General features: G+C 35.2%; 46 protein-coding genes, 2 tRNA genes and 1 pseudogene (2 of these 49 only partly in view). 30 read left to right on the top strand and 19 right to left on the bottom strand.

Annotation, left to right across the window (positions count from 1 at the left end):
- From RTX21_RS08605 to RTX21_RS08595, 3 genes are all read left to right on the top strand, one after another.
- Positions 1-53, top strand: a tRNA-Asp gene (locus RTX21_RS08605); it begins 121 nt to the left of the window's first position.
- 33 nt (positions 54-86) lie between these two features.
- A tRNA-Asp gene (locus RTX21_RS08600) sits at positions 87-160 on the top strand.
- A 248-nt stretch (positions 161-408) separates the two neighbouring features.
- The gene (locus tag RTX21_RS08595) at positions 409-1647 is read left to right on the top strand and encodes a site-specific integrase (protein ID WP_312766853.1); all 1239 of its coding nucleotides are present in this window, start codon (positions 409-411) and stop codon (positions 1645-1647) included.
- Between the two features lie 64 nt (positions 1648-1711).
- Here the strand turns inward: RTX21_RS08595 and RTX21_RS08590 are convergent, their stop codons facing one another.
- Together RTX21_RS08590 and dinB are read right to left on the bottom strand one after the other, a co-directional pair.
- Positions 1712-4804, bottom strand: coding sequence for a DNA polymerase III subunit alpha (locus tag RTX21_RS08590; protein WP_066440291.1), 3093 nt, complete (start codon positions 4802-4804; stop codon positions 1712-1714).
- A gap of 10 nt (positions 4805-4814) precedes the next feature.
- Positions 4815-5957: a DNA polymerase IV gene (gene dinB, locus RTX21_RS08585; protein ID WP_066440292.1), complete on the bottom strand. Its 1143-nt coding sequence runs from the start codon at positions 5955-5957 to the stop codon at positions 4815-4817.
- Between the two features lie 61 nt (positions 5958-6018).
- Between dinB and RTX21_RS08580 the strand changes: the two genes are divergently transcribed.
- Together RTX21_RS08580 and RTX21_RS08575 are read left to right on the top strand one after the other, a co-directional pair.
- Entirely contained in the window at positions 6019-6789 is a 771-nt protein-coding gene (locus tag RTX21_RS08580; protein WP_066440293.1) for an XRE family transcriptional regulator, read from the top strand.
- A 97-nt stretch (positions 6790-6886) separates the two neighbouring features.
- On the top strand, positions 6887-7501 hold the full coding sequence (locus RTX21_RS08575) for an alpha-ketoglutarate-dependent dioxygenase AlkB (protein ID WP_066440294.1): 615 nt from the start codon (positions 6887-6889) through the stop codon (positions 7499-7501).
- Positions 7502-7809: 308 nt separating this feature from the next.
- Here RTX21_RS08575 and RTX21_RS08570 read toward each other — a convergent pair whose 3' ends face one another.
- On the bottom strand, positions 7810-9234 hold the full coding sequence (locus RTX21_RS08570) for a DUF6602 domain-containing protein (RefSeq protein ID WP_066440296.1): 1425 nt from the start codon (positions 9232-9234) through the stop codon (positions 7810-7812).
- 398 nt (positions 9235-9632) lie between these two features.
- On the opposite strand from RTX21_RS08570, the gene RTX21_RS08565 reads away from it, so the two are divergent.
- Both RTX21_RS08565 and RTX21_RS08560 read left to right on the top strand, forming a co-directional pair.
- Positions 9633-10664, top strand: coding sequence for a tyrosine-type recombinase/integrase (locus RTX21_RS08565; protein WP_312766840.1), 1032 nt, complete (start codon positions 9633-9635; stop codon positions 10662-10664).
- The gene (locus tag RTX21_RS08560) at positions 10648-11754 is read left to right on the top strand and encodes an IS91 family transposase (protein WP_312766839.1); all 1107 of its coding nucleotides are present in this window, start codon (positions 10648-10650) and stop codon (positions 11752-11754) included. The genes RTX21_RS08565 and RTX21_RS08560 overlap by 17 nt, the downstream gene beginning before the upstream one ends.
- A 259-nt stretch (positions 11755-12013) precedes the next feature.
- On the opposite strand, the gene RTX21_RS08555 is transcribed toward RTX21_RS08560, so the two are convergent.
- Positions 12014-12388, bottom strand: coding sequence for a nuclear transport factor 2 family protein (locus RTX21_RS08555; protein WP_066440298.1), 375 nt, complete (start codon positions 12386-12388; stop codon positions 12014-12016).
- Positions 12389-12489: 101 nt separating this feature from the next.
- Here RTX21_RS08555 and RTX21_RS08550 point away from each other — a divergent pair, with 101 nt between their 5' ends.
- Positions 12490-12837, top strand: coding sequence for a winged helix-turn-helix transcriptional regulator (locus tag RTX21_RS08550; protein WP_066440300.1), 348 nt, complete (start codon positions 12490-12492; stop codon positions 12835-12837).
- Positions 12838-12991: 154 nt separating this feature from the next.
- Here RTX21_RS08550 and RTX21_RS08545 read toward each other — a convergent pair whose 3' ends face one another.
- The 4 genes from RTX21_RS08545 to RTX21_RS08530 form a co-directional block, all read right to left on the bottom strand.
- The gene (locus tag RTX21_RS08545) at positions 12992-13213 is read right to left on the bottom strand and encodes a hypothetical protein (protein ID WP_066440302.1); all 222 of its coding nucleotides are present in this window, start codon (positions 13211-13213) and stop codon (positions 12992-12994) included.
- 29 nt (positions 13214-13242) lie between these two features.
- Positions 13243-14382, bottom strand: coding sequence for a hypothetical protein (locus RTX21_RS08540; RefSeq protein WP_168638744.1), 1140 nt, complete (start codon positions 14380-14382; stop codon positions 13243-13245).
- A gap of 340 nt (positions 14383-14722) precedes the next feature.
- Positions 14723-15355: a hypothetical protein gene (locus RTX21_RS08535; protein ID WP_066436717.1), complete on the bottom strand. Its 633-nt coding sequence runs from the start codon at positions 15353-15355 to the stop codon at positions 14723-14725.
- Between the two features lie 55 nt (positions 15356-15410).
- The gene (locus tag RTX21_RS08530; protein WP_066436715.1) at positions 15411-15755 is read right to left on the bottom strand and encodes a helix-turn-helix domain-containing protein; all 345 of its coding nucleotides are present in this window, start codon (positions 15753-15755) and stop codon (positions 15411-15413) included.
- Positions 15756-16724: 969 nt separating this feature from the next.
- On the opposite strand from RTX21_RS08530, the gene RTX21_RS08525 reads away from it, so the two are divergent.
- From RTX21_RS08525 to RTX21_RS08515, 3 genes are all read left to right on the top strand, one after another.
- Positions 16725-19712: a SusC/RagA family TonB-linked outer membrane protein gene (locus tag RTX21_RS08525; RefSeq protein ID WP_168638743.1), complete on the top strand. Its 2988-nt coding sequence runs from the start codon at positions 16725-16727 to the stop codon at positions 19710-19712.
- Between the two features lie 201 nt (positions 19713-19913).
- On the top strand, positions 19914-21299 hold the full coding sequence (locus tag RTX21_RS08520; RefSeq protein ID WP_168638742.1) for a RagB/SusD family nutrient uptake outer membrane protein: 1386 nt from the start codon (positions 19914-19916) through the stop codon (positions 21297-21299).
- The gene (locus RTX21_RS08515; RefSeq protein ID WP_312766825.1) at positions 21299-23911 is read left to right on the top strand and encodes a prolyl oligopeptidase family serine peptidase; all 2613 of its coding nucleotides are present in this window, start codon (positions 21299-21301) and stop codon (positions 23909-23911) included. The genes RTX21_RS08520 and RTX21_RS08515 overlap by 1 nt, the downstream gene beginning before the upstream one ends.
- Before the next feature lie 18 nt (positions 23912-23929).
- Here RTX21_RS08515 and RTX21_RS08510 read toward each other — a convergent pair whose 3' ends face one another.
- The 4 genes from RTX21_RS08510 to RTX21_RS08495 are packed head-to-tail and all read right to left on the bottom strand — an operon-like array spanning position 23930 to position 26210.
- The gene (locus RTX21_RS08510) at positions 23930-24187 is read right to left on the bottom strand and encodes a hypothetical protein (RefSeq protein WP_312766824.1); all 258 of its coding nucleotides are present in this window, start codon (positions 24185-24187) and stop codon (positions 23930-23932) included.
- A gap of 46 nt (positions 24188-24233) precedes the next feature.
- Positions 24234-25748 carry a MauE/DoxX family redox-associated membrane protein gene (locus RTX21_RS08505; RefSeq protein ID WP_312766823.1) on the bottom strand — a complete coding sequence of 505 codons (1515 nt, stop codon included), beginning with the start codon at positions 25746-25748 and terminating at the stop codon, positions 24234-24236.
- A gap of 11 nt (positions 25749-25759) precedes the next feature.
- Positions 25760-25924, bottom strand: coding sequence for a hypothetical protein (locus RTX21_RS08500; protein WP_168638738.1), 165 nt, complete (start codon positions 25922-25924; stop codon positions 25760-25762).
- Positions 25925-25961: 37 nt separating this feature from the next.
- Complete coding sequence (locus tag RTX21_RS08495; RefSeq protein WP_066439464.1) at positions 25962-26210, bottom strand: hypothetical protein; 249 nt, start codon at positions 26208-26210, stop codon at positions 25962-25964.
- A 306-nt stretch (positions 26211-26516) separates the two neighbouring features.
- Here RTX21_RS08495 and RTX21_RS08490 point away from each other — a divergent pair, with 306 nt between their 5' ends.
- The 9 genes from RTX21_RS08490 to RTX21_RS08450 all read left to right on the top strand — a co-directional run bounded on the left by RTX21_RS08490 (position 26517) and on the right by RTX21_RS08450 (position 34259).
- Complete coding sequence (locus tag RTX21_RS08490; protein WP_312766822.1) at positions 26517-28175, top strand: hypothetical protein; 1659 nt, start codon at positions 26517-26519, stop codon at positions 28173-28175.
- Positions 28176-28226: 51 nt separating this feature from the next.
- Positions 28227-29072, top strand: a complete 846-nt coding sequence (locus RTX21_RS08485; protein ID WP_066439468.1) for an RteC domain-containing protein — start codon at positions 28227-28229, stop codon at positions 29070-29072.
- Between the two features lie 599 nt (positions 29073-29671).
- Complete coding sequence (locus tag RTX21_RS08480; protein ID WP_066439470.1) at positions 29672-29935, top strand: helix-turn-helix domain-containing protein; 264 nt, start codon at positions 29672-29674, stop codon at positions 29933-29935.
- 16 nt (positions 29936-29951) lie between these two features.
- A complete protein-coding gene (locus tag RTX21_RS08475; protein WP_066439471.1) occupies positions 29952-30494 on the top strand; it encodes a hypothetical protein in 543 nt (180 codons plus the stop codon).
- Positions 30495-30500: 6 nt separating this feature from the next.
- Positions 30501-30752, top strand: coding sequence for a DUF3853 family protein (locus RTX21_RS08470; protein ID WP_066439472.1), 252 nt, complete (start codon positions 30501-30503; stop codon positions 30750-30752).
- Positions 30753-30829: 77 nt separating this feature from the next.
- Entirely contained in the window at positions 30830-31507 is a 678-nt protein-coding gene (locus RTX21_RS08465; protein ID WP_312766818.1) for a hypothetical protein, read from the top strand.
- A gap of 48 nt (positions 31508-31555) precedes the next feature.
- Positions 31556-31756, top strand: coding sequence for a hypothetical protein (locus RTX21_RS08460; RefSeq protein ID WP_066439474.1), 201 nt, complete (start codon positions 31556-31558; stop codon positions 31754-31756).
- Positions 31757-31841: 85 nt separating this feature from the next.
- Positions 31842-32972, top strand: coding sequence for a hypothetical protein (locus RTX21_RS08455; protein ID WP_066439476.1), 1131 nt, complete (start codon positions 31842-31844; stop codon positions 32970-32972).
- A gap of 429 nt (positions 32973-33401) precedes the next feature.
- Positions 33402-34259, top strand: coding sequence for a toprim domain-containing protein (locus tag RTX21_RS08450; RefSeq protein ID WP_312766816.1), 858 nt, complete (start codon positions 33402-33404; stop codon positions 34257-34259).
- A 1-nt stretch (position 34260) separates the two neighbouring features.
- Here the strand turns inward: RTX21_RS08450 and RTX21_RS08445 are convergent, their stop codons facing one another.
- The gene (locus RTX21_RS08445; protein WP_312766815.1) at positions 34261-36363 is read right to left on the bottom strand and encodes a DEAD/DEAH box helicase; all 2103 of its coding nucleotides are present in this window, start codon (positions 36361-36363) and stop codon (positions 34261-34263) included.
- A gap of 2 nt (positions 36364-36365) precedes the next feature.
- Positions 36366-37286, bottom strand: a complete 921-nt coding sequence (locus tag RTX21_RS08440; protein ID WP_034975984.1) for a DUF1837 domain-containing protein — start codon at positions 37284-37286, stop codon at positions 36366-36368.
- Between the two features lie 783 nt (positions 37287-38069).
- Here RTX21_RS08440 and RTX21_RS08435 point away from each other — a divergent pair.
- The 8 genes from RTX21_RS08435 (at position 38070) to RTX21_RS08400 (ending at position 43126) form a co-directional block, all read left to right on the top strand.
- A complete protein-coding gene (locus tag RTX21_RS08435; protein WP_066439484.1) occupies positions 38070-38465 on the top strand; it encodes a single-stranded DNA-binding protein in 396 nt (131 codons plus the stop codon).
- Between the two features lie 24 nt (positions 38466-38489).
- Positions 38490-38978 (top strand): hypothetical protein, encoded by a 489-nt coding sequence (locus RTX21_RS08430; protein ID WP_066439485.1) that lies wholly within the window; start codon positions 38490-38492, stop codon positions 38976-38978.
- Positions 38979-39416 (top strand): hypothetical protein, encoded by a 438-nt coding sequence (locus RTX21_RS08425; protein ID WP_312766814.1) that lies wholly within the window; start codon positions 38979-38981, stop codon positions 39414-39416.
- Positions 39417-39467: 51 nt separating this feature from the next.
- On the top strand, positions 39468-40010 hold the full coding sequence (locus tag RTX21_RS08420; protein ID WP_066439488.1) for a PRTRC system protein E: 543 nt from the start codon (positions 39468-39470) through the stop codon (positions 40008-40010).
- Between the two features lie 17 nt (positions 40011-40027).
- Positions 40028-40246, top strand: coding sequence for a PRTRC system protein C (locus RTX21_RS08415; RefSeq protein WP_066439490.1), 219 nt, complete (start codon positions 40028-40030; stop codon positions 40244-40246).
- 105 nt (positions 40247-40351) lie between these two features.
- A complete protein-coding gene (locus tag RTX21_RS08410) occupies positions 40352-41527 on the top strand; it encodes a hypothetical protein (RefSeq protein WP_312766810.1) in 1176 nt (391 codons plus the stop codon).
- Between the two features lie 43 nt (positions 41528-41570).
- Entirely contained in the window at positions 41571-42317 is a 747-nt protein-coding gene (locus tag RTX21_RS08405) for a PRTRC system protein B (protein WP_312766809.1), read from the top strand.
- A gap of 2 nt (positions 42318-42319) precedes the next feature.
- Complete coding sequence (locus RTX21_RS08400) at positions 42320-43126, top strand: PRTRC system ThiF family protein (RefSeq protein WP_066439516.1); 807 nt, start codon at positions 42320-42322, stop codon at positions 43124-43126.
- Positions 43127-43814: 688 nt separating this feature from the next.
- On the opposite strand, the gene arsB is transcribed toward RTX21_RS08400, so the two are convergent.
- The 5 genes and pseudogenes from arsB to RTX21_RS08375 all read right to left on the bottom strand — a co-directional run bounded on the left by arsB (position 43815) and on the right by RTX21_RS08375 (position 46905).
- Entirely contained in the window at positions 43815-44846 is a 1032-nt protein-coding gene (gene arsB / locus RTX21_RS08395; protein ID WP_116035077.1) for an ACR3 family arsenite efflux transporter, read from the bottom strand.
- Between the two features lie 3 nt (positions 44847-44849).
- Positions 44850-45227, bottom strand: a pseudogene (gcvH, locus tag RTX21_RS08390) (glycine cleavage system protein GcvH).
- Positions 45228-45247: 20 nt separating this feature from the next.
- The gene (locus RTX21_RS08385) at positions 45248-46021 is read right to left on the bottom strand and encodes a metallophosphoesterase (protein WP_116035075.1); all 774 of its coding nucleotides are present in this window, start codon (positions 46019-46021) and stop codon (positions 45248-45250) included.
- A gap of 28 nt (positions 46022-46049) precedes the next feature.
- Positions 46050-46523 carry a DUF6428 family protein gene (locus tag RTX21_RS08380; protein ID WP_116035074.1) on the bottom strand — a complete coding sequence of 158 codons (474 nt, stop codon included), beginning with the start codon at positions 46521-46523 and terminating at the stop codon, positions 46050-46052.
- A gap of 55 nt (positions 46524-46578) precedes the next feature.
- Entirely contained in the window at positions 46579-46905 is a 327-nt protein-coding gene (locus tag RTX21_RS08375; RefSeq protein WP_168638729.1) for a helix-turn-helix transcriptional regulator, read from the bottom strand.
- Between the two features lie 132 nt (positions 46906-47037).
- Between RTX21_RS08375 and RTX21_RS08370 the strand changes: the two genes are divergently transcribed.
- Complete coding sequence (locus RTX21_RS08370) at positions 47038-47364, top strand: DUF6660 family protein (RefSeq protein WP_312766807.1); 327 nt, start codon at positions 47038-47040, stop codon at positions 47362-47364.
- A gap of 137 nt (positions 47365-47501) precedes the next feature.
- Positions 47502-47819, top strand: the 5' portion of a protein-coding gene (locus tag RTX21_RS08365; RefSeq protein WP_312766805.1) for a CusA/CzcA family heavy metal efflux RND transporter. Its footprint extends 4047 nt past the window's final position; 318 of the gene's 4365 nt are visible here — the first part of the coding sequence; the start codon lies at positions 47502-47504; its stop codon lies beyond the right edge, outside the window.

Raw genomic sequence — 47819 nt, 5'->3', positions numbered from 1 at the left:
AGAATGCCGCCCTGTCACGGCGGAGGTCGCGGGTTCGAGTCCCGTCCGGATCGCATAAGTTTTACAATTTTGACTTTGAAAAAATTGATCCGGTAGTTCAGCTGGTTAGAATGCCGCCCTGTCACGGCGGAGGTCGCGGGTTCGAGTCCCGTCCGGATCGCAACTATTAAATTAAAATAGTGCAAAATGCTTTAAAACGTATGTTTTAAAGCATTTTTTGTTTTATGTCTGTTCAAAGAGAACTAAAAAAGCACAATCTGAAAGTGACCTATTCAGTGACCTGTTGAAACAGGTTTAAAAAGGTCACTGAAAATTCAGACAAACCCTGTTCAGTAGCTAGTTCAGCAACTGAATATCTTGTGATAAGTTTTTGCTAAGGTTAATTTTAAATCTTAAACGCTAAACGATATGAACAAGACATTTAATTTACTTTTCTATGTAAAAAAAGCTAAAATCAATTCTTTAGGAGAGTCTCCTATTTACCTAAGAATTACAATTGATGGCAAAATATCCGAGATCAGCACAAAACGTACAGTAAAGCCTTCAAAATGGAACTCTGCGATGCAGAAGATTAGTGGCTCTTCAGAAGAATGCAGATCACTTAATTTTTATTTAAAAACATTTGAGCAGAGAGTTTATGATACCTATCACGAGTTAATAAGAGATAAGGAAACAGTAACTTGTGACGCTCTTAAAAATAAGTTAGTGGGTAAAGGTAGATTGGCCAGAACACTCATTCCCGTTTTTCAGGATCATAATGATCGAATGGAGAAACTTATAGACAAAGAATTTGCCCAAGGAACATTAACCCGTTATAAGACCTGTCTGAAACATACCAAAGATTTTTTGAAATGGAAATACAGTATTACCGACATTGAAATAAAAAAGATTGATTATGCTTTTCTCAACGATTTTGAATTTTTTTTAAGAACCGAAAGATCCTGTAACAATAATTCTGCGGTAAAGTATATCAAGAATTTTGGTAAGATCATTCGTATCTGTCTTGCAAATGGATGGATGGAAAGAGATCCTTTTATGAACTATCATTCTAAGTTTAATGAAGTGACAAGAATGTTTCTTAATGAAAAGGAAATAGAAGTGCTTTTTGCCAAAGATTTTAAAAATGAGAGATTGTCCTTGGTAAGAGATATTTTCCTGTTTAGCTGTTTTACAGGATTGGCATATATTGATACTCAAAAATTAACACATCAAAATATCAATTTAGGACTTGATGGCTCTCAATGGATCTATACCAAACGTCAGAAAACGAAAACTACCTCAAATATTCCCTTGCTTTCTCAAACAGAGAAAATCATTGAAAAATACAAAAATCATCCTGTATGTCTTAATAGTGGAAAACTTCTTCCTATTCTTAGTAATCAAAAAATGAACGCCTATCTCAAAGAGATTGCAGACCTGTGCGGAATTAACAAAGAATTGACCTATCATATTGCACGCCATACTTTTGCAACAACGATCACTTTATCTAACGGGGTTTCCATTGAAAGTGTAAGTAAAATGCTAGGTCACAAAAGTATTAAGACTACTCAGCATTACGCAAAAATTCTAGATAAAAAAGTTAGTGAGGATATGATGGAATTGAAACAGAAATTTAGTGATAAAAAGAAAATTGCAATAAGTTGTTAGGTTATTTGGGTTGGCTGAAGGATACTTGATTTTAGTAATTTTTGAAATCACTGAGAATATGGAATTATGTGATGTGACTTTTGTACAAAAACTTATTTCTAGGCAACCCAATTTCGTGTTCCTGTGGATAAGGTTCTCTAAAAGTAACACTCACATCTTCCCGAAGACTCCTTTCTAGTTCCAGTGATTTTTCCTTATCCATCGAATATCGGGGATCGGCGATCAGTGGCATCTTTGCCATTTTTGTGATCGTAACGGTCGGAAAATGATAATCTACCTCAACGGTTCCCAATAGAAGATAGATACCGCCTTCCTTAAAAGGAAACCTTCTGAGACTATCAGGGAAGTGGGCTGTGTCAAAATACTGTCCTTCGGCATCGATCCAAGTCCCGAAATACATATCATCCTTCTTTCCGGGATGATTTTTCTTTTTAATGGGAACGTGTTTTTTTGAAATCAGATAGGCTAGCATTTTGACCTGCTTCTTATGATATTTAAGAAGATCCTTTACCAGAACGTGACCTCTGTATTTTGTTTTAAGCAGGTCAAATATAGAGAAGGAAACAGAAAAGCCTAAGATTTCAATTTCATCAAAAGCGTCTTCAAATTTATTCTTTTCAATAATTGGTAATTTATAATCTTTTTGAGGTTCATCAAATAAAGAAATGATCTTAGTTTTATACTGACCTTTTGATAATAAGAATCTGGCTTCGATCAGCAGTTCGTGTTTTTGTTTTCCTGTAAACCTGAAGGCTCCAATAAAAATGAGTGTCTGTAATGATTCAATACCAATGGCTATTCGTTTAACAAAATCCTCAAGCGATTTGTACTCTCCATTGTTTTTTCGTTCTTCAGCAATAAATTGCTTGACCGCAGCTTCAAGCTTTTCAATGTGCAAAAATCCCAAGTACACATCAGTACCATAGACCGTCGTCTGAATTTCACTGAGGTTGACACAAGGATTGTGAATGGTCGCTCCTGCCATTTTAGCTTCGTGCACATAAACTTCTGTTCTATAAAACCCACCACCATTATTGATGGCTGATACCATAAATTCAATGGGGTAGTAGGCCTTTAGATAAAGACTCTGATAACTTTCTACCGCATAAGAGGCAGAATGGGCTTTACAAAAGGAATATCCTGCAAAAGATTCGATCTGTCTGTAGACTTCCTGGGACAATTGTTCAGGATGCCCTTTTTTCTTACAGGATTCAAAGAAGTCATCTTTTAATTTCTGTAAGGCAGATAAGGAGCGTCCTTTGCCGCTCATTGCCCTTCTTAAAACATCACCGTTTTCCGCAGAAACTCCCCCGAAATGAAGTGCTATCTTGATGACATCTTCCTGATAGACCATAATGCCATAGGTTTCTCCTAATTCTTTTTCAAAGACCTCATGGAAATATTCAAATTGATCCGGATGGTTATGTCGGAAGATATACTCGCGCATCATTCCGCTCTGTGCCACTCCTGGACGAATGATAGAGGAGGCAGCCACCAGAACCTTATAATTTTCACATTTCAATCTTCTTAATAATCCACGCATTGCGGGGGATTCAATGTAAAAACAACCGATGGTCTTCCCAATACTTAGATATTCATTGCATTTTGTCTCATTCTTTGAAATCCTTGTGTCTTCAATGTCGACAATAATCCCTTTTTTTTCCTCAATCAACTTGACTGTATCTTTAATTGTTCCTAGTCCTCTTTGTGAGAGGATATCAAATTTTTCAAGGCCTATCTCTTCAGCCGTATGCATATCGAACTGTACGATTGGGAATTCCTTTGGTGGAAACTCCAAAGCAGAATAGTTGGTGATCGGGTCCTCAGAAATTAAGATACCACAGGAATGCATGCTTCTTTGATTAGGAAAACCTATAAGCAATCTTTCATATTTATATACCTCATGGACAATAGAATTCTGATCATGCTGATCTTTCGGTTTTTTAGAGAGTTGATCCAATTCATCCTTAGGAAGCCCAAACACTTTTCCAAGCTCCCTAAATCTTGATCTGCTCTTGAACTCCACATTAGTTCCACAAAAAGCGACGTGGTCCTTTCCATATTTGTTAAAAATATATTCTAGTATGGTATCCCGGTTCTTCCAGCTCCAGTCGATATCAAAATCGGGAGGTGTCTTTCGGTTAAGATTCAGAAACCTCTCAAAATAAAGATCCAATTCCAAAGGACAGATGTCAGTAATTCCAATGCAATAGCTAACAATGGAGTTGGCACCGCTTCCTCGTCCCACATGCATAAATCCTGCTCGTTTGCTGTATTGGATAATGTCCCAAGTAATTAAAAAGTAACCACAAAAATTTAATTGATCAATGACGCCGAGCTCTTTCTCAACTCTTGTCTTTGCTTGTATATTGTCAATAGAATATCGCATTCCCAATCCTTCATAGGCTAATTGTGTCAGCAATTTGAAATCATTCTCTTTGCTATCGGTATAATATTTTTTATTTTTTGGTGTTTTAAAGTCAAAATCGAAGCTACACTCATTGACAATATATTTGGTATTTTCAACGATCTTAGGATATTGACAATACTTCTCCAACAGTTGTCTTTTACCGATAAAGGTCTCATTGTTTTTACAATGATCATCTTCTGTCAATTTTGTTAACAGGGTGTTTCCTGCTATTGCCCTCAAAACCTTATGCAGTTCATATTCTTCCTCCGTCTTAAAGGTCACCGGATGCAATATGACCATTTTATGAATCAGAGCCTTAAATTCAGGATTGAACAATAGGTTTAATTCATCCTGTCTTATTCCTATAAATTCATGTTCCAACAGTTTTTCGGGCATATTTTGTACAGGATAGATAACAAATGTATTTTCCAGATCGGGATTAGCTCTGGAAATTTCAATGCCATCACAATTGTATGCCGTCAAAAGCCTGTTGACCTCTGCAATGCCTTTTGGATTTTTGGCAATACAAACAAAGTACTGCTCATTATTAACCCGCACATCGACCCCAACAATCGGTTTGATGCCTCTTTCCTGACAGAGTCTGTAAAATTGATAGATACCGGTAACCGTATTGATGTCAGTCAGAGCCAAAACCTTTAATCGATGGTCAACAGCCAGCTGAATCAGATCTTCAACAGAAATGGTCCCGTAACGCAGGCTGTGATAAGTATGGCAATTGAGAAACATGAGTGATGCTTTATTTTAAAAATCCTGACGCTCGGCCGACACTGGAAACCCCAAATCGGTTCTTAATATTATCCATCGTTTCATACAGTGAAATGAGCTCTTCCGTATCTTCGAAAAGATCCATCTGATGACAGCCGTGAACCAGTCCTGTGAACTTAACGCCGATCAGCCTTATTCTTATCCTTCTGGTGTATAGCTTCTTAAAAAGTTCCAATACATATCTGAGCAGCGTATGGTCAGCTGAGGTGTACGGAATCTTGCATTGCTTGATCTCGGTGTCGAAATTGGAATATCGGATCTTGACCGAAATTGTTGAGGTCAGCCACTTTTCTTGTCTCAGCTGGAAAGCAAGCTTTTCAACCATCCCGGATAATATGCTTCTGATCTTTAGGATATCGATAGTATCCTGAGAAAACGTATCCTCTGTGGAAATTGATTTCCTTTCGGAATATGGGACAACTGGTGTTTCGTCAATCCCATGTGCTTTTTTCCAAAGTACAGTTCCATTCTTTCCGACCAACTCTTGCAGTACGTCAACAGGCATTTCAGAAAGTGTCTTTATGGTCTTAACACCTAATCTCGAAAAGAGCTGAAAGGTCTCTGGTCCGACCATAGGGATCTTTTTGATCGAAAGAGGATTCAGGAAGTTTTGAATATTGTCCCCCTTTACCTCACACCTGCCAGTAGGTTTGGATTCTCCGGTACCAATTTTAGAAACCGTTTTGTTAGTAGATAATGCAAAACTTATCGGTAGGCCTGTGTTCTTTGTAACTGCATCCGCAATTTCGTTTGTCCATTGGTAACACCCAAAGAATTTATCCATTCCGGAAAGATCCAGATAAAATTCGTCAATACTAGCTTTTTCCAGCACGGGTACTCTTTCCTGAATGACTTCTGTCACCAGATGAGACATATTGGAATAATATTCCATATCTCCTTTGATCACTCTGGCTTCCGGGCACAGTCGCAAAGCCATCTTAATGGGCATTGCCGAACGGACACCAAATTCTCTTGCCTCATACGAGCACGAGGCCACCACACCACGGTCGCCACCTCCAATGATGACCGGCTGTTTCTCCAATACAGAGTTTTTCAGCCGTTCACAGGAGACAAAGAACGTGTCCATATCCATATGCGCAATTGCTCTTTCCATATTGCAAACTTAGTCACGTTTTTAAACAAAATGTGTATATTTGTTGTCATAAATTATGACAATGTCAATTTTTGCAGATAACATCGTGTTTTTAAGAGGTAAGAATAATCTAACGCAGCAGAAGCTGGCGGATGAACTCATTCTTACAAGATCGAGATATGTTTCTTATGAGTATGAAAAGGCAGAACCGCCAATTGATGTGTTGATAAGGATCTCCAAATACTACAATATCAGCATTGATCTTTTAGTTACTGTTGACATTAGAAAATATCCAATTGATGATATTTTGAATTTGCCCAATAATCGGGTAGTCCTGCCTGTTGTTGTGGATAAGGATGGTAATAATTACATTGAGATCGTTCCACAAAAAGCTTCAATGGGTTATTTGAAAGGCTTCAATGATCCTGGCTATATTGAAAAACTTATGAGGATTCTTCTGCCATTTTTAAAAAATGGAAAATACAGAGGCTTTCTGGCAGACGGCGATTCAATGCCACCTTTTGCCGATCAATCGATAATCATCGGAGAATATGTTGAAAAACTGGATGACCTCAAACCTGATAAGGATTATGTTTTTGTGACTAGGGAAGGTATCACTTATAAGACATTTTTAAAGAGAAATAAAAAATCAATTACGTTAGCAGCTGATAATTTATTTTATGAACCTTATGACATTGCATTAGGTGATATAGTTGAAATATGGAGTTATGTAATGGGAATTTTACCTAAAGACTATAAACCTTTAATGCCGGATTATGCCAATTTAAAAATGATGATTGGGGATTTGAAGACCACGATTATAAACCTGGAAAATAAGGTTTTTAGTTTTTAAACATAGTCTGTTAATTAAAGATCTTCCCAAAAAGCAAATTGAAAACACAAATAGAAATGGGATGGCATAAAGAAAAATATTTTAAAAGAAAATTGCAATGAGCCAGCTGAGTTTATTTGATACTGAAGAATTTTACGAGTTTCCAAAAGACCTTTTGGAATATAAAGAAAATTTCTTGAGCAGGGAAGAGGCGGATCGATTGAAAGACCATCTGTTTGAAACGGCTCCATGGGAACAACGTACCCAGAAAATGTATGATAAGACAGTCATAACCCCACGACTAACCGCCTGGTATGGTGATGACAAGAAATCTTCTGAGTCGGCTGATAATAATGCTTCAAGCACCAATCCCTGGACTCCGGAGTTGCTGGCATTAAAAGAAAGAATTGAACAAGAATTCGGTTATAAGTTCAATGGGGTTCTATTAAACCTTTATCGTGACCAAAATGATTCGGTAGCTTGGCACAGAGATAAGGAAAGCAGATATGGAAAAAGGCCTGTTATTGCATCTATCAGCCTCGGTCAGACCAGAAACTTTGATTTCAGAAAAAAAGACCATCATCAGAGCAAATATAGCCTGCCTCTTCCGAACGGTTCGTTGCTTATTATGAAAGGTGATCTTCAGGAACGTTGGGAACATAGGATTGCTAAATCCATTGTGCCTATGAAAGAACGTATCAATTTGACATTTAGGTTGATCCAGGACGCATAATGATTCGTTCTATATTGGCTTTAATATTATTTCGTTGAAATGATTTGTGATCTTGGAGCAGGGATATTGGAAGATAAATATTATATGGAAAAATTAAGATATTATATGGTTTTTTAAAATAAAATTAACATCATGGCTTGCCGTTAAATATCCTTACTTTCTATATTTTTGTCATGGAAATTCTTATTAAAGGTTTTCATGGTTATTAGTTTTTATCCCCATATTATTTGGGGATTTATTTATGATTGTTATTACCATATTCTAAGCTTTAGATTAAATTTAAGAAATAACAAGATAAAATAGTTAAATTATATATTCTTATCTAAAAATCTCTTTTTATAATCCTCTACTTGAAAGGAACTTGAAAAATATTTTTCTTCCAGATTCTGTATGTTGTAATTTCCTACTTTCCAATTCAGAACATCTGAAGTTCTTTCCCAAATTGAATCTGAATTAAACTGATGTTCATTTTGAAAACAAGATGATGGAATCCAATCTTTATTGTGTAATTCTGCTTCGAGTTTATATTTAATTTCATAATCAAGTGATCTAAAATAATTTATATTAACTTTTTTAGCATGTTTATCAACGTCTAAAAATGAAAATAGCTCATTGAAAAAGGAAGCGCAGTATAATTTTAGATTTTCATTTTCTGAATGGACTGAATAAAATCTAGGTCTTATTGTATCGTCAACCAATTTATAATCAATAAGATCTGTAATAATGCATTGTTGATTTAAAACACAAACTGAGTTTAATGTTTCAAATAAATACATTATGTCTTTTGTTAGTACTCCAGACTTGTCTTTAGAGTGATAAAAATTGCATATAGCTTCAGATATCGTACTTTCAGAAGAGTAACCTTTATTAAATGCAAAAATACCTTTAAAAATTGGGGCGGGAGTATTTGTATTTCTAGCTACTTCCCATAATAGATCCATTCCATCGTTAAATTGATTAGAATCTAATGTAGATTTTACTTCTATTACAGCCCGTAGTGCTTTTTCTGGTATAACAACTAATTCTCCTTCCCTAAATAAAGGAGAGAAATTTTGTGAATCATAAATAAGAATGTCACATTGTCTTTTGCATCCTTCCACAAAGCCTGTAGCTACTTCATATTTTTTTGGCAAATATTTTTTTAATATTCCTCTTAATAATTCTTCACGATAGTTTCCTTTAACAGGATTGTGTTGTATTAAGAGCTCAATTCGCTGACTCTTTGATATAATTTCGTCTGCAATTCCTTCTAAAAACCTTTTTTTGTTTTCATATTCTAATGCAAATGCTGATAATTTAATGAATTTTCCTTTAGACTGCTTTTCAAAACTTAACAAACCCTTGCTTACGCTTAATTTTATTAGAGCTTCGGCTTCATTTTCCTTTAAGTTGTAATTATTTTTATAAAAATCTATAATAACCTCTACATCAACCTTTTTTAATGGATTAGTGTAAATAATGTTTTCTATAGCTTTATAAGAAATTGAATAAATTTTTTCGAGATCCAAAAATCTTCCAAAAATTTCAGTTGATGAAGATTTTAGGTCTGGAAATGCGGTACCTTTAAAATCTTCCAATTCAATAATTGTAGGTTCATCTGGAAAATTATACCAAAACGCAGACAACTTTTTATTGGTTGGGTTAATTGTGGCAACGATTAGTTTTATTTCATCAAAATCCTTATCAACATCAATAAATCTCGTTCCTTCTTTAATTTTATCTATTGGGTACATTTTATAGTTATTATTTTGTAAAACAGTAAATAATTTGATTTTCTTTATATTATCATTTTTGCATTATCAATAATATGCAGATATTATAATGTGCTCCCATTGTAGGTTCTGATGTTCCTTATTTTACTGTTGAAGCTAATTCCAATTCCATAAATATTAATCCCAGTTGCTGGTACAACAAAACATTTTCATCCTCCAGATCATAAATTTCAATTGCATATGCGAAAGCTGATATGATTAGGCTTTGCGTTGTTGGGGCAATCGAAGCACAAATGTTCAGCCTTAAACCGAAGCTAAATTAATGAAAAAAAGCTGAAGTTTGCACTTCAGCCCCAATAACGCAAAACCCCTGTTGAACTAAACCTCCGGTAGCTTTTCCCTTCGCTGTTTTATTAACTTTGGTAAAACAACAAAAAATCTTTAAAAATGGCTACAAAAAAAAATCTCCGGAGGAGTTAAGGGTAAACAAAATTCTGAACCGCGCCTCGAGCGAAGTTAGTGGTTTTGCTGAACTGCTGCAACGCTTTGAGCGGAATATTTCTATCCTGGGCAGGAGCCCCAGAACCTTTGATAATTATTCCCGTCATGTGGCGGCCCTGGCGCTTCACTTTGGAACTTTGCCCACCGAACTGGATCCTGAACAGGTCAAAGATTATCTTTTTGAACTGCAGCGGCGGAGCAGAACCCCTTCGCAATCGTATTTTAAGCATACTGTATACGGTCTTCGGTTCCTGCTGAAAACTGAGGGTTTGCCTTATAGTTTTCTGCACCTTCCCACCATTGCTAAAGTGAAGAAACTTCCTGTAATCCTGAGTCGGGAAGAGATCTGGCGTATGCTTCAGAGTGCCGAACTCCTGAAACATAAACTGCTCATCGGTCTGATATACGGCTGTGGACTGCGTTGCATGGAAGTAAGGAATATCGAACTTCAGCATCTGGATTTTGACCGGAAGATGTTGCATGTTGTTCAGGGTAAAGGGAGCAAAGACCGTTACGTTCCCTTGTCGGAACATTTGATCCGGGGACTGAAAACCTTCATCAGTATTGAGAATCCGGTTCAGTATTTATTCAATGGAAACCATAACAGGAATATTGAAGAGATTGATGCGCTCAGCACAGGGGCTTCACGGTCTGCCAGCAAAGATTTCGATTCCCGCTACAGCCAGCGCGGTGTGCAGTGGGTAATAAAAACCATTTCTAAAAAAGCCGGCATCACCAAAGACGTTCACACCCACACGTTGCGGCATTCTTATGCCACACACCTTTTGGAAGACGGCGTTCCGATCATCATGGTACAGAAACTTCTGGGTCATGAGCGTATTGAAAGTACAATGGAATATCTTCATGTGTGCCAGCTCTCGGACCAAAAACCGCACAGTCCTTTGGATACAGTATTTACTTTATGCAGCAGGAATGCAGGCCCGAAGTAAAGGTGCGAATGTAGCAGAAGTTCTTCGCAAAATCAATTTATCATCCCAAAACTTCAGCGTTCATCAGGAAAAGACGCTTAGGGCATTGTCCAACTGCCGGACTTCTGCCTTGGGTGGTCATATTGATACGTGTGATGGTTGCGGAAATCTTTCCATCAGCTACAACTCCTGCCGTAACCGGCACTGTCCGCAGTGTCAGGGACACAAAAAGGAAGAATGGATCCAAAAGCGCGAACAGGACCTCTTGCCCTGCAGCTATTACCATGTGGTTTTTACCCTGCCGGAGGAGTTGAATGGGCTAGCAATATCCCAGCCCCAACTCATTTACAAAGCCTTATTTGAGGCCGCCTGGGCTACTTTAAACCAGTTCGGCAAAACCGAAGGCCTGCAGCTGGGCATGATTGGTGTTTTGCACACGTGGGGACAAAACCTGAGTCTTCATCCGCATCTGCACTGCATTGTTCCGGGTGGTGGCCTCACGATACAGGGAAAATGGAGAAAGAAAGTAAGAACCAACAAATACCTCTTTGCGGTAAAAGCGCTGAGCAAAGTGTTCAGAGCCAAGTTTGTGGCATCCTTAAGAACTTGTGGAATTACTGACCGGGATTTAATGGAGAAACTCTTCACCAAGAACTGGGTCGTATATGCCAAGCGGCCTTTTGGCGGCCCGAAACAGGTGATCGAGTACTTGGGGAGATACACTCACAAAGTCGCCATCAGCAATCACCGCATAAAAGAAGTGACGGATCAGCAGGTCCGTTTTGAGTACAAGGATTACCGCAAAGGCGGCGAAAAAAAGGAAATGACTCTTGCAAACACGGAGTTTGTCCGGAGGTTTTCGATGCATATTTTACCGAAAAGATTTGTAAGGATCCGGCATTACGGCATCCTGAGCAGCAGCTGGAAGCGTGGGAAACTGCAGGCACTGCAATCCGATTTAAAGATCAAGATCCCGGAGGTAACACCCAAAACGCTGCTCCGGAAATGTCGAAGTTGCAAGGAAGGAAACTTAGTCACTATAGCTGTTTTCGGGCAGCGCGGTCCGCCGCAGGATTTTCTTTTCGTCACCCAACCCTTGTCTGCGAACTAAAATTTGTGGGTAAGGGAATCTGTGTTCTGCAGCGAAGAAAAACCTGCAGAAAACCACTCATAAAGGCTACCAAATGCCACAAAAAAAAGCAGTCATTCCAAAAAACTGCTTTGTTACCCTAAATCCTAAAATCGAAAACTCCATAGACGGCCAAAAAAGCTCCCGGAGCTTCCGTTCAACGGGCTTTCATTTCTTGTCCTGCGGACAAAACGAAAGCTTAGTTATTAGCGGTAGTGCTATTTCTTCTCGCCATTGATATTTATATAATTGGAAACATTGCATTGCCATTTACAGATTTGTCAGCCGTAACTTCTTCTTGCATTACGTCCCAATGCTCCACAATTTTTCCATTAATTATTCTAAAAATATCTACGGCAACCATTGGTTTTCCGCCCATCCAACCCGTGTAATGTCCGTGTATCATTACGAAATCTCCTGCGTCTGTCACAATTCCTGGAACGTATTTAAAATCGGGTCCAATAGTGGGTACATATTCTCTCAATATTGTTAAACCGTTTGGAAAAACAGGATTGTGTTGAATGTAATTTTCGTCAAAATATTTGTCAATTGCACTTACATCTTTGTTTACAAACACGCCTGTGATGGCTGATAATGCGATTTCTGAATTTGTCATTTTTTTCTTGTTTTAATTAATTTAATGATACAAAATTATTAACTTTGTCTAAATTATTGCATTAGTATTTAAATATACTCTTAGTACAAAATTATAGACCAATGGAAAATAAAAGGAAAAACAAAGATTTCAATCCACTTAATTGTGGTGTCACGCATTTTCTAAATATAGTTGGCGGTAAATGGAAGGTATTAGTAATTTATGCAGTTAGTAGTAATTGTAATCGTTTTAGCTTGTTGCAGAAAACCATTCCACACATCAGTAAGCAAATGCTGATTAATCAGTTACGTGAGCTTGAAGAAGATGGAATGCTGAATAGAAAGGTCTTTGCGGAAATTCCTCCACGTGTAGAATATGAGCTTACTGAATATGGCAAAACAATGATGCCTGTCATTTCAAATATTCAGCAATGGGGCGAAATAGATATGAAAGATAAGTGTTTGTTTTAGAGGGTTGGTCGTGAAGCATTTCCGCTAACTCCTAAATATATGAAGTAAAATACGAAATAATCCAATCAGTATCTTCCATATCATAGAGACTATCTACAAGATGCCTATCGCTATTAATATCATCTATAAATCCTTGTAAAAAATAAAGTAAGTTTTACGGTGTAGCAAATCTATGAGGTATTAATCGTTCGAAATTGAGATTTTCAATATTTGAATGAATATTTGTTAGAAAGTTCAGGATTTCATTTCCTTTTGGTAGGATATAGATTCCAACATCTCTCTGGTCATATACTGCCCTATAAATATCATTGAACTCAAAAATCTTATATGTAAAAAATTCGTGTAAGTATTGCTCTACCCTTTCAATTTTTGTCATTGGCTTGTAAGTTTATTTATAGATTGAGATTACCAATCCATATTTGCTGAGTTATCAAATATTCCCTGCAAGTGATCACAAAATTTTTCCATAGTATCATTATCGTGCATTGCAGATTCATACATCCCATTGCTTGCATAAGGTAATATTGTGATCAAACCTTGCCCTTGGGTATATGTGAGTGCAGGTTTTAAATTGCTGCTATTCATATCAGAGATAAAAGATTCTATCAAACATATAACTTCATTATCTTTAAATTCCAGTGTGCCTTGAAAAGAAAACCTATTTTTAGTCTTATTAAAGTTCATCATTACTGGTACAGCACCGGCTCCGGAATGAAAATGGAAAGCGCTACCGTCCTTTCCAAATGCACCATGAGCCACAAAGTTCCTTACCTGATTTCTAATTAAAAGTAATTCATCATAATATCCCTTTAACTTGACATCAGATATAGCGGTATTAAATTTAGTTTTCCATTCGGCGTCGATTAATTTTGTGACTTCTTCCCCTGTTTTTATTTTTTGTGTAAGGATAGCAAGATGAATAAATAAATGTTCTGTCCAGCTAAAAAATGATTCAATAGTTGAAATTGCTAACCATTTTGTGCTTTGCCGTATCTTATAGTAATTTTTGGAACCTAGAACAAAAGTGCCATCAATAGAAATCCTTTCATTAGATAATTTTTCTAGTTTCTTATTTTCTGATTTATATAGATTTAGAAAATAGTTAAATCTCTCAAATAAATATCCATTATTATTTACAATATTTATTTCGGAACTCTTGATCGCCTCTGCTGCCAAGTGGTTAAAATAAGGTCTTGAAGATTTTATCGCACCGTTAATTTTCCTACTAATTATTTTTGCATCTTCTTCATCTTCCTTATTTTGAATGAAAACACCAACTCCCATTTTCCTGTGTTCAATCAGAAATGCTTTACCATTAAAATCAATTGGAATAGACCAAGCCAGCTTCTCGAATCTTCCTGTGTCTCTGAAACCTAATAAATTTACAAATAGAAAATAAACTAAGTAGTAATCCTGTATCTCCCTTCCGGCATCACTTCTTTCTGCAAAAAATAAAAGTTTTTCGTTTGCTTTTGTATTATCATCGACTTGCTTTATTGGAAATAATATTTTCAGGGCATTTTCTTTGTATTTTTCAATATCCATATTCCATTATTATTTAAGGTTCTAAGAATTTATTTGTCTGTTAGAATTCATATGCTTGATAGTCTTAATCATATAAAGATGGTGACCATTTTCCTAAGTGAAAAAAAATAATTTTATAACATTTTTAGTTTTATTAATTCATCCAAATTTTGAAGACCTATCTTATTCAAACATTCCACTTTACCTTTCAAAAGAGGAACAGTATGAATTAGTATTTACTGATGGAGAACTTATAGATTTAGAATAAAAATCAGGTGAAGTTTATTCTGTACAAATAATACAGTTTCCACGTGGAAGTTATTTACTTAATTATGGATTTGAAAGTGATATAAGGGAACGATTATTTTGATTTCATTTTTTCCTGATATGACAGAAACGATGACTCAGCGTATTTATTTATTTCTTCATACTCATCACGAAATCTTTTGTAATGTTCGATTGAATTAAAGAAATTAGTTTGCAAGTTGATTTGCCCCAAGACCATACTGAAATAGTAGTTATAAATGCTTTTAAGATCGTCATCCAGTTTATTCAGTAAAAAATAATAGTACATTCTCCAACGAAACCAATCATCATATTTTCCAAAGAATAACCAATTATTAAAATGCATAGTTATATAATGATTCAGAGCATCAACCCTAAACTCATATTCAATTTGAAGATTTTCCTGACCAAACATTTTGCTTTCTAAATCTGCAATTGTACTTGCATATATATTTTTTCCATACATATTTTTAAAAAAAACTCTATGGTAATAATCGTTAGTTTGCAGATAATCATATTTGTCGGTGAGTATATCATCTAACTGAGCAACGAGATGAATTTCCAAATTACTATGCTCAATATTACCGCTTTGCAACCATTTTTTAAAGTTAAAATCTTGGATTAGATCTTTTCCCATATGATTAGCGAATTCGACAGCTCGATCCATAGCATTCCACCAAATTTGAGGTGAAAAATTAATTCCATTCATAAATATAATTTTGGATTATTAGTTTGTGTTGCGAATAGATTTTTGTTTCTGTAAATTAAAGAGGTTCAATTTTCAATATCTGGTTATCTACAATTCTGGTCCCGTTTTCATTATAAATCTGCTTCACAGTTACTTTAATCTTATCATATTTTGGTGTGGGAAAATCCATTAATTCAGAAATGTTTAAAAATCCAAAAGCTTTAGCCAATAAAGCAATATGGCGTGTAGAATATTTATGATTTTCCTTTATATTTTCAACATTACCGACAAAGCTTTTAGTTAAGCCCATTTTTAAACTTAATTTTTCTTGAGAAATTTCTTTCTCCATTCTAAGTCTCTTAATATGATTAATGAAGTCATAATCAAATTGAGTTGTTTCAAAAACAAAAGTTTTTCCCATAATTTTTTTAAAAAATCACACCTATATATTGGTGTATTGAAATTTATTCTTATATTTGTTCTAGCGAATTGATAATTAGCCCTTATAGGGAAATTAAAACGATGTATCTCGGACCGAAAAGACCAATTTTACCTTCGAGATTATCGTGAAATCGCTCCATGTCTAAAAGTTTCTTACTTTTGCATACGGCATGCGAGCGGTTCTCACGTTAGCTTTAGAAGGTAATCTTTAGATGAAAATTTAAAGAAGGGTTTGGTCGCCCTCGGTTCTAAAGTGTGAGACCGTTCCATGCTATTTTTGCATTTAACTCCTCATCTTAAACACATCGTTCCATATATAAAATAATATTTATGAGGACGACATTTTCAACCATTCTGCTTATTTGCCCACCGGAGTAGTCCGCTAGCAAATCAGAAAAAACTAACAGCTTTATGCCACATTTACCTGCTAAATGAGGAATTGGCATAACTGACTTGTTATCGACACACTCCGAAATTCCTTTAAAAGTAAAAGGAAAGCCAGACTACGATTTAAACTCGCACTTTAAAAGTACTCGCTTTCTTTTAATATTCCAAATTATTTTCAGCACGAAGGGAATTTATTACGAAGACAAAAAAAGTGAATGATCTGTATAATGCAGAAGTTTATGGCTTTTTTTTGATTTCAATTAAATGTTTTCTCATTTAGATGACACTTACATTGAGTTTACAACTCATTGCGGCTTTACAGCTTACACGGGACACAATTTCATTCATATTATTTCAAGATGTGCTGGGGCAGGAGGTTTTGCTATGTCCTTACTGAAGCTTCCTCCCAAGCATCATCAAATAGATACACGAAAAACATATTCAAGAAACATAAAGTGTAACGTAACCATAGAAAAATAAAAGCCCTCTCCGCATAAAGTATTTTCGAGTTTACGGAATGCAGAGAAGAGCCGAGTCTAACGAATTAAACCTATTCAAAAGTATGAAAAAAAACTTTTGCAGCCTAAGTCATCTTCAATTGGCTTTTGGCTTCACCTTGCTCGTCTCGGGCGCAGCAATAGGGCAGATGCGAACCATTACGGGCACTGTCACTGAAAATAGCCAACCGGTCAAAGGAGTTTCCGTATTCCAGGAGGGTAGTGATGAAGTGGCTGTAACCAATACAGCAGGTATTTACCGTGTTCAGGTATCAGGTGAAAATCCTGTAATCATTTACCGCCATCCGGACTATCCCGAACGAAAAATCACTTTAGGCAGTAGGATAACCGTCAATATCTCATTCAATAAAGAAAAAGAAATTGAGGAAGTTGTTCTCAACGCAGGGTATTACAAGGTCAAAGACAAAGAAAGAACAGGCAGCATTGCCAAAGTCTCTTCAAAAGACATCGAAAACCAGCCCGTTACAAATGTCCTTTCTGCAGCGCAGGGAAGAATGTCGGGCGTGAGCATTACCCAAAATTCAGGCGTTCCGGGCGGAGGATTTGATATTCAGATCAGAGGAAAGAACAGCATCAGAAGAGAAGGAAATGAACCGCTGTATATTATTGACGGTGTTCCGATCCTTTCAGAAACTCCCTCGTTGTATAGTGCCTCAATTTTACCGTATGCATCCATCAATCCGTTAAACTCGATTAATCCAAATGATATTGAAAGCTTTGAGGTGTTGAAGGACGCCGATGCCACGGCAATCTACGGATCAAGAGGTGCCAACGGAGTGATTATTGTGACGACCAAAAAAGGCAGAAAAGGAAGAACCGATCTTAAGATCAATACCTCTTATTCGCTCAGTACGGTAGCCAATCAATTGAAGCTGCTGAACACTGACGAGTATATCAAGATTAGAAGAGAAGCATTTCAGAATGACGGCATCACCACAATTCCTGCGGCAGCGTATGATTTCAACGGAGTGTGGGATCAGACCCGAAACACAGACTGGCAGAAAGAACTTATAGGCAATACGGCAGAAGCTTCGGTCGTCCAGCTTTCTTTAAGCGGAGGTTCTGAAAACACCTCTTATTTGATCAGCTACGGACATAACGAACAAACTACAGTATTTCCTGCCGATTTCAGATACAAAACCAATAATCTAACAGGAAATTTCAGTTACAGAACACCTGATAAAAAACTGGAAGTCAATCTCAGCAATACCTTTTCATTTCAGGACAATAATGTCCTGAATGATGATTTGACGAAGAGAAGCTTTACTTTGAGTCCGAATGCTCCGTCACTCTACAATCCGGATGGTTCATTGAATTGGGAAAACAATACGTTTACGAATCCTTTGGGTGTTTTTCAAAGTGAATATCTCAATTCGAGCAACTTTATTAATAGCGGAGCGCAGATTTCGTACCGCTTATTTCCGTTCGTCACCTTAAAATTCAACGGAGGTTTAACGTATCAGAATTTTGAAGAGTTTTCACTCAAGCCCCACACGATGTACAATCCCTCATCAGGATTGACGAGCGCAAGTTCCACATCTTTTAAAAACAATTCTTCTACATTTTCTTATATTCTGGAACCCCAATTGGTCGCCAATCAAAGCTGGGGAAACCACAGCCTCGAAATGTTACTGGGAACGACCTTACAGCAGTCGGAAACCAATCAGGGTTCTATACAGGGTTATGGCTTTGAGAGCAATGCCCTGATTCAGAATTTAGGAGCAGCCAAAACAAAAGTCATCAGTGATCAGGTCCGAAACCAATATTACTACAATGCTGTGTTTGCAAGAATCAATTATCAATTCATGAAAAGATACATCGTCAACCTTACAGGAAGACGGGACGGCTCAAGCCGATTTGGACCCGATAACCGTTTCGGAAACTTTGGAGCTATAGGTGCAGCATGGCTGGTTTCAGAGGAAAGCTGGATGAAAAATATTTCTTGGCTGAGCTTTGCCAAGATCAGAGGAAGTGTCGGAACTTCCGGAAATGACAGGATCGGAGATTATCAGTATCTCAATACCTATACGATCTCATCCAATATCTACAATAACATCACCGCTCTGAATCCTTCAAGACTGTACAATCCCAATTTCAGTTGGGAGAAAACATTAAAGAAAGAAGTAGCCTTGGAATTATCATTTCTGAAAAGCAAAATTAATTTTTCAGCAGCATACTATAACAATACATCATCCAATCAATTGGTGGGTATTCCATTACCAGCTACCACAGGATTTGCTACGATACAATCCAATCTCCCTGCAAAGGTTCAGAATACAGGTTGGGAATTTGAGACATCTGTGCAGGTATTGAAGGGAAGTAAGTTGAAGTATGATACTTCGTTCAATCTTTCTGTACCACAGAGTAAACTACTGGAATTTCCAAATCTGGAAGGATCAACCTATGCCAATCAGTATGTTTTAGGATATCCGATGTCACTCGTTAAAGTCTATCAGTTTGAAGGAGTGAATCCTTCCACGGGTTTATACCAATTTACCGACTTTGACGGAGACGGAAAGATCAATTCTCCCAATGACAATAAAGTGATTGAAAGAATAGGCGTAAGATTTTTCGGAGGCTGGTCTAGCAATTTCCGTTACGAACAATGGTCGGCATCATTTCTTTGGCAATTTGTGAAGCAGAGAAACTGGAATTACAATCGTCAGATGCTGGTACCGGGTTCTATGAGCAATCAGCCTGTAGAAGTTTTGGATCTTTGGTCACCTTCAAATCCTTCGGGAATGTATATGCCGTACAGTTCGGGAGCCAATGCTCAAAAGAATGCTTCGCATGTATTGTTTCAAAATTCTACTGCTGCGATTGGCGATGCATCATTCATCAGACTGAAAAATGTACAGTTGAATTACAGCATTCCTGTTCAGAAATTTGGAATCAGAGAAGCAATGATTTATGTGCAGGGACAAAACCTCTTGACCATTACAAAATATTTTGGGGTCGACCCTGAATTTGTACTGACAGGATATTTACCTCCATTGAAAACCTACTCATTAGGCTTTCAGCTGACCTTTTAAAATGTTAAAACTTCTTCGAATTTGACAGTGTAAAAAGGTAAGTTTTATAGAAGCAATAATTAGATACTGTAAAATTTAATCCTTTAAGAACTTGAGACTTGTTGAATGTAGGTTTTCTATTGTGAATTTAAAAGTCAGATGATGTAAAAATTTCACATTCTAAGAATTGAATAAAAATTAAATCTTTAAAAAATTAAAAAAATGAAAACAAGAATAGAACATATTATTGTGGCAGCAATATTATCTGCTGTACTAACTACCACTATTTCCTGCGAAAAATTTGTGGAAACCGATTTTCCCAATAACCAACTTCCGACAGAAGTTGTTTTTGAAGACGAGCAAACCGCTGAAGCAGCATTGGCAGGACTGTATGCAGGACTTTGGACGAACTCGCTTATTTCGGGAGGCATCGACGGAATGGGTGCTTTGATGGGGACGTATGCTGATGATCTGACTTGTGTGTACACATCAGGATCAAACGGTATTTTAGATATAGCAAACAATCAGCAGGTGGCTACCAATACCGTTGTAACGACAGCTTGGACGAACGCTTACGGGCAGATTTATGCTGCCAACAGCATCATTGAAGGGGTAACCAATTCAAAATCATTAAGCCAGGCATCCAAAGACCGCATCAAAGGTGAAGCATTATTCGTGCGCTCTATCATCTACTTTAATCTCTATCAGATTTTTGGAGAAATAGCTTACACAGAAACAACCAATTATGTCATCAACAGCCAATTGGGCAGAATGGACAAAGATCAGTTCCTCATAAAACTAGAAACCGATTTGTCTGAGGCGGTTAATCTTTTACCATCCGCTTACAGAAATGCAGAAAGAATCTATCCCAACAAATTTGCAGGATATATGGCATTGGCAAAGATGAAAATGCTACTTAAGAAATGGGTGGAAGCAGAAGTGCTTTGCAGTACGATATTGCAATCATCTCAATATACATTTCAAACCGATCCTTCAAAAGTATTTCAAAAAAATGGAACCCATATCATTTGGCAATTGAAGCCAAAAAACACGAATGATGCGACCAAAGAGGCGTCACTGTATAACTTTACTGGCGCACCTTTATCGTTTGTTCTCAATCTGAATCTCATCAATACATTTTCTTCGGGAGATTTGCGGAGACAGCATTATATCACGGCAGTACCTTTTAACCAACAGATCAATTACCGCTCTTCAAAATATAAAAACCTTGCGGTCAATAATCCCAATGAATATTCAATAATCTATCGTCTGGACGAAGTCAATTTCATGATGGCGGAAAGCCTGATCGAGCAAAACCGAGCAGGAGACGCCGTTCCTTATATCAACCATTGTCGCCAACGGGCAGGATTACCGGCACTCAGCACATCATTATCCGTTTCGGCAGCAACCACAGAATTGAGAGAAGAAAAGCGCAGGGAGTTTTTTGTGGAACACGGCATCCGTTTTTTTGATCTGAAAAGATGGGGATTGCTTGACCAGTTGATTTCGGTAAAACCCAATTGGAAAAGCGATTATGCTCAATGGCCGATTCCACAGAAAGAATTGCTGCTCAATCCAAATCTTAATCCCCAAAATACAGGATATTGATGAATAAAAGAAGTTGGAATAATATAAAAAATAAGAAAAATGTAATTAATGATAATAATGAGATGAAAACGATTCAAAAAATAGGGCTCCTCATTGTGTTAACTTTTCTGTTGTTGCCGTTACATCTAAACGGACAACATGATCTGAAAAAATTGGAATCATTGGTAGAAAAAGCCGAAGTCCCGGATTTTCTGAAAATGTCTGATGATGGAAAATGGGTAAGCTGGCTGATGAAATATGAAAATAAACCGCCTATTTATATTTTACAAAATGTAAAAGATCAAACTCAAAAATTTGAGAGGAAATCAGTCAAGACTTCATTTTTTATGGGTAGTGAAAAATTCGCTTTTTTGATTGGCTACCAATTAGAACTTATTAATTTGTCAGACAGCAGTATTGAATCAAAAGACCATGTTAAGACGATTGATCAGATGAAACCGCAATCTTTATTTCTGATTCATTACGATGAGCATCAGAATAACAGGTTGGAAGTCTATGGTAAAAACGGAAAACAGCTACAATCGATTGATCACGTCATACGATTTCTGACGGTTGAAAATGAATTGATTGCATGGACGAAAAATGACTCTAAAGCACGAGGAATTCAAGTATGGAAAATCGAAAGGAGCAATAAAGAACTCATTGCAAATACTTCAGAAGAAATAATCAATATCTGGAAAGCCCATACTACGGAAGGTGGCTATCTCATTTTTGGTAAAGATAAATGCAAAGACAAAAAAAATGTCATAGACAATGATAAGGAAAACGATAAAAGCAAAGAAGAATATACTTTAAAGCACTATTCGGATAATCAACATCTGCCAAGAAATCTTGATCTGATGAATAGTCAAGATTATCATTTTGTAAGTGTTGAACGGTCATCTGATTCCGATGCGTTATTCCTTACCCTTTTCAGAAAAAAGAAGAAAGCGAGAAAAATGACTGAGATCTGGTACGGAGTTGAAAAAGATCTTACTCCTCATATAAAGGATGTTCAGATTGAGGAAAAACTTTTATGGTATCCTAAAACAGGCAAAGTAATCCAAATGGATTCATTATTTCATTCTGAAATAGCGATTGGAAACTTCGGCGATTTTTTGAAGATAAAGAAAGATCAAACGTTGGTGGATCATTACGATAACTCTTATCGCCCTGTCAAAGACTCACTGTTTATATGGAATTCTAAAACCGATATACACCGTTTTGTAAAGGTGATTGGTGAAAAGCTATATATTTCACCAGACAGAAAATGGATGTTGAATGCAGATCAAGATGGATGGTCTCTTTTGAATACCTGTACCCAGCAAATGACAAAGCTCAGCATGAACCCGAAAGCGACTCCTTATTTTTCAGATGCTGAAAAAGTGCTGTGGGTAAATGAAAACCAAGTTTGGGAGCAAAACCTCAGAAATGGACAAAAGACCCAAAAAGCAACGTTCGATGGTGATGACATTGAGATTCTGAACAGTGAACGTGAAAATTTTAAAAACGGTCTACCGAGGGAATTTATTTCGGTAGATTATCACAAGCCGTTGATTCTCCGTATTTCAAAGGGTGACCAAGTGAAATCATTTATAGAATGGAAGAACGGAAGAGCAACAACGATAGTACCTGAAACCACCAATAAAATCAGTAATTTCATTTACAATGATGATCTGTCAGACTTTGTTTGGGTTCAGGAGAACTTTAATAAAGTGCCTACGGTAGTGTTTAAGCAAAAAGAAAAAAAAGACCATATCGTTTTCACTTCCAATGTCCATGATAAAACTGCAGAAGAAATCAGGAAGATTCAGCTGTTCTACAAAGGAGCAACAGAAGAAACTTTAACTGCTACTTTATTTTTACCTTATGATTATGATCCGGATAAAAAGTATCCTGTTGTTTTAAACATCTATCAGAGACAGCAGAAAGGGACATCCGCTTTTTTACTACCGACATTTAAGAATGGAAGGGGTTTTAATGCACGGTTACTGTTGGAATCTGGCTATATGGTTTTGATTCCGGACATTACCTATGGTGAGCAGGGTCCCGGACTTTCAGCAGTGGAATGTATTCACAATGTATTGGATGAACTGATTAAAATAAAACAGGTAGATGCAGGGCGCATTGCTTTGACGGGGCAGTCTTTCGGAGGTTATCAGACTAATTTTATTGCCACGCACTCAAATCAATTTGCAACTTTTATTTCGGGGGCATCGGTGTCTGATATTATCCATACCTCATATTCTTTTAATCATCAGTATGGAGGACCGGATTACAGGAGATATGAATACGGACAGTTTGGGATGGGAGGAAGCTTTGTTGAAAAGAAACAGAAGTATATTAATAACAATCCATTGTATTTTGCGTCAGAAGTGAAGAGTCCGATGTTTTTGTGGACTGGGGAAAAGGATGACAATGTAGACCGTGAGGAAACCCGGTCGTTTTTCAATGTCCTTCGTAAATACCGAAAACCGGTTGTTGCGGTATTTTACCAGGAAGAAGGTCATTCACTTATTAGTAAAATCGAGCAGAAAGATTTGTCCATAAGAATGCTGGAATGGCTGGATTATTTTTTAAAAGATAAAAGAGATGTTGAATGGATTGATAAACAAATGAAGGGCGCCTTGTAGCACCCTTCACCTTTTTAATTAGTTAGGAATTTCATACAGTGGATTCCCGCAAGAGGTTCCACCTGCATTTTGCAATAGATTATGAGTGTTGACCCCATCAGACCAGGTACATACTTCCGTAATAACGTCTGGCTGACATGATTTTTCTGTCATAATACATTTTTCAACAGGTGCTAACGGATCAAAACGATAACCGTTTTCCGCTAAACTGTTTTTTTTCACAACGCTTGTAGCGTACGCACTCCCTGCGCCTAAAAGCAATACTGCTAAGGGCAATGCAATTTTTCTCATTTTTTTCATGATGTAAAATTAAATTTGGTGCCTACTCTTGGTTCAGGTTTTCGGCTTCCCCTGCAATGAAATGCTGAGTGATGTTCTGCGCAAAACGATATTTAATGATTTCATTTCCTGTTAATACATAAAGATGCTGATCTGTAATATGAAACTGTACCTTTTTTTCCTTTTTGGGATTTGGTAGATAAAAACTTCCGATATATCCTTGTTTTACAGTTGAATAAACATCAATAATAAAAGAATTTTTCCATCGGTCCCTGTCTTCAAATTTTCCGATGAGATTTGATTCTATAAACAGCAGACCTGCATATGCAAATGCTTTTTTATTGACTTTCAATGGGGGTTTGCTCATCTTCTTTTTTCCGTCCGAAAGTTCAGAAACCTCAATCTGCGGAATGCTTATCGTATCAATGGTTTTATACTTCGCTTTGACGGTAAGATGGTCATCCATTATCAAGAGTTGGTTTTTGTAATAGTGTACATAGACAGCAGTCTGAGTGAGGGGGTCAAAATGTAGTTGTCCATCAGTATCAAAGATTCCGTCAGTGGTTTTTCCAAGAATTCCCAATTTCAGATTCAGAGGATTTTTCTGCAAAGGATTCAACAATCCTAAAGTCTGCTTTTCTGAATCTTTGAAATAAGTGCTGATTGCAAAGGCATCTTTACTGATATTCACCAATTGGCTAAAGTACGACTGTCCTAAGCTCAAGGTCTTTGCTTGATGATTTCCCAAGATTCCCTGATAGATTACAGGTACACTTCCATCATACAGATAATAATTCTGGGCATTCACTTTCAGCTGTACTCTTTTAAAATCAAAGTCGTAACGATCCGGTAGTACCCTGTTTTCGTTCGTTGCTTTAAAATTCAAATCAGTTGATGTCAGTAGAAATGGAGCGGTGTAGTTCCCAAGATATACTGAATCTTTTGAAATGCCCGCAAAGTAATAGGAGTTGATCTGAAGATTGGAACGTTTTTCTTCTGTTATCGCATGCTGTAAAAACCTTCGTGTAAAATTATTTTCCTTTTTGATCATAAATTCTGATTGTCTATACATCATAATGATTGCTGAACAACTTACTACTGATAAGACAATCAGCAGACTCACAGATTTAAAAATCTCCTGTCGTTTAGAATCTGAATATAAAATAATTGCAAAAGCAGCTATGATAACAGTGGCAATATTAAAGATCAGATGGGTTTTCCAATCCATTTTCTCTAAGATTCCACCACAAGAGCAAGGAATAAACTCGCTATAGTTCAGTATCAAGTAGATATATACAGTGAATGAAACCATCAGAACAAAAGAACTGTATAATCCGATTTTTCTGGATCTCTCAAAGATCAATAAAATACATATTGCAAGTTCAGTGACTAGAACTCCGTAAGAGATAACATTTGAAAATGCACTCAATAGGGGAGATTGTGCAATTTGGATCTGAAAATTCTCAAAATCCATCATTTTACTGATACTTGCATAGCAGAAGAGCAGTATAAAAAAATAGCTCACGAATTCTACAAATCTTGTTTTGATGGTTTTCATAATCTTAATATTTATCCTTTTCTGACTAAAATCCATTTGACATTTTTCCCACAGTAAGTGGGCATTACTTCGCCTTTTGAAATGTAAACTACAGTGCTTATCATCCCTTCAATCTCCCATTCTCCACTTTCGGTACATTTCTTTCCGGTGGTTAAGGTTACTTTGTGATTTTCCATTTTTGAAACTGTATCAGTTAAGCAGAAATCATCCTTATCAGATTGTGTCCTGCGCCATCCTCCAGTGCTGCTTATCTTTTTTCGGTTCATCATCATCACCTGTATCCATATTGTCAGAACCTTTTTCTTCTGCAATGCCATTTTGAATCCTTGCAGATTCTTTATTGCTTTGAACTTTCATATTTTGTTGTTTCTGTTCTGTTGTATTTAAATCAGACTCAGATCTTTCACAAGACTGCATAAAGAATGCAGCTGTCAGACTTAAAAGTGAGATATACTTTTTCATTTTTAGTAATGGTTTTAAAAGTTATCCCGGCCGGTTGTTGATAGTGATTAGAATTCTGATGTCGAAATTAGAAGGGTTAGGGAACTAAAAAAAACTATTGTTGCATCAATTGATACATTAAATGTCACTATTGATCAATTCTACCAACAAAATTGATTTATATGTTATTGGTAATCAGTTAATTGAACTTAGTGTAGAGTTTGAACAGGCGTTTAATTGTGTCTTTTTTATTAAATTTGAATATATCTTATCATAATGTATTATTGTAATAGAATTTTAGCACTATTGTTCACTTTTTTTGTGTTTATGACACAAGGTAAAGAGATACAACAACAATCTTACAAGGAGATTTCCCGATTGGTCGATTCCTACTCAGAGAATGACGAAAGAGCAATGGTTTTTGTCAAAATGTACATTGACAAAGCAAAAAATGACCATAACCATAAAAAACTTATCCGAGGTTACGAAGAAGCCATCTATTACAGCAAAGAAACCAGCAGAAAATTATCCTACGCTGACAGTGCCATTGTCACCGCTTTAAAATCAAATGACCAGGATCAGATCGCAAGAGCCTACGCAGGAAAAGGAATTATTTATTACTATAATCTAAGACAATATAAAAAAGCTTTAGAAGAATATCTGATAGCGTTCAAATATTCAAAAAATTCAAAAGATGGTTACCTTAAGAATAAGATCATCTATCATTTGGGAATGATCAAAAGCTATTTAGGATACTATAAATATGCAGCTTTACATTTTGAAGAGGCGGCTGATTTTTTTGAAAAAAATGCCAAAGACAGTTTAGATCGGAACATCAGGTACAATAATGAATCAGGATATTTTAACAGTATTTATCGCTTAAGCACGTGTTATAAAAATCTAAAATTATATCATAAGGAAGACTCCCTCATTAACATTGGGCTGGAAAGACTTCATAACAACAGCGAGCTTGTCATTGAGTTTGGGTACTTCCAGAAAGGAAAGGGAGCGCAGTTACTTAGAAAGGGAAAAGCAGATGAAGCTTTGAAGCATTTTAAAGTGTCTCAAGATATTCTGAGCAGCAATCAGGATTATGCATCATTGACGAGCGTCTATTTTTATATAGGGAAACTATATAGATCAAAGGGAAATAGAGCTGAATCGTTAAATTATTTTAATAAAGTTGATTCGCTGGTCAATAAATTTTGGTTTATTACCCCTGAGATCAGATCAAGTTATTTGTATCTGATCGATGATGCTAAAAAAAATGGGGATTCTGAACGGAAGATGTATTTCGGGGATCAGTTGTTAAAGGCTGACTCCATTATTAATGCTGACTTTGTGATGCTCACGGACAAAATTTATAGCGAGTATGATAAGGAGAATTTATTAGAAGAGAAGAAGCAGATGATCAGAGGTCATCAAGTTATTTTATATTCCTCCATTGGTGCAGGACTGGTAATCTTGTTTTTTTTAATTTGGAGGTTCAGGAAAAGAGAAAAGGAATTGAATGCCAGGTATCAGGAAGTGCTGGAAAAATTAAATACCTCAAAAGATACCATTAGTTTCGACGTCATAGCACCCGCTTCATCGGATGAAAACATTTTAGAGTTATACAGTTCGGAAATTATCGAGGACATCAAAACAAATCTAAAGATTTTTGAAGACGAAAAACAATTTCTTCAGCAGAATTTAACACTTGACATTGTTGCCAAAATGATAGGAAGCAACCGCACCCATTTATCGTATGTACTCAATGTACACTTTTATGTAACATTTCCAACATACCTTAAAGCTTTAAGGATAAGATATATCACCAATTTACTTGTAGAGGAAACTATATATCTTAGTTATAAAATTGAAACACTCGCCAAAATATGCGGGATGGCGAACAGGCAGATCTTCTCAGCACACTTTCTCGAGATCAACAGTATCAGGCCTAGAGATTTTATCAGAATGAGACAGGAAGAATTAAAGAAGACCTGACTTTTTTATTTTTTAGCCCGATTTTTACGTTAACAAAAAATTGAAAAACGTATGAACGGACAAAATTTTAAAAAAAAAGTGGATCAGCTTTGGAAAGATCTTACAACAGCAGTAGATCAGATCAACAGAAGTGAGAATGATATTGTTATTCGCGCAGAAGAGATTCTGATGGAAACAGACGCTTCTATAAGACAATTGAAGGACCTATTGCGCCAATATCAATTTCCGGACTGGAGTAACGAAATATATTTCTTTAAAAATACCAAACCGCAGTTCGTAGCAGTTTATATTTACTACTCCAAAGTGTTAGCTGTAGAAGCCTCAAAACCCTATGCTGATTCGCAGGCGTTAAGATCGTATTATGAAAACGAGAGATCCAATCTTTTATATTTCTATAATGAGCAAAGGGAATTTATCAGTTATTACCGTCGTAAATCGACGTACCTGGACAAAAAATATTTCGTTCGGTTCAAATTTGATTTTAAGCTAAAGCTCAGTCCGGAACTGTACAGTTATGATGAAGAATTTTCCACCTCCCACGACCATATTGTGTCTCAAATTATGGCAAATGATCTTTTAGAACAATATTTAACAAATAAAATTGATTCAAAAGACAGTAAAGAAAACTCTATCGCACATATTAAGAATCTGGAATGGACGGCTCCGAAAGTTGCTCTTATTGAGTTGTTGTATGCACTACATCAAACAAAGTGTTTTAATGGAGGCCATTCAGATCTGGCGGAAATTTTCCGTTGGGCAGAAAATTCATTAAATATTGGTTTAGGGAATTATCATAAAACACTCAGCGAAATCCGGTTAAGAAAAACGGATAGAACAAAATTTTTGTCATTGCTTCAGCAAAATTTTAATCAGTATCTGGATGACTTAGACCTATAAGAAGAATTAGTTTCTACACAAAATTCTCCAATTTCAAATAAGACCATATTCTATTTTCACCAATTAAAATTGATAACACTTTAAGCTGCCTTAACGTCGATGAACTGTTAATTCAGAGTCCCTGTAGTTTATAATTGTAGCAATGACCTATGAAATACTATTTCATAGGAATTGTAATTGTAAATCTTTCGGTAGTATCGATAAGCTACCGAAAGATCTCCTGTGTGATTTATTCATAGAGCAACTTTATATACACCATTATCAGCGAGATTTCTACTTAGACGATCGGTAAAAGTATTTCAAGCTAATTTGAATTCGATCAAGATAACTCTTAGAAATGTCGGGAAACTATAGTCATAATGGGAAGAAATAAAAAATTTATATAAATATTGAAAGATAATCCAATAAAAGTGTTGCTTATCTCAATGCATTGGAGGTTTTTTTTCCAATTTCAAAAAAAATCAGTTTAATCACCAGTAACCATTGATCTAAAACTCTGTACTCAAAGGATGTACAAGAGAATCTTTCGGTAGTACCGAGAAACTACCGAAAGATATTAAGCGTGATTTTGAAATTTTGTCGAACAAAATAATTGACAAATGGCAATATCTATTATCACCAAAGAAGACCTTCAGCAATTCAAAATTGAACTATTGGAAGGCATTGAAATATTACTCAAGGGTAAGACGACAGAGCAAAAATTATGGCTTCGGAGTTCTGAGGTCAAGAAGCTTCTTAACATATCTTCAGGAACCTTACAAAATCTGAGGATCAACGGAACATTATCGTACAGCAAGATAGGGGGCTCCCTGTATTACAATTATAAAGACATCCAAAAATTACTCTCGGATGTTAAACATTAATTTTTAATACGGAATTATGAAGAATAATAGAAATATCATCGTTTTTTTTGAGCGTGTTATTGAAGATGATCGATTGTATCCCTCTCATATCAGTATGTATGTTTCACTTTTCCAGTTCTGGAGTTTGAACCGGTTTCAGAATCCTTTTCGGATTAGCCGTGAAGATGTGATGAATTTAAGTAAGATCAGGTCAATCGCTACCTACCATAAGTGTATAAGAGAACTTTATCGTGCTGGATTTATACGGTATTCGCCAAGTTACAACTCGTACAAAGGAAGCTTGATTGAGATCATTGATTTTGACAGTGAAAAAGTAGGCGAAAAAAAAATATCTCACAATCAAAATTTCTTACCACAAGATGATATTCGGTTTTTAGTTCCGGTGTTTAATGAAGTTGAATTATATTTTACTGAACGGGATTTCCCATCTGCAGAAGCAGATCGTTTTTTCTCTTTTTATCGATCTAAAAACTGGAAATTGAGTAATGAGAAACCAATGAAATGCTGGCGAGCTGCTGCAAGGAATTGGATTTCTGCATTGAAAAACGCTATAAATTAAGAACAAATGAAGAATATAGATCCCAAAACTCCGATATGGCGACTAACTGTTGAAGAATTTTTAGAGGTTTCCAAAAATATTAATTCTGAAAAAAAATATGAATTTGGATTGAAAGGTCTGGCAAAAATGTTGGGATGTTCTATTTCGAAAGCCTCGGAAATAAAATCTTCAGGACTGTTAGATGATGCCATCATTCAAAACGGAAACATTATCATCATTGATAAAGAAAAGGCATTAACGCTTTTTGCACAAAAATAAATATGCATTACCTTGAATTAATTCAGCGGTTTTGGGATTTTAACCAAAGAACATCAATTGGAACAACGGGAATTTCAATGTACTTATACCTACTGAAAATTGGTTCTGACAATCACTCTTGTGATTTTCAAATTTCTGATGTTGTAATAAGTATAGAATTAGGAGTCACTCGAAAAACGGTAAAATCCACTAAAGAAAAACTCCGGAAATTAGGATTAATTCAATACCAAACAACGAGCGGACTGGCGTGTAAATACAGGTTAATAGGAGATTATCCTTCACAAATTTCTAGCCCTGAAATGGTAAGTAAAGAAGAAATTGGAAAGGAGGAATCTATTCAAAAAACAGTAGAATCCGGAGTTTCATTACTTACAGATCGTCCCGTTCAAAATCTTTCTGACAACACCAATGATCAGAAAATTGAAAGCCATTTATCGCAATCGATACAATCCTTACAACCACAACCAACAACTCAAGAAGGGAACCATGAAAATATTCCGTCTTTGGAAGTATTTATGACGTATGCGGAAACATTAAAAATTTACGAGCCTGAGTTAGATACTGAAATACAATCGAAATATGAGAATTGGAAAAAGAATGGCTGGAAAAATAGTTCTGATAGACCCATTACCAATTGGAAATCTTCATTGAAAAGTACGTTACCTTTTATGAAAAGTCAAACGGAAAGCCATCAACTTTCACTTCAATCCATTCCGGATATAAAACGTCCAAAATCCCAAAACGGCAACCTTTGAAACCTAAGCAAATGTTTAGGATAAAAACATACTAAAAAAATAAGAATAATGAAAATATCAGATTTAAAACCCGGCCAAAAAGTAACCATCAACGGAATGCTTGCCGAATACAAAGGAATTCAAAAAGTGAAGATCCCAAATTCGGTAAAGCCGAGAAAAGGGTCTTTCAAGGTGAAGGAATTAATCTTTACAAATATTACAGTATTGCGAACGGTACTAAAACGCTCGAAAGCGAGAAAATCAAGTTGATATAAAATTACAAATCGATTAATCAATTTAGAATATAAGGAAGGAAAATAAAGATTGAAATTTTAAAACAAATTGAAGCATTATTATGGCTGTACCGGAAAAGGATTTACGGTTGATCCGCAAGAATTTTGAAAATAGTAATGAAGTAAATCCTGAGAGAATTCGTTTGGGAAACCATTTCGTGGACGATTTCATTTTCGAAGGTCACGAGGCTGCGGATATTCCCATCAATGCGCTTAGGGTGATATTTAATATTGTCTCTACCATCAGTAATGAGCAATTTCGTCCGGAAGACCGACCTAAACAACTTTCCTTATTCGATGAAGAGTTTGAAACCGAGAACAATATTTTCGCTTCCATAAAAATCAGGAACAATAAAATTTCGCCAAGCGGATCTACAAAGCAGGTAGTAGATGCTTATGAATTTCTTACGAAGTTCAAAATGAGCTGGTATAAATCCACTAATTCCAAAGGCAAGGAAATCAAAACTTTTGGTGGACTAATTTCTATACCTAGTTATGACCAAAGAGGTTACACCACGTTTCTAATCAGTAGTTATTGGCTTAAAAAACTGATGGTTATTCCGGAATACAATTACGTTTTGTACAATTTGGTGTACAATATCAGGAACAATAAGCATATTATTTTCGCTATCTGGCTTGCAAAACTGCCTGACAACGGAGCTGTTTTAAAACTCTCAACACTAAACAAGAAATTTGGATTGAAGTATAAAACTTCCAAGGATTTTTGCTTCAAATTTTTAAAACTTGCAAGAATCAGTTTGAATAGATTTAATACGCTTTCCTTCAATTACAAGTACAGAGGAGATTCAATTTTTATTATTCCTTATTTAACCAAAACTATTTTGAACAGCAATTTATCTCAAAACACAAGAGAACAACTGGAATCAAGCGAAGCGTATCTTGACCATAGTGAAAAAATTGCCCAAAGATTAAGTTACATCAAAAAAAGATATGGTCTGCACGAAAATGAAATGCTCCAGTTTTCCCATCAATACAGAAACGTTCCACAAACCAGAGTATTGATAGAAAAAGCATTCAAAGAATTTATCCGAACGGCTCGATTGAAAGAAATTAAATCTACGGAATTTCAAGGAAAATTATTTCTGAATGAAATTCAGGAACATCTCATACAAATTTATCGGCGTACAAAAATGGGAGAATTATTACCAAATGGTTACCCGATAATTATTTGATTTCGGAATTGCGCTCACCCGGAAATCGGAATTGCGGTCACTGAGGTTAAGAAAATGTTAAAATCACGAAATTTTTGATTGAGATTTCGGAATTGCGCTCACTCCGAAATTCAAAACCCACTAGAAATATGGATAACCATAAAAAAATGTGGATAACTACGAGTGCAGTATTAAAAATGAATGAAAATAGAAGGTTGCATTCGGAATTGCACTCACCCGAAAACTGTTGTTTTTTCGGAATTGCGGTCACTCTACTTTCGGAATTGCGCTCACCAGAATTCGGAATTGCGCTCACCGAAAAAACGGCTCAAAACCTTTGCCATAAGAGGATGCAATGCCTCATTAAAAGTATATTAAAAGTAATTAAAAAGTCTTTTTTTTATTAAAAACGAAAATGTGGATAAAAAATTTGCTTTAAAAAGAAAAAAAATGAATTGCGAAGAAGTAAAAGAAAAATTGAGTATAAGAACAGTTTTGGAATCGTTCAGCCTTTTTCCTGCAAAAGAAAATCGGAAAACTGCATTTTACTTTGCGCTTGACAGGGAGGAAAAAATCCCGAGTTTGTCTGTTGATTTTGTGAAAAATAAAGCATTTGATTTTGGAACCGGGAAAAGTTATGATGTGATTTCAATCGTTCAGCAAATGAATCGATGTTCAGTTTCTGATGCTTTGAAGTATCTTGAAAAATTTGACTTCTCAGTTCAAAGTAATACTCAGATTGAAGAAGCTGTCCAAAGCAAAAATTATCAAATCGTAAAAGTAAACGAAATTCAGCACCCCGCTTTAATCCAATATTTAAAATCCCGAAAAGTTTGTGAACAAAAAGATTTGGTAAAAGAAATTGAGTATATGTTGAATGGTAAGAAATATTTCGGAATTGGCTTTTTTAATAATTCAGGAGGAGTTGAAATCCGAAGTAAATATTCAAAGATATGTTTGGGCAAAAAAGATTTCACTTTGAAAAAAAATAATTTGAATACTTCCAATGACATTGTAGTTTTTGAAGGTTTTTTTGATTATCTGACTTTTAAAAATTTGGAAAGTGCAGAAAGTTCAATTTCAGATTGTTTGATTCTCAATTCTACAGCAATGCTTTTTAAAGTTGAAGAATCGTTGAAAGAATATGATAGAATTTCACTTTTCTTGGACAATGACCCAAATGGAAATGCAACTAAAGAAACTATTCAAAAAAAGTATAAAAATGTAGAAGATTGTTCTTTGGTGTACAAGGATTTTATAGATTTGAATGAATGGTTTTGTATGAATACTACGGAAAATAAATTTTAATTTAGGCGTTCATTATTTTTATTCCGTCAAAGAAATAATTCAAAATATATTTATCAAATTCGTCCAAATTACTTGTTGTTTCAATAGTCATTTTTTTTCCTATTTCGTTAAATTTTTCAACTACTTTATGTATGGTTAAATCACTATCATAGAAGTCAATAACTTTAGATTCGTGAATTTTTTTTGAAATCATTCTAGGCAAACCATATTCTTCAAGTTGGAATACAACTTTAGGTAGAAATGCGTTTGAACACCACTTTATGAATTTAGAAATATCATATTGCTTATTTTTTAAAATTCGTTTTTGTAACGTATTTAAATCATTTAAAAGTGCTGAAAATTTATATGTGACATTTCTTTCTAGTAGAAAAAAAGTATCAATCCCAACATCATAATCTTCAAGTTCTTTTAGCAGTTCGGGAATAGATTTAGTCCAATTGTAAGCCATTATTTTTATAAATTCGACAAAGGTTTTATAGCTACAATCCCAGTTTCCTGGTTGTAACTTTATCACTTTATAAAGAAGTCTATCCCAATTTTCAGGCTTAAATTCATTCAAGTAATATAAGCCATTCCATTCGTCAGGATTTTTAGTCAAATCAATTGCTATGGCCTTTATCAAATCAGAGTTACTCGATTGAAAAATGGATTCTGATTTTAGTTCTTCATAAACTTTAGCTCCAACAAGCTCAGCCATTTCATCATTATAGAATTTTAATTTTGCAACTTGCTCTTTAGTTAATAATCCATCATATTTTGATTCTTCTAAATCTCCTAGTATTTCATCTGGAAAGGGAATGCTTAATTGAGTTAAGCCTTCTTCTGGTGGTTGTTCTAAAATGTAAATCTTACCTATAAAGTGCTTAAACATTCTGCCACCTCTTCCAATAATATTTTTATAAGTGAAATCGTCCAATTTTGCACTTCCTTTTCTATTTCTCCAAATTATCACGTTTTCAGCAGATGTATTAACGCCTTCTATGATTGAAGATGTTGAAATTAAATTTCGTATTCCCTCTCCTTCTTCAAATAGTTTTACTTGGATTTGACTTAAAGAACGATGTAGTCGGCCATTGTGAACGCCAATTTCGCGACTAACTAACTTTGTTAAGCTCCAATTGAAATCATAATTCTTAGAAAGCCAATTTGCAAACATTTCAAGAAGTTCATTTTTAACTGGCTCATATGTCGCAAGAAATAAAATAGTTAGGCTATCTATATTGGAATATGTACCAGCATAAATCAGAGATTTTCCTTTATTTTTAGCTAGGATTTCTAAGAGTACTTCGCTTTTTTCATCATTATTCTTGATTTGATTATATAGTTCGTGTTTCTCTAGAAAAACGGTATTAAAATCAAGCCTTATAAATTCCATATCGTCTGTAAATGGATTGTTTTCTAATGACGTGATATTTGGAGCTAAATAATACTTTTGATTTGATTTTGCTCCAAGTTTAATCATCGCTCTAATTAAACTTGGCGACCTTTCTTTATCAAATTTACTACTGGCTTTATAGAATTCATCAACTATCATAATGTCAAATGACTCCACGATGTTAATGTAATTCATAGCTCTTTCCTGTGGAAATATGAATATGTTTTTATCTGACAATTCAACATCGGAGGTTGTTATGATTTTATACTCGTGAGCGAATTTTTTATATAATCGTCTTCTAGTTTCATCTGTTAGTGCTAATGTTGGAACTATTATTAAAACATTATTTGGTTTTTTAATTTTAATATACGCATCAATTACAAAGCTTTTACCGAAACTTGTTGGTGCACTTACAGCAATATTTTTTCCTTCCAAAAGCTTTTTAAGTAAAAAAGATTGTTCTCTATGTAGAGTTAAGGGATTTTCTTCGCCGACATCAACTTTAAAGGCATTATAGATAAATCTTTCTTCCCAATTAGAGGTTTCTAACTCTAAGTATGGAAAAAGACCTGTTTCTCTTATTAAATGGTTAACTAATGGATTGTAAGCTAATTGATTAGTATTGTGATAATCTAACAATTTAATGAGCTCTTGTCTTGCTTCATTTTCTTGGTTATCGATTAAAAGTCCATTAATTATATGGCATCTGTCAAAAACTTGTTCTTGCATAACTAATCTCTATAAGCTTTAGCGATTTGAATAAATTTATCTACGACTTTTTCCTTGTCTGCAATTGGAAATAAAATTATGTGAAAATTAATTTTTTCATATAAATGTACGTCAGCACATTTCTGAATTTGTTTCTTAAAATATTGAGTTGCTCTGTCTTTGTGATAATCAATAATACCTTGTTTATATTCTGCGGTCAAACTTGTTCCAAGTTTTGTTTGTTCGCATTCATATAACAATAATATTGGAATGTTCAATATTGGCTTTATGTTGTCAATTGATTCCTCTTGTGAAAGACTAGCTTTTATTTTAATTCTCAAATCTTCAGAAATTTCATCAAAATCATTGATATCACTTAAATTCGTTATTATGCTATTCTCTTTTTTGATTTTATCTAGACTTATAGAGTCTTTTACAGAAGCAACAATTGTATCTAACCTTGCATTTTCTATACTGTTATAAAATTTTGATTCCCCAAACCATAATGAAAAAGAATCTTCTGACTCTACAACAATATGAACGCTATCTGAACCTTTAGCTTCATCTTTTAGATTTTGCTTGTAAAAAATTTTAGGGACAATTGGCAATGCAGAATAGTGATTTTTCATTATTCCGTAAAGTACAATTTCTGCAATCTCACTACCTCTTCCAATTGCATCAACAGACTCAATTAAACGTAATTTTTTTGCAGATTCTGTTAAAATAGAGCCTTCTCCATCATCCAAAAGTGCTTTCCTTTCACTATGACTTAATGCAGTTTCCTTTATGTTGTTCCATATGAATTTTTGAAATTTATCATATCTCCATTCGCCGTTTTCAAAATCGTTAATTATTCCAAGAACTGATTTGTTGTTGGTGATTTTTAAAGTGTCGTCTAATTTGACGTCATCAAAAATTTCATTTAGTAGAATTTCAAATTTCATTCATAGTGTATTTTATTATGATTTATAGCTCATAGAAATATATCAAAGGCAAAAAACTAGTCAATTTAAAAATCAACATTGATTTTTATTATGATGGTAAGTATTTGAATATTCATAAATCTAGCTGTCTATTTGTGATTTTGACAAATATAATCAAAGCAAGTGAGAGAAAATTAAGGAAATCCGTAAAATAACAATAAACTCCATAAAAATTATCAAAAAGTATTTTTATTCAGGAATTATTAACCCAAAATTAAACGAATATTGCAATTCAAATCATTAGACAAACTAATTATCGAATGTTTTATTTTGATTTTACCGGCGTTAAAACCGTCTATTTAATCACTTCTAACTGATGTTTGGCTTTTTACTATTGCAAATGTAGGACAGCATCATTCACCTAAAAAAATATTTTTGGGTTTCTATAAAAATTCTCTCCACAAGTTCCAATAATTTTTTCAGACACTCCTGAATCCTGCGGACAAAAATATTTCGAGCCACAATCCTCCAATGCTTTGGAGGATTGTGGTTTTATATGCCTGATACTTTCCTATGATCATCGGCAAAGAAAAAGACGGAACCTCAGTTATACGAATCAATTAAATCGCAGACGGTCTTTGACATCATCGGAAAAAACAACAAAATTAAACAACAAATAATTCTGCTTTTCCAATTAGATATAAGCAGAGAAAGAAAAAAAACGAGTGTCCTCGAAACCAAATCAATCAAATCGAAAATTTTAACAAACTCGAAAATAATTATTAACAATCAAAAATTAACATTATGAACATCGTAGGCAGAATTACAAAAAACGCAGAAATCAACACTTTAAAAAATGACAAACAGGTCGTAAATTTTTCAGTAGTCATCAATGACAGATTTAAAACCAAACAAGGCGAAGTAAGAGAACAGACCACTTACTATAACTGCTCCTATTGGCTAAGTGCCAACGTAGCTAAGATTTTAACGAAGGGAACATTAGTAGAGCTTACAGGCAGAGCAAGTGCGAGTGCGTGGATTGGAAAAGATGGAGAAATAAAATCGGGGTTGAATTTCCATACTTCAAACATCAAATTACACGGAGGTGGAAAAAAGTCTGACACAGATGAACAAACAGTTTCACAACCACAAAAATCTAATGGTTTTGCGGAAGATACAGAAGATGATTTACCATTTTAATCTTTAAACCTTAAATCAAATATTATGGCAAATTGGTGCAACAATAAAGTAACATTCTATGGAGATAAGGACAGTTTGAACAAAGTTTTGGATTTGTTTCAAGAAATGATTGAAAAGGAAAGTAAAGGAAATATCGGGCAGTTACCCGATTTTATTGAGAGCAAAAACGGTTACTTCTTTGAAATTTATCGTAATGAGACTGATGAATGTTCCTTCCATTATGAGACAAGATGGTCTCCAAATATTGAAGCATTATGGATGATTGCAAATCATTACAATGTCGGATTTGTATTGGATTATGAAGAATCTGGCTGTATGGTTTACGGCAAGACCATTTACGAAAACGAAATCTTACAGGATTATTTTCTCAATCAATGTGACTTTCAAGACTGCATCTACAATGTAGACACAGATTGTTATGAATTTGAGGGTACAAGTTATGAGTACAAAGATGAGATTATGAGAATCCTATTAAAAAGGAAAATAAATAATAACAAACGAAAAATTGCATAAATGAAAACATCACTTCAACAAACAGAATATTTACTGATAAAAACAATGACCAACAGCGAATGGGATAATGGCGATTTTGCCATTATCCACATTACGGGAGAATGGAAAGAAACCCAAAAGAAAAGGCTCAAATCCGTAAAACCTTTGGAAAATGACTATGATTTAAAATGGCTGAATTATGCTGACACTAATGTCGAATTTTTCAGATTTTCGGAGGAGACACATCCTGAAATAGAAGAATGGCTTTCTGAAAAAGACAGCGTTTTCATTGAATTGGAAACTGATGAATTAAAAAAGCTCTTTCAATCCGAGAATAATCTGAACTGTTATCAAATGCAGGTATTCAAGAATGGAAACGCCATTTATAATGCTTTTGGGAAACATACAGGGGAAGAATTTTGGACTAAAGAATTTTCATTATGGGAATTGACAAAATAATTCAAGGTCTAAATCTAAAACTTATAATTCAAAATCTAAAATCAAAGTATTATGCAAACCAATTTTTTCAGACAGATAGCCAAACTCAATCTTAAAGGCGATTTACAAATCACACTCCGACAATCAACAGAAAATAGTTTCGTTCTTTCCGTATTGCTCAACAATGAGCAATGCGCAGACGAGGCAAGGAAAACGATTCCGCCCCTTAATTTGAGGGGGACAGCGGAAGATTTGGACAATGGATTTTTTGAGAATATTTCCACTCCATTACAAACCGCATCGGGTTTAATGGTAGATATGGAAAGTTTTATGAAACAGGTCGAAGAAGCCAAGAAAAAATCGGCAATGGAGAAAGAGAAATCTGATAAGGAGAAAAAAGAAAAGGAAGCCAAAGATAAAAAGTACGGCGAAGCCTTACAGAAAGCTGAAGAGCTCGAAAAGGAGGGCAAATATAAAGAGGCGTGGTCTGCACTTCCGAAAGGTTCTGAATTTCCCGAATATGCTGAGAAAATTTGCAAAAAGCAGGATGAATACGAAAGACATTTTGCCCCAAGTCTTTTCACTGAAAATCAATCTCAATCAACCGAAATTTAACCTAAAAATCAAAGATTATGTTACTTGCAACCCTATTAGACCGAGTTTTTATACTCAAAGATAACGTACAGGAAATACGTTTACCTGACCCTGAACCAAAATGGAGCGTAGAAGCCGTAATGAATTTTTACGCCAATACATACCCGATTCTGACCACTTCAAAAATTTCAGCACCGAAAATCAAAGATGATGCAGTTGAATACCAATTTGAAAGTGTGATGGGAACAAAAGGATAAAAGGTAACGGCTTTTAGCTTATCGAAAAATGAAATGTTAAAAGCCGTCCGCCAAAAGCTTTTGCTTAAAGGTTATTAAATATCAACCAACAACCATTAACAAAAAATGAATGCAACGAAAAACAATATCGGGAACAATTCAACCACCCGAAGAAAAAAAAACAAGGCAACTGTACCGACAGTTGAGAGAATATGCAGAGTGGATAAAGCAGATGAAAGACAGCTCGGAAATACAGAAAGACCAACGGAAATCCGTTCCGATCTCTCAACTTCCAATGCTTTTCTGAGAATCTGCTTTATGCCGAGATTAAAGGAGAGTGAAATTATAGCAAAACAGAGTAAACGCAGGTCTGCTAAAACAGAAAGGGATTTTTATAAGTCCCTTTCTCTATTAGTAAAGCATTATGATATAATCCCGATGCCGACAAAGCATTTTAATTATCCATACAATATCAGCCTTGCTTTGAGAGATATTGAAAAGCAGTTGAAAACCAAGACTGAAAATTGGCAGAGTCTACGGCTAATAGAAAAGGGGAGTGAAACCTACTTTGCAATAGAAGAAAGATGCAATACAGGGGCAACTTTGTTTTATATTCCTGTTGTACCGCTTTATCAATTGTTGCACAATAAGGCATACAGAAAGTCAGCCTCCCTACTTTTATCAGTATGCACTTATCTGAATAGAAATGCAGATGTCCCATATTACAGGCTGGAAGATACTTATCTCTATTATAATTACGAAATGCTCAACGATTGGCTTGAACAGGACGAAGAAATAGAGGATAGTCACAACAGCAAAAAAGAACTTCAACGGGCGGAAATCATAGGAGATATAATGGGACAAAAAATTTCCAACCCTAAGAATCTTCTTTTTTTTGAGCAACGTCTGAAAAGTTTTAGACCGAAGGATAACTTTGATAGAGAATGCCTTCAATTGGCAGAAAAAGCCTTTAAGCTTTATTGTGATTATCCCAATGAAAGCATTTTCAGAAATGCTCACTATAATAATGCAATCAAACCCCAAGATATGGACGAAGATGACCCTTATAATGAGGAAACTGTTGTTGCAATGGATAAATACATTTCCTTTTTTGCCGAGAGCGACGGATTGATTTATGATAATCTTATGAGCTGTGTTAACAACGAGTTCAACGAATATGCTGAAACACAGGAGCCAATAATTTTTAAAACATTTAACGGAAGTGATATAACAGATAAAAACCTTGATTTTGAAAATCAGCTATTTAAGGTCTTGAACGAATTTTGTCGATTGCTTAACTAATAAGTGAACCCACAAATAGATATTCAAATTATAAAAACAAGCTATGAGAAATACAGCCAATACAATTGAAAATGAAGAAATTGACATTACCAATAATTTTGGAACACTCTACCATCCTAAATCAGCACTGGTCTTTTATGAGACAGAAGATTATAATCCCGATGGTTATGTTGAACATTTTGATATTGACCGCAATGGAAATCCCATCAATGCCCATCCTTTGACCGTAAGGGAAGCACAGCGTTTATCGAAAATGCTGAATATCCAAAATAAAAAAGACAAAGATTTTCTAAGACCGAGTGGTGTTATTTCTGAATCTATACTTTTTATAGATACATCGGAAAATGGAAAAGTGGTCTGGTACACAAAAGCACAGGAACGACATTTATTATTTACTGATAAACTTTCGATTCCAAACGGATTAGCATATCTGCCACCTTTAGTATGGTGTGCTAATAAGCAGGGAATGAAAATATTCGCATTGGAGACAAACCAACGCCCAAGTGAGGAAACACCACTTTTCCACGCACCTTTCTTTAATGTTTACGAAAGTGGTAGTGTTTGTATGGGTACAGTCGATGTGAAAATCAAAAGTTCTACATCATTGGAAGAGTTTACGAATAAATGGGAAGACTATTTTTTCAATTCTTATTTCAGCCATTTGGTCAACAACCATAATCCGACAAAAGTCAATTGTGTAAATCTTTGGAAAAATTTAATTCAAAGTAAAGAAGTTTTTCCTACAGATATTCTAATCAATTCAAATCTAACTTTAAAAAATCTACTCTAATGATACAATCTGAAAAACCAAAAGTCCATTTTACCGATGATAACCTTTTAAATCCTACCTATCCTATAATGGTAAACCTCATAGGTGCGGGAGGTACAGGTTCAAAAGTATTGACCGCCTTGATGGAAATGAACCATTCATTGATTGAATTGGGACACGCAGGATTACAGGTACGGTTGTGGGATGATGATATTGTCACCGAAGCGAATCAAGGCAGACAACGTTTTGCAGAATGTGAAGTAGGACGACCAAAGGCAGTTTCACTGATAAATCGGGCAAACCGATGGTCGGGAACGAATTGGAAAGCCGAAGTCAGAAAGTTTGAAAGAGATTCTTTAGGAAGAATTCAAGACAATATGCAGTCCGAAATTTATATGTCGTGTGTTGATAATGTCAAATCACGATTTGAAATTGCTGATATTTTGAATGAATTGAAAGAGGGTAGGAGATTATACAGAAACCAGACTAAATACTGGATGGATTTTGGAAACAATCGATATTCTGGACAGGTTTTGCTTTCTACAGTTGAGAATATAAAACAACCTAATTCTGAAAAATATCAAACAGTGTCGCACCTTCCTTATGTGACGGAAGAATTTGGAGAACTGCTTTTGCAGTCTGAAACCGAAGACGATACACCAAGTTGCAGTTTAGCGGAAGCTTTGGAAAAACAGGATTTGTTTATTAATTCGACATTAGCACAAATGGGATGTTCTCTATTGTGGAACTTGTTTCGCAACGGACTGACTGAAAACAGAGGCTTTTTCCTTAATCTGAAAAATTTCCATTCACAACCCATAAAAATATAAAAAACCGCCTGATGCAAATCGGGCGGCAAAAATGCAATTCCTCTCTATGGTCGGAAACGCATTTTTGCGGAGATCGGAACAACCCTATTTCTAAAACAATTCCAGACTTTGGCTTTGGTTTGTTTTTGAAAAAAGGTTGGAGTTTCATACCTGCGTAAATCAGATACAGGTCATTTGCATAAAATAGGACAATGTCAATCATCAAACCTGCGTAAAATAAATACAGCTGGAGCTCATACCTGCGTAAATCAGATACAGGTCTTCTGCATAAAAAAAAGACAATATTATTCATCGGACCTGCGTAATACGAATATAGCTGGAATCCCTTACCTGCGTAAATTAGGCACAGGTCACCTGCGTAAAATAAGTACAGGTCAAAATCATTACAATTTGATTTACAATACAATAGGTGAATTCTCACTTTACAAGCAGTTACTATTTTTCTTTCATACTTAAAGACTCCACTTCTATAATTTTCCAATAAAAAAATAGAAAAATAAAACTCACTGATTATCAACACTATAAATCACTTTTCAGAACTCTGAAAAATAGTCGGCCTTTTTGAGCAAGATGTGTCTTTGTATATACAAACTTTCCAAGTTTTATATCCAAAGACGATCTTGCCTTTTTTGCAAAAAGGGGAAAAAACTGCGGAACTTGTTTTTTAATGTTTCAGCTAATATTTTGTTTAAGAATAATATTTTCTTTTTAACCATATACTAACCCTAACCAATAAAATTAATACCGGGACTTCCACCAATGGTCCGATTACACCTACAAATGCTTGTGAAGAATGGATGCCAAAAACTGCTATAGAAACAGCAATAGATAATTCAAAATTGTTTCCTGTTGCCGTAAATGCGATAGATGCATTTTTGTCATAAGGCACTTTCAAGGCCTTACTAATGAAAAAACTGATGAAGAATGTGAGAACAAAGTAAATAACTAACGGGATGGCTACTTTAACAACGTCCATTGGTAACTCTAAAATCTTATCTCCCTTCAAACTGAACATCAATACTATAGTAAACAGCAAAGCGTACAATGTTACAGGTGAAATAGCCGGAATGAATTTTCTATTGAACCATTCTTTTCCTTTAAATTTAATCAGGAAGTAACGGCTCAAAAATCCTGCAATAAATGGAATTCCTAAATAAATGAATACACTCTCGGCAACATCTTTCATTGGTACCGCAATGTTAAAATTTCCTAAGCCTAGTTTTTGTGGTAGTACATTTATGAAAAGCCAAACATAAAAACTATAAAACACCAATTGGAAAATACTGTTTAATGCGATCAGCAGAGCTGCGTACTCCCGATTACCTTTTGCTAAATCGTTCCATACAATTACCATTGCAATACATCTTGCTAGACCGATCAAAATTAGACCAATCATATAGTCTGGCTCATCCCGTAGAAAAATGATAGCTAATACAAACATTAAAATAGGGCTGATAATCCAATTTAGTAGTAATGATACCGACATTACTTTTTTGTCTTTAAAAGCCATTGGTAATAGAGTATAATCCACTTTTGCCAAAGGTGGATACATCATCAAAATCAAGCCTATTGCTAAGGGAATATTAGTCGTGCCAACAGACAAAGAATTTGTGACAGTAGAAATATCAGGAAAGAAATATCCTAACCCAACGCCCAAAAGCATTGCTAAAAAAATCCATAGGGTAAGAAAGCGGTCGAGGAATTTTAGTTTTGGTTGCATCGTCTAATTATTGAGTTGAGCGTACTTTTCCGCTGTTAATAAATTTTCAGTTTCTCTTAGGTCTTCAATTTCAATTTTCACCATCCAGCCATTATCAAATGGATTAGAATTTACAAGCGTTGGCTCTTTTAAAAGTTGCTCATTAGTTTCAATAATTTTTCATGAAAGAGGCATAAATAGGTCGCTGACGGTTTTAATTGCTTCTACAGAACCAAATACTTCGTCTTGTTTGAAATTATGATTAACATTCGGTAAGTCAACATATACGATTTCTCCCAATTCCTTTTGAGCAAATGCTGTAATACCGACAGTTGCAGTTTTATTGTCGATTCGCACCCAAGTGTGTTCTTTAGAATAATGTAGATCTTTTGGAAGTTCCATTTTTTTTTAGATTTTAAAGATTAATAACCACGTCTTAGATTTTCTGCGTACTCATTCGGAAGCGGACTGTCTTCTACTGCTTTTGCTGCCTTTTCAAAGTCATAATCGAAGCGGATAAATTCCACACTGATGCTTTCTTTGTCTAAAACAGAACTGTTCTCATTAATTGTCAACATCACGTAACCGCCTCTGATATCATTGTCTTTCGGCTTCCCAACGGAACCGATATTTACTGCGTGACGAAAATGATCTTGTCCGTCAATACCCGAATTTAAAACCCTGTGATATGGCTTGTGGGTATGTCCGAAACACATAATGTCGGCATCGGCCTGTTCCATAATACGAAGCATACTTTTTTCTTCACGGTCTTCAAAAAGATATTCGTTAATTTTTCTTGGACTACCGTGTACTAAAAGCAGGTTTAGTTTGTCTTCGTTCAATTGAAATTCTACTTTTATATGTGCGGGGAGTGTACGCAAGTAAGCACGTTCTTCATCTTTCATCAAAGAATTGGTAAAAGAAATGGAAATATTTCCGTTGTCCTTCTCAGCGTCTGTTTTGTAGGCACAACCACATTCATTACTCATTCTCCCAATGCCAAAATCGTAGTTGCCTGCAATAGTTGGTATTTTTCTTTTACGGATTTCATTGACCACTTCGTTTGGCCAAATATTGTAACCTACTAAATCTCCCAAACAATAAATGCTATCGGGATTTCTTTTTTCAACATCTGCAAAGAATGCTTCTAATGCAGGGAGATTAGCGTGAATGTCACTGAATAATGCAATTTTCATTTTTATTGATTTTTTTATTGATATTATTTTAACAACATCCGCCACCTGGTGTGCAAGAATTGCCATTATTTGCGCTAAGGTTAGATAAGTTTTTCTTTTCTTTTTCTGTCGGAATTCCGCAAGCGTCCTGAGCTAAACAAGCTGTTGTCTTGCTTTTTAAAACAAATGTTTCTCCGTTAAATTCTAAATCATATTTCCCGATAGTATCACTTTGATATTCAACTTCAATATCAAAATCCTCGATTCCTAATTTATCTTCAGAAAGTTTGATAATGGTGAGCAACTTGTTAGGCTTCAAACGATGTTCAAAATCGTCCGCATTCCATAGCTGAAAATTCACAACCTTCTCTGAACGGATGACACCGCCACAATCAATAAAATTTTTGTTAATCATTCCTACTTCTGTAACGTGAAAATGTTCAGGAACAAAAGCACCATTCTCTAATTGGAATTCAACATTTTCTAATGTTGGTAAAATTTGTTTTACTTCTGATAATTTCATAATTGAATCTTTATAGTTTAAATGCAATATTGCGATATATTTTGATAAAAAAATGCTAACAGCATTTTAATTTGGTAACACTTTGTACTATTGCGGAAAAATAAGTGTTTAAAATTTCGATAGTCTTTTCGTCTATGCAATAGCAGATAGCGTTTCCGGAAATGTTTCCTTTTATAATCCTTGCATTTTTCAGTTCTTTCAAATGCTGAGAAACGGTTGGTTGAGCTAATGGCAATTCGTTCACAATATCACCACAGATGCACTCATTGACTTTCATTAAATACTCAATAATTGCTATTCGTGCGGGATGTCCTAATGCTTTTGCGATTGTTGCAATTTGATTTTGTTGATCTGTAAAATGTTCTGTCTTAGTAGCTCCCATAATTCCAAAAATATTATATCGCAATATTACGATTATATTTTGATTACAAAAAATCATTTTTTTTCTTCACTCGCTTGTAAGATAGTTATTACTAAAAGTAAAACATAAATTAAAATTTAATACTTTTGTAAAGTGAAAGTTTTAAGACTCATATTGACATTCTATTTCATCGCACTGCTTATCATTCCTTGCAGTGATGTTGAAACGTCGCGTGTTGTAGGTCATCATAGCGAGATTTCCATAAGTACCGAGAATTCCCAGTCGAGTAGTAATGATGGTACTTGTTCTCCTTTTTGCATGTGCAACTGTAGCCATGTAAGTGTTATTGCATTTAAGGTAGAACCTTTGCTAGAAATTCCTTTGCAGGTTCAATTCTATTTTTCCAAAAAAATTCTTTTTCACAAGAATAATATTGCCTATCAGGTTTACGACCACATTTGGCAACCTCCCAAAATTTAATTTTTTACCGATTTTTTGAAAGACTCTGTAGTTAATGCATTGTCTTCAATATTATATTTGCTGTTTTCTAGTGATATTCAGACAGATTGTGCTCATTATTCAATAGCAATTTCTAAAAAAAATTAAATTAAATTTCTGTGTTAGATAAAATCATAAAATTTAGCATCAAGAACAAGATTGTCATTGGTGCAATGACCTTGTTGTTGATAATATGGGGCTCGTGGAGTGCAACGAGATTACCCATTGATGCTGTACCGGATATTACCAACAATCAGGTTCAGATCATTACTGTTTGTCCCACGTTGGCAGGACAGGAAGTAGAGCAGTTGGTTACGTTCCCAATTGAACAGAGCATTACCAATATTCCCGATATCGAAGAAACCCGCAGTATTTCAAGATTCGGACTATCGGTTATTACTGTTGTTTTTCAGGAAAATGTTGATGTTTATTTTGCA

Origin of the sequence: Epilithonimonas sp., assembly GCF_032054305.1 — a bacterium.
GTDB lineage: Bacteria > Bacteroidota > Bacteroidia > Flavobacteriales > Weeksellaceae > Epilithonimonas.
The sequence above is the reverse complement of the archived record's forward strand: the minus strand, read 5'-3'. Positions and strand labels throughout refer to the sequence as shown.

Coding starts and splice junctions, on each gene's coding strand:
- RTX21_RS08595 (WP_312766853.1), top strand. CDS start 409: ATGAACAAGACATTTAATTTACTTTTCTATGTAAAAAAAGCTAAAATC.
- RTX21_RS08590 (WP_066440291.1), bottom strand. CDS start 4,804: ATGTTTCTCAATTGCCATACTTATCACAGCCTGCGTTACGGGACCATT.
- dinB (WP_066440292.1), bottom strand. CDS start 5,957: ATGGAAAGAGCAATTGCGCATATGGATATGGACACGTTCTTTGTCTCC.
- RTX21_RS08580 (WP_066440293.1), top strand. CDS start 6,019: ATGTCAATTTTTGCAGATAACATCGTGTTTTTAAGAGGTAAGAATAAT.
- RTX21_RS08575 (WP_066440294.1), top strand. CDS start 6,887: ATGAGCCAGCTGAGTTTATTTGATACTGAAGAATTTTACGAGTTTCCA.
- RTX21_RS08570 (WP_066440296.1), bottom strand. CDS start 9,234: ATGTACCCAATAGATAAAATTAAAGAAGGAACGAGATTTATTGATGTT.
- RTX21_RS08560 (WP_312766839.1), top strand. CDS start 10,648: ATGCAGGCCCGAAGTAAAGGTGCGAATGTAGCAGAAGTTCTTCGCAAA.
- RTX21_RS08555 (WP_066440298.1), bottom strand. CDS start 12,388: ATGACAAATTCAGAAATCGCATTATCAGCCATCACAGGCGTGTTTGTA.
- RTX21_RS08550 (WP_066440300.1), top strand. CDS start 12,490: ATGGAAAATAAAAGGAAAAACAAAGATTTCAATCCACTTAATTGTGGT.
- RTX21_RS08545 (WP_066440302.1), bottom strand. CDS start 13,213: ATGACAAAAATTGAAAGGGTAGAGCAATACTTACACGAATTTTTTACA.
- RTX21_RS08540 (WP_168638744.1), bottom strand. CDS start 14,382: ATGGATATTGAAAAATACAAAGAAAATGCCCTGAAAATATTATTTCCA.
- RTX21_RS08535 (WP_066436717.1), bottom strand. CDS start 15,355: ATGAATGGAATTAATTTTTCACCTCAAATTTGGTGGAATGCTATGGAT.
- RTX21_RS08530 (WP_066436715.1), bottom strand. CDS start 15,755: ATGGGAAAAACTTTTGTTTTTGAAACAACTCAATTTGATTATGACTTC.
- RTX21_RS08525 (WP_168638743.1), top strand. CDS start 16,725: ATGAAAAAAAACTTTTGCAGCCTAAGTCATCTTCAATTGGCTTTTGGC.
- RTX21_RS08520 (WP_168638742.1), top strand. CDS start 19,914: ATGAAAACAAGAATAGAACATATTATTGTGGCAGCAATATTATCTGCT.
- RTX21_RS08515 (WP_312766825.1), top strand. CDS start 21,299: ATGAATAAAAGAAGTTGGAATAATATAAAAAATAAGAAAAATGTAATT.
- RTX21_RS08505 (WP_312766823.1), bottom strand. CDS start 25,748: ATGAAAACCATCAAAACAAGATTTGTAGAATTCGTGAGCTATTTTTTT.
- RTX21_RS08500 (WP_168638738.1), bottom strand. CDS start 25,924: ATGGAAAATCACAAAGTAACCTTAACCACCGGAAAGAAATGTACCGAA.
- RTX21_RS08495 (WP_066439464.1), bottom strand. CDS start 26,210: ATGAAAAAGTATATCTCACTTTTAAGTCTGACAGCTGCATTCTTTATG.
- RTX21_RS08490 (WP_312766822.1), top strand. CDS start 26,517: ATGACACAAGGTAAAGAGATACAACAACAATCTTACAAGGAGATTTCC.
- RTX21_RS08485 (WP_066439468.1), top strand. CDS start 28,227: ATGAACGGACAAAATTTTAAAAAAAAAGTGGATCAGCTTTGGAAAGAT.
- RTX21_RS08480 (WP_066439470.1), top strand. CDS start 29,672: ATGGCAATATCTATTATCACCAAAGAAGACCTTCAGCAATTCAAAATT.
- RTX21_RS08475 (WP_066439471.1), top strand. CDS start 29,952: ATGAAGAATAATAGAAATATCATCGTTTTTTTTGAGCGTGTTATTGAA.
- RTX21_RS08470 (WP_066439472.1), top strand. CDS start 30,501: ATGAAGAATATAGATCCCAAAACTCCGATATGGCGACTAACTGTTGAA.
- RTX21_RS08465 (WP_312766818.1), top strand. CDS start 30,830: ATGTACTTATACCTACTGAAAATTGGTTCTGACAATCACTCTTGTGAT.
- RTX21_RS08460 (WP_066439474.1), top strand. CDS start 31,556: ATGAAAATATCAGATTTAAAACCCGGCCAAAAAGTAACCATCAACGGA.
- RTX21_RS08455 (WP_066439476.1), top strand. CDS start 31,842: ATGGCTGTACCGGAAAAGGATTTACGGTTGATCCGCAAGAATTTTGAA.
- RTX21_RS08450 (WP_312766816.1), top strand. CDS start 33,402: ATGAATTGCGAAGAAGTAAAAGAAAAATTGAGTATAAGAACAGTTTTG.
- RTX21_RS08445 (WP_312766815.1), bottom strand. CDS start 36,363: ATGCAAGAACAAGTTTTTGACAGATGCCATATAATTAATGGACTTTTA.
- RTX21_RS08440 (WP_034975984.1), bottom strand. CDS start 37,286: ATGAAATTTGAAATTCTACTAAATGAAATTTTTGATGACGTCAAATTA.
- RTX21_RS08435 (WP_066439484.1), top strand. CDS start 38,070: ATGAACATCGTAGGCAGAATTACAAAAAACGCAGAAATCAACACTTTA.
- RTX21_RS08430 (WP_066439485.1), top strand. CDS start 38,490: ATGGCAAATTGGTGCAACAATAAAGTAACATTCTATGGAGATAAGGAC.
- RTX21_RS08425 (WP_312766814.1), top strand. CDS start 38,979: ATGAAAACATCACTTCAACAAACAGAATATTTACTGATAAAAACAATG.
- RTX21_RS08420 (WP_066439488.1), top strand. CDS start 39,468: ATGCAAACCAATTTTTTCAGACAGATAGCCAAACTCAATCTTAAAGGC.
- RTX21_RS08415 (WP_066439490.1), top strand. CDS start 40,028: ATGTTACTTGCAACCCTATTAGACCGAGTTTTTATACTCAAAGATAAC.
- RTX21_RS08410 (WP_312766810.1), top strand. CDS start 40,352: ATGAATGCAACGAAAAACAATATCGGGAACAATTCAACCACCCGAAGA.
- RTX21_RS08405 (WP_312766809.1), top strand. CDS start 41,571: ATGAGAAATACAGCCAATACAATTGAAAATGAAGAAATTGACATTACC.
- arsB (WP_116035077.1), bottom strand. CDS start 44,846: ATGCAACCAAAACTAAAATTCCTCGACCGCTTTCTTACCCTATGGATT.
- RTX21_RS08385 (WP_116035075.1), bottom strand. CDS start 46,021: ATGAAAATTGCATTATTCAGTGACATTCACGCTAATCTCCCTGCATTA.
- RTX21_RS08380 (WP_116035074.1), bottom strand. CDS start 46,523: ATGAAATTATCAGAAGTAAAACAAATTTTACCAACATTAGAAAATGTT.
- RTX21_RS08375 (WP_168638729.1), bottom strand. CDS start 46,905: ATGGGAGCTACTAAGACAGAACATTTTACAGATCAACAAAATCAAATT.